The organism is Thermogemmatispora carboxidivorans, from assembly GCF_000702505.1.
Lineage (GTDB): Bacteria > Chloroflexota > Ktedonobacteria > Ktedonobacterales > Ktedonobacteraceae > Thermogemmatispora > Thermogemmatispora carboxidivorans.
On the sequence record NZ_JNIM01000001.1, the window covers coordinates 5186482 to 5244152 of the forward strand.

The 57671-nt window shown below is 61.1% G+C and carries 45 protein-coding genes and 1 pseudogene (2 of these 46 only partly in view); 23 read left to right on the forward strand and 23 right to left on the reverse strand.

Going from position 1 to position 57671, the window contains the following annotated elements:
* Positions 1 to 438: the end of an aldehyde dehydrogenase family protein gene (locus tag N688_RS20430; protein WP_052891006.1), read on the forward strand. Its footprint begins 1008 nt before the window's first position; 438 of the gene's 1446 nt are visible here — the last part of the coding sequence; its start codon lies off the left edge, out of view; the stop codon is at positions 436 to 438.
* Positions 439 to 508: 70 nt separating this feature from the next.
* Here N688_RS20430 and N688_RS20435 read toward each other — a convergent pair whose 3' ends face one another.
* The 4 genes from N688_RS20435 to N688_RS20450 all read right to left on the reverse strand — a co-directional run bounded on the left by N688_RS20435 (position 509) and on the right by N688_RS20450 (position 4653).
* The gene (locus N688_RS20435) at positions 509 to 1183 is read right to left on the reverse strand and encodes a response regulator (protein ID WP_052891007.1); all 675 of its coding nucleotides are present in this window, start codon (positions 1181 to 1183) and stop codon (positions 509 to 511) included.
* The gene (locus N688_RS20440; RefSeq protein ID WP_081839074.1) at positions 1180 to 2484 is read right to left on the reverse strand and encodes a GAF domain-containing sensor histidine kinase; all 1305 of its coding nucleotides are present in this window, start codon (positions 2482 to 2484) and stop codon (positions 1180 to 1182) included. The genes N688_RS20435 and N688_RS20440 overlap by 4 nt, the downstream gene beginning before the upstream one ends.
* A 402-nt stretch (positions 2485 to 2886) precedes the next feature.
* Positions 2887 to 3660 carry a gamma-glutamyl-gamma-aminobutyrate hydrolase family protein gene (locus tag N688_RS20445; protein WP_052891009.1) on the reverse strand — a complete coding sequence of 258 codons (774 nt, stop codon included), beginning with the start codon at positions 3658 to 3660 and terminating at the stop codon, positions 2887 to 2889.
* A 543-nt stretch (positions 3661 to 4203) separates the two neighbouring features.
* Positions 4204 to 4653, reverse strand: coding sequence for an FtsB family cell division protein (locus N688_RS20450; RefSeq protein WP_052891010.1), 450 nt, complete (start codon positions 4651 to 4653; stop codon positions 4204 to 4206).
* Positions 4654 to 4988: 335 nt separating this feature from the next.
* Between N688_RS20450 and N688_RS20455 the strand changes: the two genes are divergently transcribed.
* From N688_RS20455 to N688_RS20470, 3 genes are all read left to right on the forward strand, one after another.
* Positions 4989 to 5498, forward strand: a complete 510-nt coding sequence (locus N688_RS20455) for a hypothetical protein (RefSeq protein ID WP_052891011.1) — start codon at positions 4989 to 4991, stop codon at positions 5496 to 5498.
* Between the two features lie 645 nt (positions 5499 to 6143).
* Positions 6144 to 7403 carry a transcription termination factor Rho gene (gene rho, locus N688_RS20465; protein WP_052891013.1) on the forward strand — a complete coding sequence of 420 codons (1260 nt, stop codon included), beginning with the start codon at positions 6144 to 6146 and terminating at the stop codon, positions 7401 to 7403.
* Positions 7404 to 7844: 441 nt separating this feature from the next.
* Positions 7845 to 8048 carry a hypothetical protein gene (locus N688_RS20470; protein ID WP_052891014.1) on the forward strand — a complete coding sequence of 68 codons (204 nt, stop codon included), beginning with the start codon at positions 7845 to 7847 and terminating at the stop codon, positions 8046 to 8048.
* Between the two features lie 698 nt (positions 8049 to 8746).
* Here the strand turns inward: N688_RS20470 and N688_RS20475 are convergent.
* Together N688_RS20475 and N688_RS22525 are read right to left on the reverse strand one after the other, a co-directional pair.
* Positions 8747 to 9316, reverse strand: coding sequence for a hypothetical protein (locus N688_RS20475; RefSeq protein WP_156025564.1), 570 nt, complete (start codon positions 9314 to 9316; stop codon positions 8747 to 8749).
* Positions 9303 to 9539 (reverse strand): FmdB family zinc ribbon protein, encoded by a 237-nt coding sequence (locus N688_RS22525; RefSeq protein ID WP_081839076.1) that lies wholly within the window; start codon positions 9537 to 9539, stop codon positions 9303 to 9305. Before N688_RS22525 ends, N688_RS20475 begins: the two co-directional genes overlap by 14 nt.
* 117 nt (positions 9540 to 9656) lie before the next feature.
* Here N688_RS22525 and N688_RS20480 point away from each other — a divergent pair, with 117 nt between their 5' ends.
* Positions 9657 to 10829: a redox-regulated ATPase YchF gene (locus N688_RS20480; RefSeq protein ID WP_052891016.1), complete on the forward strand. Its 1173-nt coding sequence runs from the start codon at positions 9657 to 9659 to the stop codon at positions 10827 to 10829.
* A 74-nt stretch (positions 10830 to 10903) separates the two neighbouring features.
* A complete protein-coding gene (locus N688_RS20485) occupies positions 10904 to 12100 on the forward strand; it encodes a M20 metallopeptidase family protein (protein ID WP_202901982.1) in 1197 nt (398 codons plus the stop codon).
* Positions 12101 to 12174: 74 nt separating this feature from the next.
* On the opposite strand, the gene N688_RS20490 is transcribed toward N688_RS20485, so the two are convergent.
* The 4 genes from N688_RS20490 to N688_RS20505 form a co-directional block, all read right to left on the reverse strand.
* Positions 12175 to 13524 carry a metallophosphoesterase family protein gene (locus tag N688_RS20490; RefSeq protein WP_052891017.1) on the reverse strand — a complete coding sequence of 450 codons (1350 nt, stop codon included), beginning with the start codon at positions 13522 to 13524 and terminating at the stop codon, positions 12175 to 12177.
* 96 nt (positions 13525 to 13620) lie between these two features.
* Positions 13621 to 14019, reverse strand: coding sequence for a hypothetical protein (locus tag N688_RS20495; protein ID WP_052891018.1), 399 nt, complete (start codon positions 14017 to 14019; stop codon positions 13621 to 13623).
* A 484-nt stretch (positions 14020 to 14503) separates the two neighbouring features.
* Positions 14504 to 15058, reverse strand: coding sequence for an O-acetyl-ADP-ribose deacetylase (locus N688_RS20500; RefSeq protein WP_052891019.1), 555 nt, complete (start codon positions 15056 to 15058; stop codon positions 14504 to 14506).
* A 206-nt stretch (positions 15059 to 15264) separates the two neighbouring features.
* A complete protein-coding gene (locus tag N688_RS20505) occupies positions 15265 to 15969 on the reverse strand; it encodes a Crp/Fnr family transcriptional regulator (protein WP_052891020.1) in 705 nt (234 codons plus the stop codon).
* Between the two features lie 182 nt (positions 15970 to 16151).
* Between N688_RS20505 and N688_RS23295 the strand changes: the two genes are divergently transcribed.
* Both N688_RS23295 and N688_RS20515 read left to right on the forward strand, forming a co-directional pair.
* Positions 16152 to 16433, forward strand: a complete 282-nt coding sequence (locus N688_RS23295) for a DUF2249 domain-containing protein (protein ID WP_052891021.1) — start codon at positions 16152 to 16154, stop codon at positions 16431 to 16433.
* A 23-nt stretch (positions 16434 to 16456) separates the two neighbouring features.
* Complete coding sequence (locus N688_RS20515) at positions 16457 to 17824, forward strand: heme-copper oxidase family protein (RefSeq protein ID WP_052891022.1); 1368 nt, start codon at positions 16457 to 16459, stop codon at positions 17822 to 17824.
* 50 nt (positions 17825 to 17874) lie between these two features.
* Here N688_RS20515 and N688_RS20520 read toward each other — a convergent pair whose 3' ends face one another.
* On the reverse strand, positions 17875 to 18210 hold the full coding sequence (locus tag N688_RS20520) for a metal-sulfur cluster assembly factor (protein ID WP_202901983.1): 336 nt from the start codon (positions 18208 to 18210) through the stop codon (positions 17875 to 17877).
* Between the two features lie 335 nt (positions 18211 to 18545).
* Here N688_RS20520 and N688_RS20525 point away from each other — a divergent pair, with 335 nt between their 5' ends.
* The 3 genes from N688_RS20525 to N688_RS20535 all read left to right on the forward strand — a co-directional run bounded on the left by N688_RS20525 (position 18546) and on the right by N688_RS20535 (position 20809).
* A complete protein-coding gene (locus N688_RS20525) occupies positions 18546 to 18788 on the forward strand; it encodes a DUF2249 domain-containing protein (RefSeq protein ID WP_052891024.1) in 243 nt (80 codons plus the stop codon).
* A gap of 81 nt (positions 18789 to 18869) precedes the next feature.
* A complete protein-coding gene (locus N688_RS20530) occupies positions 18870 to 19325 on the forward strand; it encodes a cupin domain-containing protein (RefSeq protein WP_052891025.1) in 456 nt (151 codons plus the stop codon).
* On the forward strand, positions 19325 to 20809 hold the full coding sequence (locus N688_RS20535; protein ID WP_052891026.1) for a hypothetical protein: 1485 nt from the start codon (positions 19325 to 19327) through the stop codon (positions 20807 to 20809). Before N688_RS20530 ends, N688_RS20535 begins: the two co-directional genes overlap by 1 nt.
* A 292-nt stretch (positions 20810 to 21101) precedes the next feature.
* Here the strand turns inward: N688_RS20535 and N688_RS20540 are convergent, their stop codons facing one another.
* From N688_RS20540 to N688_RS20555, 3 genes are all read right to left on the reverse strand, one after another.
* Complete coding sequence (locus N688_RS20540) at positions 21102 to 21416, reverse strand: HU family DNA-binding protein (RefSeq protein ID WP_112430834.1); 315 nt, start codon at positions 21414 to 21416, stop codon at positions 21102 to 21104.
* A gap of 258 nt (positions 21417 to 21674) precedes the next feature.
* The gene (locus N688_RS20550) at positions 21675 to 22751 is read right to left on the reverse strand and encodes an MBL fold metallo-hydrolase (protein WP_162179600.1); all 1077 of its coding nucleotides are present in this window, start codon (positions 22749 to 22751) and stop codon (positions 21675 to 21677) included.
* 322 nt (positions 22752 to 23073) lie between these two features.
* Positions 23074 to 25200, reverse strand: a complete 2127-nt coding sequence (locus N688_RS20555; RefSeq protein WP_052891029.1) for an MFS transporter — start codon at positions 25198 to 25200, stop codon at positions 23074 to 23076.
* 245 nt (positions 25201 to 25445) lie between these two features.
* Between N688_RS20555 and N688_RS20560 the strand changes: the two genes are divergently transcribed.
* Positions 25446 to 26570: a hypothetical protein gene (locus tag N688_RS20560; RefSeq protein ID WP_156025568.1), complete on the forward strand. Its 1125-nt coding sequence runs from the start codon at positions 25446 to 25448 to the stop codon at positions 26568 to 26570.
* A 134-nt stretch (positions 26571 to 26704) separates the two neighbouring features.
* Here N688_RS20560 and N688_RS20565 read toward each other — a convergent pair whose 3' ends face one another.
* A complete protein-coding gene (locus N688_RS20565; protein WP_052891031.1) occupies positions 26705 to 27226 on the reverse strand; it encodes a hypothetical protein in 522 nt (173 codons plus the stop codon).
* Positions 27227 to 27799: 573 nt separating this feature from the next.
* Between N688_RS20565 and N688_RS20570 the strand changes: the two genes are divergently transcribed.
* Together N688_RS20570 and N688_RS20575 are read left to right on the forward strand one after the other, a co-directional pair.
* Positions 27800 to 28828, forward strand: a complete 1029-nt coding sequence (locus N688_RS20570; RefSeq protein ID WP_052891032.1) for an ROK family protein — start codon at positions 27800 to 27802, stop codon at positions 28826 to 28828.
* 5 nt (positions 28829 to 28833) lie between these two features.
* The gene (locus N688_RS20575) at positions 28834 to 30093 is read left to right on the forward strand and encodes a protein kinase domain-containing protein (protein WP_052891033.1); all 1260 of its coding nucleotides are present in this window, start codon (positions 28834 to 28836) and stop codon (positions 30091 to 30093) included.
* Between the two features lie 200 nt (positions 30094 to 30293).
* On the opposite strand, the gene N688_RS20580 is transcribed toward N688_RS20575, so the two are convergent.
* Positions 30294 to 31301, reverse strand: coding sequence for an isoaspartyl peptidase/L-asparaginase family protein (locus tag N688_RS20580; protein WP_052891034.1), 1008 nt, complete (start codon positions 31299 to 31301; stop codon positions 30294 to 30296).
* 315 nt (positions 31302 to 31616) lie between these two features.
* On the opposite strand from N688_RS20580, the gene N688_RS20585 reads away from it, so the two are divergent.
* Together N688_RS20585 and N688_RS20590 are read left to right on the forward strand one after the other, a co-directional pair.
* On the forward strand, positions 31617 to 32798 hold the full coding sequence (locus N688_RS20585; RefSeq protein WP_052891035.1) for a CaiB/BaiF CoA transferase family protein: 1182 nt from the start codon (positions 31617 to 31619) through the stop codon (positions 32796 to 32798).
* Positions 32799 to 32978: 180 nt separating this feature from the next.
* Positions 32979 to 34265 carry a pyridoxal phosphate-dependent aminotransferase gene (locus N688_RS20590; protein WP_052891036.1) on the forward strand — a complete coding sequence of 429 codons (1287 nt, stop codon included), beginning with the start codon at positions 32979 to 32981 and terminating at the stop codon, positions 34263 to 34265.
* A 72-nt stretch (positions 34266 to 34337) separates the two neighbouring features.
* Here the strand turns inward: N688_RS20590 and N688_RS20595 are convergent, their stop codons facing one another.
* On the reverse strand, positions 34338 to 35192 hold the full coding sequence (locus tag N688_RS20595) for a methyltransferase domain-containing protein (RefSeq protein ID WP_052891037.1): 855 nt from the start codon (positions 35190 to 35192) through the stop codon (positions 34338 to 34340).
* 276 nt (positions 35193 to 35468) lie between these two features.
* Between N688_RS20595 and N688_RS20600 the strand changes: the two genes are divergently transcribed.
* From N688_RS20600 to gyrB, 3 genes are all read left to right on the forward strand, one after another.
* Positions 35469 to 38504, forward strand: coding sequence for an alpha-mannosidase (locus N688_RS20600; protein WP_052891038.1), 3036 nt, complete (start codon positions 35469 to 35471; stop codon positions 38502 to 38504).
* Positions 38505 to 38828: 324 nt separating this feature from the next.
* Positions 38829 to 39452: a zinc ribbon domain-containing protein gene (locus tag N688_RS20605; RefSeq protein ID WP_156025572.1), complete on the forward strand. Its 624-nt coding sequence runs from the start codon at positions 38829 to 38831 to the stop codon at positions 39450 to 39452.
* A gap of 1381 nt (positions 39453 to 40833) precedes the next feature.
* Complete coding sequence (gyrB, locus tag N688_RS20615; protein ID WP_081839081.1) at positions 40834 to 42855, forward strand: DNA topoisomerase (ATP-hydrolyzing) subunit B; 2022 nt, start codon at positions 40834 to 40836, stop codon at positions 42853 to 42855.
* A gap of 382 nt (positions 42856 to 43237) precedes the next feature.
* Here gyrB and N688_RS20620 read toward each other — a convergent pair whose 3' ends face one another.
* The gene (locus tag N688_RS20620) at positions 43238 to 46462 is read right to left on the reverse strand and encodes an efflux RND transporter permease subunit (protein WP_081839082.1); all 3225 of its coding nucleotides are present in this window, start codon (positions 46460 to 46462) and stop codon (positions 43238 to 43240) included.
* A 340-nt stretch (positions 46463 to 46802) separates the two neighbouring features.
* On the opposite strand from N688_RS20620, the pseudogene N688_RS24110 reads away from it, so the two are divergent.
* From N688_RS24110 to N688_RS20630, 3 genes and pseudogenes are all read left to right on the forward strand, one after another.
* Positions 46803 to 46868 (forward strand): annotated as a pseudogene (locus tag N688_RS24110) (zinc-ribbon domain-containing protein); the annotation flags it as partial.
* A 366-nt stretch (positions 46869 to 47234) separates the two neighbouring features.
* Positions 47235 to 48122 (forward strand): WD40 repeat domain-containing protein, encoded by an 888-nt coding sequence (locus N688_RS20625; RefSeq protein WP_238321099.1) that lies wholly within the window; start codon positions 47235 to 47237, stop codon positions 48120 to 48122.
* Between the two features lie 401 nt (positions 48123 to 48523).
* Positions 48524 to 49930, forward strand: coding sequence for a WD40 domain-containing protein (locus N688_RS20630; protein WP_052891043.1), 1407 nt, complete (start codon positions 48524 to 48526; stop codon positions 49928 to 49930).
* Between the two features lie 120 nt (positions 49931 to 50050).
* Here N688_RS20630 and N688_RS20635 read toward each other — a convergent pair whose 3' ends face one another.
* From N688_RS20635 to dnaB, 5 genes are all read right to left on the reverse strand, one after another.
* Positions 50051 to 51238 carry an FIST signal transduction protein gene (locus N688_RS20635; protein WP_052891044.1) on the reverse strand — a complete coding sequence of 396 codons (1188 nt, stop codon included), beginning with the start codon at positions 51236 to 51238 and terminating at the stop codon, positions 50051 to 50053.
* Between the two features lie 60 nt (positions 51239 to 51298).
* Complete coding sequence (locus N688_RS20640; RefSeq protein WP_156025573.1) at positions 51299 to 51697, reverse strand: VOC family protein; 399 nt, start codon at positions 51695 to 51697, stop codon at positions 51299 to 51301.
* A 428-nt stretch (positions 51698 to 52125) separates the two neighbouring features.
* On the reverse strand, positions 52126 to 53673 hold the full coding sequence (locus tag N688_RS23070; protein WP_156025575.1) for an ATP-binding protein: 1548 nt from the start codon (positions 53671 to 53673) through the stop codon (positions 52126 to 52128).
* Positions 53674 to 53676: 3 nt separating this feature from the next.
* The gene (locus tag N688_RS20650) at positions 53677 to 54444 is read right to left on the reverse strand and encodes a DnaD domain-containing protein (protein WP_052891046.1); all 768 of its coding nucleotides are present in this window, start codon (positions 54442 to 54444) and stop codon (positions 53677 to 53679) included.
* A 17-nt stretch (positions 54445 to 54461) separates the two neighbouring features.
* Positions 54462 to 56294 (reverse strand): replicative DNA helicase, encoded by a 1833-nt coding sequence (gene dnaB / locus N688_RS22530; RefSeq protein WP_202901984.1) that lies wholly within the window; start codon positions 56292 to 56294, stop codon positions 54462 to 54464.
* 796 nt (positions 56295 to 57090) lie between these two features.
* Here dnaB and N688_RS20660 point away from each other — a divergent pair.
* A protein-coding gene (locus tag N688_RS20660; RefSeq protein WP_156025578.1) for a peptidylprolyl isomerase crosses the window boundary here: on the forward strand, positions 57091 to 57671 show its 5' portion. The gene runs 280 nt beyond the window's last position; the window shows 581 of its 861 coding nt (coding positions 1-581); its start codon is at positions 57091 to 57093; the stop codon falls past the right edge of the window.

The window sequence follows — 57671 nt, forward strand, 5'->3', positions numbered from 1 at the left end:
CTGCAGCTGGCACACCGCGAAGGGGGGCATTTTCTGGCAGGCGGCGAGCCGACAACGATCAATGGCGAGGGCTATTACATCCGGCCCAGCATCGTCACGGACCTCAACCAGGGCAGCCGTGTTGCTCAGGAGGAAATTTTTGGCCCTGTAGCGGCTCTCCTGCCCGCCGCCTCCTTCGAGGAGGCTGTGGCCCTGGCGAACGCCACTCCCTTCGGGCTATCGGCCAGCCTCTTTACTAATAACCTCTCGCTGGCGCTGCGCTTCGCCTCCGAGATTCAGGCTGGCGTCGTCAAGATCAACCAGGAGTCGGCAGGTCTGGAGTTCCAGGTACCCTTCGGAGGCATGAAAGAGAGCTCCTCCGGCTCCCGCGAGCAGGGGAAGGCAGCACGCGAGTTCTTTACCCAGTGGAAGACCGTCTATATCGACCAGTTGCCCTGAGCTTTCTCTCCTGAGCAGAGCGGGCCACAACCGCCATACGCAAGCCGCCGAAGTGGCTCGCTCGCTCAGGTCAGCGCCAGGATGAATGGCCCTGCAGACTGATCAAGCCGCGCTGAGCGGCCAGAGCCACGGCCTCGGTGCGATTAGTGGCCCCCAGTTTGTTCATGATCGAGCTGACATGAAACTTGGCGGTGCGCTCACTGATGACAAGGCGAGCGGCGATTTCCTTGTTAGGCAGGCCCTGAGCCAGTAGGTGCAGGACCTCCAGTTCACGCTCGGTCAGCGGCTCGTAGGGGTGGGAAGCAGCCTGTGGCCCGCTGCCCTGCTGACTCACCTGGCGCAGCAATTTTGAGGCGACGACTGGTTGCAGGAGTGAGCCACCGCCCATTGTCACCCGAATGGCCTGGAAGATCTCTTCGCGTGGCGCTCCCTTGAGCAGGTAGCCGCTGGCCCCGGCCCGCACCGCATGCAGAATTCGCTCATCGTTATCAAAGGCCGTAAAGACGATCACTCGCGGCTTCGGCTCCAACTCCAGCAAGTGGCGAATAGCCTCGACGCCATCCAAGACGGGCATCTCAAGATCAAGCAACACAATGTCGGGATGCATCTCACGGGCCTGGGCGATAGTTTCCGCCCCATTGGCGGCCTCGGCCACCACAGTCAGATCCGGCTGCGTCTCCAGCACCGCCCGTAAGCCCTCGCGTACGACGGGATGATCATCGGCGAGCAAGATACGAATCGTCATAGCCAGGGGGACCTTTCTTGCTCCTGCCCCTGGTAGGGCAGATAGACGCTAATGGAGGTACCGGAGCCTGGGAGGCTTTCAATGCTGATCTGGGCCCCAAGTAGGTGGGCCCGCTCACTCATGCCAGCCAGCCCGAAGTGACCCGCGCGTGTGTACTCCTGGGCGCGTTCGGGATCAAAGCCCCGCCCATTATCCTGAACCTGGAGCACAATCATCTTATCACGAACGGCCAGCGTGAGTGTGATCTGCTCGGCAGCGGCATGGCGCAGCGCATTGTTGAGGGCCTCCTGAGCGATACGATAGAGGCCGGCTTCGCAATGAGGCGAGAGAGCAGGGAAGCGGCCTGGCTCACCGCCCGGCCCCGGCCCCGGCGGCGGCTCATAGCGATACTCCAGCCGGCTCCTGTTCTCGACGCGCAAGCGCTTGATCAGCAGAGCGAGCGCCTCGGGCAGAGCATGGTTCTGCAGGGGAGCAGCGCGCAGGTCCATCACCGAGCGGCGCGCCTCCTCCAGATTGCTGCGCGCCAGCGCCAGTGCGCGGCGAACAGCGGCCTGGGCCCGCTCGGGCTGTGTAGGAAGCAAAGCATCAGCGGTCTCTAGCTGCAAAGCGATCGCCGCCAGACCTTGAGCCAGGGTATCGTGGATCTCGCGCGCCAGCCGGTTCCGCTCCTCAATGGCAGCCAGGCGAGCCGCGGCGCGCGTATGCTCAGCCGAGAGGCGCGCCCGCTGAATAGCCAGACCGATCTGATCGCCAATAATGTGCAACAGCTGCAGCTCTGCTGAGTGCAACTCACGCCAGTCCTCGCTGGCCACATTCAGCACGCCGAGCGGCGTCTCCCCAACATGGATCGGGACACTGGCATGGAAACGTAGACCCCATGAAGAAGGATCGCCCTCCCGTTCAGCGTTGTGCAAGCGACTGCAGCGCAGGACATTGATATTGGCCGCCCTGGCCAGACTGCCCCCCAGAAACGTATCGAGACAGAGACAACGCCCAGTCATCCGCTCGGGGTGATCAGCGAGATAGGGAGGTAAGGACTGCGAGGCGGCCAGAAACGGCTTCCCCTCCTCGTCAAGCAACCAGACCCAGCCCGTCTTGAGTCCTAGCAGGCGGGTCACCTGGCTTAAGACCTCCTGCAAAGCCTCGCGTACATTCACTTTGCGATTGAGCTGGCCAGCAATGGTATAGAGGATGGCCAGCTCGCGATTACTCCCAAGCAACGAGGAAGCTTCTTCCCCCCCCTCGCTGGCAGCGAGCAGCTCCCCGCTGGCCGGAGCGTGGTGCCGTTCAGAATCCATCATGCTTCCACTTGACTAACCGGCTGGCTGACTGACTGGCCAGCGCAGCATAGACCACCATCCTGCATCTTACCCTGTGGCGAGCAGCTTGAGCCTGCCGCTGTATGGGAGCAGCGGCGTGCCCTGGTCTATCCACCTACAACCAACCAACCAGGAAGGACCTGAGTTCTTCCCTAGTATATCACACCGCTCTGGTCAAAGCCGGCCCCCCCAGGCCCCTCCACAGAGCCAGAGCAGCGGAGCAGCACGCGCCGGGGCCTCAATCAGGCAGGAAGGAAGTGCCTATCAACGGCAGGCCGGCCCGTTATTGCGCGCTCCTCTGCCGGGGACAGGCCTAGGGAGGGCAACAGCGGGCCGGCGCCAGGGGTTGCCAGGGAAAGGTGTCTACCATCACGCAGCGCTGGCTCAGGCAGCCCCGACCGGCAACGACAGGGCATGCTGAGGCTGGGGCGCTGCTTCGCTAAGACCACAGGCCCGGACAAAGGCCGAGAAAACACGCGCACAGGCAGGAACCTGGCCATAGATCTCCTCGGGATGGCACTGAAGGGCCAGAACAAAGCGCCTGGTTGGTACCTCGATCGCCTCCACCACCCCATCCTCAGCACGGGCAGCGATGCGCACCCCTTTGCCCGGCTCCTTGACAGCCTGATGGTGAATACTATTCGCCCAAAACTCACGCTCACCGGCGATGGCCGCCAGGCAGGTCCCCGGCTCGATGAGCACCCGATGGACCACCTGGCTGCGGGGCAAATCCTGATTCATATGGCGCAGACTGCCAGCATATTGACTCCCTAAGTCTTGATAGAGCGTCCCCCCCAAAGCCACATTGAGCAGCTGCAGGCCCCGGCAAATGCCCAAAATCGGCTTCTCCTCCTGCAGAGCCCAATGGGCCAGCGTCAACTCAAACTCATCGAGGGCGGGATCCGTGTCGCCAAGGCATGGATGCGGATCTTCCCCGTAGCGACGCGGCTGAATATCTTGCCCACCAGGCAGGAGCAGCCCATCAAGATGAGCGAGCAGAGCCTCCAGCGAGGAGAGATCATGAACGAGAGGGATAAGCACAGGAACGCCCCCGGCATCCTCAATGGCATGGACATAGGCCCGATTGTTACCGTAGATCGGGCGTTGAGAGCCATGCCGATAAGCCGGATGGCACGGAATGCCGATCAAAGGACGCATGTTCTTGACAGCCTTTCATATAAGATTTCGGGTATGAATAATGAGCGCAATAAAAACAGAAGAAGCGGAACGCTTTTGATGCGTTCCGCTTCAGAGGAGATGCCAGATACTACACAACGAAACGCATCGCTGCGCAACCAATCTTACGAAGCTTCAGCGTTACAAGCCGAAGCTCGCGCATAAGGGTAAGCATAAGCATCTCCATAAGGCCCATAAATGCACAAAAAGTCCGCGAAGCAAGGGTCAGAGCACGCGGACACTGCGGGTAGGAGACGCTCACGTGGTCGCCAGCGATAGCACGTTTCACGTTGTCTACCTCAAAAGACTAACAATGTTGCAGGCTTGTTACTGATGATAGTCTAGTCTTATTATAGGCAAGGCGTCAAGCCTGTTGTGTCATGCTATTACTTCTATGCTACTGGGCTGTGACATCTGGCTGCCTGGGCCGCAGCGGCAGCCTGGGCAGCCAGATGCCCGCTAGCGTAAGCAGAGCCTTGCCTTTGCCGGATTCAGAGACAGGGGGAGCGAAGAGCGTCCCCATCGCTAACTGCCGAAGAGGATCGCCCACCACTGAGACCAGAAACCGCCGCTGGGAGTTGATGGCGCCGGGCGGGGCCTGGCCGTCGGCTGGCTGGATGGCGGACTGACAATCACCACCCGGTGCTCGCCGGGCCGCACATATCCCAGACTCTGGCGAGCTTCGCTTTCTATGACGAAGGGGTCCTTGTAGTAGTCGACCAGCTTCTGCAGCTGATCGTGACGCGCCAGCGTCTGCTCATACTGAGCGCGCGCGGCAGCCTCCTGCTCCAGCAAGCGGCTATTCGACCAGGCCTGGGCGATCGAGCCGAGCAGGAGCGAGAGGCTGATCAGGGCCGTGACCCAGATCAGACCACGTGTAAAGAGGGCGCTCCTCCGCGCCCGGCTGGCCCCTCCCCTTTCTCCAAAGCCCACCGCCGCGGTCACACTAGAGCCGCTGCTATCTTGTCGGGGCATGAGTCGTTTTCTTCTCCTTGGCGTGTACTGCATGGTTGCCTACCTTCTTTCCGGGCGAGTGCCTGGAAAGTTGCTGATGCCTCATAACGAGGCGCATCTACAGCGATGCTCTCTGTCAAAAAAACTGCTGGCGATGCTCGGGCCAGAAGGTATGCTATGTAGAAATAATACACGATCTTACGCTCACGCGCGCTGCAGTGGACAAGAATCATGTGGCAAACACAAGCAAAAATTGGGGTGAGGGGGGACGAGAGACCAGCAGGTCGCCTATTGGGACCACCCTGCTATACTGAACACACAAGCAGAATCAACTTCGTCGAGGAGGATCAGCGGCTATGCTGCCACCCGCGCTAGCACCTGGAGACCAGGCCCCCGCTCGCACTCGTTCGCTTGCCGAAGTCTCGCCGCAGCGCGCTCTGCCCCCCTGCCTAGACTACATCTGGCAGACCTACTTTGCCGACATTCCGCGCGTCAACGAGGTGCAAATCGCCTATTGCCAGCCCTGGAAGCGTCGCCTGGGATTGATCCGCCTCTCGGAAGAGAGCGGTTCCACCTTTATTGGCATCAATCTCCTCTTACAGCATGAACTGGTTCCAGAACAGGTCTTGCTCATCACCATTGCCCACGAGCTGGCTCACTACGCCCACGGCTTCGGTTCGCCCTTGCCACGCCGCTATCGCCATCCACATGCTCATAATGTGGTAAACGATGAACTGGATCGGCGCGGCCTGCACGAAGAGCGTCGCCTCTGCGATGATTGGATTGACAACCAGTGGTTTACGTTTTATGATATGGTCCAACAATCGGGTTGGATAGAGGCCCGGGTCCGGCCTCAGCCACGCTAAGCCTCTGCGGGCCTGGCCGATCCCGCCTCCGCCTCCAATGCCGATCGGATCGATCGATTAAGGGTATGGGAAGCGAGCCGGATCGCTTTGACCCGCGAGGCGCTCGCCTTCTGGGGAGGTTCACCGTCTCTAGCTGCTCGTTCACTCGCTTGTCCATTCGCTCGCTCGGGCGCGCCTCGTTCGCTCAAGCCGCAGCTCCCACTGACTCACTGGCAGGCCAGCCCGTCCTCTGGCTCCACCCTGCACCGCCCGCGCCCCAGCCTGCTCCGGGCCAGAAGAGTCAGGCGGGAAGACAGACAGATAGACAGGCATCAGGCCAGGCAAGCGGGCAGAGAGGGACAGAAGTGGACTGCAGTGGGCAAAAACCAGGGTTAGGGCAGTTGACATTGCTTTGCGCCTGTGGTATAGTGAAGCTGACTCCCCGGACCAGAACCTCCCGGGTTGTCGATCCGTTTCCGGGTCCTGCAACCAAACAAACATTACTTCAGCACAGCAAGCATACGGTCACCACCTGTTCACAGGTTTTCAGAGGCGGAAGCCTGCTATGTACCTGTTCCCACCAGCAGCCTTTATGAAATCTAGGTTCAACCAGAAAGGAGAGGGGGCGTGTTCTTTCCCAAAAGGACATAATTCGCCCAACGCAACGTGAACATCGCTGAGCTAGAGACCAAAACAATCGCAGAGTTGCGCGAGATCGCTCGCGACCTCGAACTTTCCGGCTACACAACCCTCAAAAAACAGGACCTCATTTTCCGGCTTCTTCAGCAGCATACCGAGCAGCAGGGTAACATCTTTAGCGCCGGCGTGCTCGAAATTGTGGAGGATGGCTTCGGCTTCCTGCGCCAGGAACGCTTCCTGCCGGGAAACATGGATGTCTATGTTTCTCAGTCGCAGATCCGCCGCTTCGGCCTGCGCACCGGCGATATGGTGACCGGTCAGGTGCGTCCGCCGAAGGATAACGAGAAGTACTACGGCCTGCTGCGCGTGGAGGCGATCAATGGCATGAACCCGGAAGAGGCGAAACGGCGTCCCCACTTCGATAACCTGACGCCCATCTTCCCCCGCGAGATGTTCGATCTGGAAACTGGTCCTACGAACATCGCCGGTCGCCTCATCAACCTGGTCGCCCCCATCGGTCGCGGTCAGCGTGGTCTGATCGTCTCTCCTCCCAAAGCCGGCAAAACGATGCTCCTGAAGGCCATCGCCAACTCGATCACCGAGAAGTACGATGATGTCCATCTGATGGTGGCCCTCATCGGTGAGCGCCCTGAAGAGGTCACGGATATGAAGCGCTCGGTGAAGGCCGAGGTGATCAGCTCGACCTTCGATGAGCCAACTGAGGCCCATACCCGCGTGGCCGAAATGGTTCTGGAGCGCGCCAAACGCCTGGTCGAGGGCGGGCGCGATGTGGTGGTCTTGCTCGATAGCATCACTCGTCTCAGCCGCGCCTATAACCTGGCTGTCCAGCCCAGTGGCCGTACCCTCACTGGCGGCCTCGATCCCAGTGCGCTCTTCCCGCCTAAGCGCTTCTTCGGCGCCGCTCGCAAGGTCGAGGAGGGTGGTAGCCTGACTATTATCGCTACGGCTCTCATCGATACCGGTAGCCGCATGGACGATGTGATCTACGAGGAGTTCAAGGGTACCGGTAATATGGAGCTGATCCTCAATCGTAAGCTGGCCGAGCGCCGTGTCTTCCCGGCCATCGACATCAGCCTCTCCGGTACGCGCCGCGAGGATCTCCTCCTCGATGAGAAGACGCTGCGCGCCGTGGTGCTGATGCGCAGAATGTTCTCTACCCTGGCGGAGCAGCGCGGCCTGGAGGCAATGGAGGCTCTGCTACAGCAGATGGCTAAGACGCAGAATAATATGGAGTTCCTGGCTACTCTGAATAAGAGTCTCTTGTAGAGAAGCTCAATCAGAGATTCGCTTTCGCGTTTCTGCTTCTCTCTGCCGGCTGGTCACTTCTGCTTCGTCGGCTTTCACCTGTCCGCTTCGTTCGCGTCGCTACGGCATTGCGCTCTGGCAGTGTGGGCACTGTGGGCTTTCTGGCACTGTCGCACCGTCGCAAGGCCTGACTCCTGGCCCCCTCAACAGTGTCCCCTCTGTTCCGACCGGGCCATCCGGTCTCTCTTTCCCACTCTCTTTCTTTCGCCCGCGACGAGGCGAGGTCGGTCGACAGGTCAGACCCCCGGCAGGCTCTGGCTGGCAGGTCAGGTCACTGCTCCCCGCCGCCGCTCACAGCACGGGGTGGAGTCCTCTGCCCGCTCACAATCCAGGTCCTCGCCAGGACCTCCTCCTGCTCGCTCATCGCCTCTCGCTCTCCTCTCGCCTGCACGAGGGCGGCTGATGAGCAACCTGCGTGATGTGAGCGCCAGCGCTGATGGGCACTGCTTCCAGTGGGAGCAGCAGATGCTCTCCGTTCATTTGATGACCGGTGACCCGGCTTCGAGGTCAGGGGGCACTGGTCGGCAGTCGAACCAACAGGGCTGCCCTCTGATCACCCTCGGCCTGTGCTGCCAGGATGAGTGCACTCTGTTGGCTGTCGCTTGAACCGTTGAGGATAATGCTCGTTGGGTAACGTCAGAGAGGAGGCTGGCCTCGCTGACTCAGGTGAGTTCGCCATTGCGCCGGCTGTTCGCGGCTGCTACGCGCCAGTCCGGCCCGCCTGGATCAATCAGGGACCAATAGGAGGAGTTCAGCCTGGCTCGCTCTCCGCAGCGAGCGGCTCCACTTACCAGAAGCCTTCCTCTTCGGACGATAGCCACTCTGTTCGAGGTCGCTTTTGTTGCTTGCTTTCCTCGCCGAGGCTTGTTGATAGCTGATGGTGGCAAGGGGCCTTTGGCTCCCGCTCTCGCAGGCGTTCCGCTTTTTGGAGGTGGCTTTGAGCGCTGAGCGCGGGACGGCGCTGCCAGCAGGCTGGGTCATCCTGCAGCCTGCGGCTGCCGACCACGACCAGCCAGCAAGGGCCTGGCTCCAATCAGGTGCGGCCTTATCCTGCCTATGAACAGGCAGCTGACCGTAGCAGTAAAAAAAGCGCGGCGGGCTGCTTTTCCCGCACAGCGCTCTTTTTATCGTCGCGTTGGGCCGCTGGGAGCGAGAGTCTGATCTGACTCCAACCTGGCTGGAGTTGCCAGGGCAAATTTCCCTACGGCTTGCTTGTGGCTGCTCTCCCGGCGCCCGGCTGCTTCGCTTGCAATCCTCTTCTTTGATTTGAGACCTGGAGGCGGGCGACAGAGAGGCCACTAGAGCTAGAGGGTCACCCGTCGACCACCCGCCGGCATGGTGAAGCGCAGAAAGCCGCCTTGAGCCAGGCGCGTGCAGACGACGGCTACGGTGTAGAGCGCCAGCAGAACGACGGCGGTGCGTAGCTCATCGAGGGCGAACTGGCTCAGGCTGAGATGCGCCTCTCCGCTGGCAAAGAAGCGCCAGAGGGCTGGACCTTGCTGCACTCCTCCAAGAGCGTTGACGGCCAGTCCAAGCGTGAGCGAGACCACCAGGTCGATCAGGAAACAGAGGCCAGCCAGGAGCGGACCGAGCAGCCAGAAGCGCCGGCTCATGCGTTCACGCCTGGTCGACTGGATACGATAGGTTGCCCAGATAGGACCACCCAGGTACTGCAAGAAGAGGAAGAGAAGAGGCAGCAGCACAAACAGCCAGTCGGGGAAGACCTGTGGACTGATCAAGGCCCCCAGGCGCCCAAGCGTGTAGATCACGAGCGCCTCGATTACACCGCGCCGATAGCTGGTCTTGAAGAAGAGGCGTGGCTCCTTCTTCTGCGGCCTCTTTTGAGTTGGAGCAGAGGTTTCAGTGGCAGCCACAGCTCCCACCACCACAGCTGCAGCTCCCGCCGGCGCTGGCGGAGAACTCTCCCGAACCTACGGCTGTTGCCGTTCCAACGCGCTGCGTTGCGAAGACCGAGAGCAGGCGCCTGACGTTCTCGCTCCCGCACTGGGCACAGGCCACGTCGTCAGCCTGCTGGTGGCTGACCAGGAGTTCGAAGTGGGATTTGCAATCACCACAGCGATATTCGTACAATGGCATGAGAAGCGACCTCCGCGTTGTTCCACAAAGAGAGGAGCAATCAATAATGCCACTCCTAATTGTAAGAGAGGCTTGAATAAGCGTCAAGAATAGCTGGTCAGGAGGGGTTTGTTTGTTATGGCTCTGAGAATAGGCATCGTCGGTCTGCCGCAGAGCGGCAAGACGTCGCTTTTTAACGCCCTGACGGGCGCTCAGGCGCCTATTAGCGGCTATGCGACCAGGACGGTGCAGGCCAATACGGCTGTGGTTCAGGTGCCCGATCCGCGTTTGAAGCCGCTGGCGGAGATTTTTAAGCCCAAGAAGGTGACCTATGCGACGGTGGAATTCGTCGATGTGGCCGGCATGGGTCAACAGGACGAAGAGGCCCGTAAAGGGGGCCTGAGCGCCGAGTTTCTGGGACATATCCGCAATGCCGACGCACTGGCTATTGTGCTGCGCACCTTTGCGAACGAAAATGTGCCTCACCCGCTCGGCGGCATCGATCCATTGCGCGATCTGGAGCAGCTCGATAGCGAGCTGGCGCTAACCGACCTGGCCACTGTCGAGCGTCGTAGCGAGCGCACTGCCAAGGCAGCCAAGTCGGGCGAGAAGAAATATCAGCAAGAGCTGGCGCTACTGACGCGCTTGCAGGAGGCGCTCAGCAATGGCATACCGGTGCGCCGTCTGGAGCTGAATGCCCAGGAGCAGGCTCTTGTCAAGGAGCTGTTCCTGTTGACGATGAAGCCACGTATGTATGTGCTGAACGTGAGCGAGGATCTGCTTGCTGAGGCCGCGACCTTGCTGGCGGAGATCCACCAGGGGGGGGAGCCAGCTCTGGCGAGCCTGACCGGCGAGCTGCACGGCGTGGCGGCGGTGGCGCTGCGGGCACGCTCTGAGGAGGCCGAGACGGTAGCGGTCTCCGCCCGCCTGGAGGCGGAGCTGAGCGAGCTGGCGCCCGAGGAGGCCGCCGAGTACCTGGCCTCGCTTGGCCTGCCAAGGCTGGGAGCGGAGCGCGTGATTCAGGTCGGCTATCGCTTGCTGAATTTGATTACGTTCCTGACGGTCGGCGAGGATGAGGTGCGCGCCTGGACGGTGACGAAAGGGGCGAAGGCCCCCGAGGCCGCCGGCAAGATCCATTCGGATATCGAGCGCGGTTTTATTCGCGCCGAGATTACCCATTTCGACGATTTTATGGCCTGCGGTGGCTCTTTCGCTGCAGCGGCTCGCAAGGGCTTGCAGCGGCTTGAAGGGAAGGATTATGTGATCCAGGACGGCGATATCGCTCACTTCCGCTTCAATGTGGGGCGCTGAGGTGAGAGCTGGCCTGGCTCTGGCTCCGCCCACCGCTCGCCGGCTCAATCAGTTCTTCTGCCAGGAGGAAGGGTATGACTTCTACTGAGCAAGATGTTTTGAAGTTGGAAATCGATGAGTTGGTACCGGATATGGTGGCCCTGCGACGCGATCTGCACCAGCATCCCGAACTAGCCTTTGAGGAGGTTCGCACCTCCGGGATCGTGGCAGGCCGTCTGCGTGCACTCGGGTTGGAGGTGCAGACCGGCATCGCTCAGACCGGCGTGGTCGGTCTGCTGCGCGGGACCGCCGGTGAGGGCGGGCGCACGCTGGCGATCCGCGCCGATATGGATGCGCTGCCCATCCATGAATTGAATGAGGTCGACTATCGCTCAACGGTCGAGGGTAAGATGCACGCTTGCGGCCACGACGGGCATGTCTCGATTGCTCTGGCGGTGGCAGCCCTCTTGAGTCGTCACCGCGATCGCTTGAAAGGCACGGTTAAGTTTGTCTTTCAGCCAGCCGAGGAGGTGATCGGGGGGGCCGCGCCGATGGTGCAGGCTGGAGTGATGGAGGGCGTGGATGGGGTGATTGGTTTGCACCTCTTCAGCGGCCACCCGGTCGGGCGCGTGGGAGTGCGCAGCGGCCCAATCTTTGCCGCCGCTGATCGCCTGGAGCTGCGCGTCAAGGGCAAGGGCGGCCATGCCGCGATGCCCGAGGGAACAATCGATCCGGTAGTGATCGCTTCGCAGATTATTCTCGCTCTCCAGACCCTGATCAGTCGCGAGACCTCGCCTTTCGAGCGGGCCGTGTTGACCATCGCCAGCGTTCACGCCGGCTCGGCTTTCAATATTATTCCCGAGGAGGCGGTCCTACAGGGAACGCTACGTACCTTTGATGAGGGATATCGTCAGCGGCTGCTCGAGCGCTTGCGTGAGATGGCGCAGGGCATTGCCGCCGCCCATCGGGGAAGCTGCGAGGTCGAGGTGGCCGACGGCTGTCTGGCCTGCATCAATGATCCGGCAATGACCGAGGTGGTGCACCGGGCAGCGGAGGCCGCGGTCGGTTCCGAGCGGGTCGACAGCGACGAGCGTGTGATGACGACCGGCAGCGATGATATGGCCTATTTTCTGCATGCGGTGCCTGGCTGCTACTTTATCGTCGGGGCCCGCAATGAGGCCAAGGGCGCCGTCTACCCTCACCATCACCCACACTTCAACATCGATGAGGAGGCCCTGCCAGTGGCCGTGGAGGTGCTGACGCGCACGGCGCTTGATTATCTCCATCCCTGACGCCTCGCGTTGCGGTGAGTCGCACCCACCCGGCAATGGCCAGCGTGCAGGCGGCTGGGCGTCGGCTGAGCGGCCTAGTGAGCTGGCTCGCCTCCGCTCAGCAGCTCTGCACGCTTCTCGCGTAAATAGTGCGCCAGGAGAGCGGGGTCCTCTTTCTGCAGAGCACGCTCCTTCAGCTCGGCCAGGACCTGCCCCCAGGCTTCTTTCGCTGGCAGATAGCGGCTGTCCTGCCCAAGTAGCTCGGCAAAGATGCGTCGCTCCAGTTCGTGCCAGGTGGAGCGATCGCGCCCGTCCAAACCTTCGCCGTCCAGCAGATAATCACGGTCGCTGGTATTGTTTTCGACGCGGGCGTGCAGCGGCTGAAAAGAGGAGCGCAGCAGTTCCTCCATGCGCTGCAGGTCAAGGGCGTCGGTGTCAAAGGCGAGCGTTCCTAGCAGCTGGACCTGCACGACGGGGCGCCGCCGTTCTTCGGCTCCCGTATAGCGAGGTCCTTCGCGCTGGCAAAACTCGCTGAGCCGGGCATAGATGGCTTCAGGGGTTGTCAGGCCATCGACGCGCAGATCATGGCGGACGAAGGGGCGGCGGCTGTTGACCAGGTGAGTGGCCCGATGATAGCAAGGGCGCTCTGGCCTCCCCGCAGGCTGGGCGTCGCCAGTGTCGATTTCCACAAAGTAGTAGCCTCGTTCCTGCCACTGAGCCTCTTCGGCGCTCCAGGTCTCGGGCGAGCCTGGGTTGTAGATCCAATCCTCAAATTCGTAGGGCTTGTGGATGTGTCCCAGGGCCACGTAATCGATATAGGGACGCAGACGCTGAAAGTGGCTCAGCGAGGGTAGCCCCTGCAATCGTGGCACTACCCCTTCGATGCCAGTGTGCATGACAAGCAAGCGATATTCGAGGCCGGCAGCCTCTGCGCGGCTATGCTCGTCAGCCAGGGCTTCGGCCAGCCCTTCCAGGCAGCGCAGGGTCGCTGATCCTTGCCAGGGCAGGCCATAGACGCGCAGTCGCCCTTCTAGCAGGTCGACATGCGAGCCAAGCATGGTCTGCCTGCTCCAGGGAGCGATGACCGGCGCGCCTCCTCTCATCTGCGGAGCCAGCAGAGTCAAATAGCCCTGATGGCAGAGAAATTGCAGCCAGGAGACGCCATCGCGGTAATAGCTGCGGTCGTGGTTGCCTTCGACGGCAATCACTGGGATGTTGTGCTCTCGCAAACGCCGCAGTCCCTCGATGGCCTGGAGCAGGGTGCGGGCATCGATGGAGCGTTTATTGAAGAGATCGCCCGCAATGACGACAAAGTCAACCTGACGCCGCACCGCCTCGTCCATGATCTCCCAGAAGGCGCGGGCAAAGTCGTTGAAGCGCTCGCTGACGCCGTATTGCTCATACCCCAGGTGAATATCGGCGACGTGAATGAAGGATGCTCGCACGCTGATGAGTCCTCCCTAGGCTGCTTGCTTTCTGGGCAGCCGCCCCTTGAGCTGGTTATGTTTGAAGAAGTTCAGGCTTAGGCCAGCAGACGCAGATCAGGCGGGCCCGGTCATCATAGCTCGAATGGCCGCCGCGACGAGAATCAGGGTCGCAATGCTGAAGATGAGCACATCGCGCCGGACATTTTTCCCGCTGGAGCTGTAGGTGAGGGCGACGGGCAGGATGAAGACAACAATGGCTCCATAGACATAATGGAGCCAGTAGAGGCCCGTGCCGGTTCCAGGACGCAGCCCCATGATGACCATGATGATTCCGAGCAGGCCCTGCAGAGCCCCGACGCAGCCTGTGACAATCAGGGCAATGCGCCAGGCCGGATTGAGGGTCTCGGTCCGCTTGGTGAAGAAGAGGACAAAGCCCCAGATGGTTGTGATCGCGCCTGTCGCCACGACCAGAAACTGATTCCAATAGTGGAGTGTGATGAAAACCTGTGCCATTGTATGCCTAGCGCAACCGTTGGATCACCAGAGCAGACCGGTGGTTGGACCTGGGGATCGGATCAGCCCGGTGAGGCCATCGGCGGTTGCGTCCTTTCATAAGCTTCTTGTTGTGATGGTGCAAAGTGGACGGGGAGACTCGACTTGCCCTAACTATAGCGCGCCTGGCCTGCGAAAAACAAGAGTGGAGCTGAGGCTGGAACGCTGCCGGGAACTTTCGAGCGGCTCCCACGTCCCTTCGAGAGCAGGGATCGCGCTCTTCTCGACCCAAGAGCGAGTAGGAAAAGATGGGGAGATCATTCTCAGCGACGCCACGGCCCTTTTGATCGTGCCCTCGGCACCGCGTCCGGCAGCCAGCTAGAGCTGTCGCATCGTGACGATGGAGCGATCGCTATCGCGTTGCCGGCTGCCGTGCCGAGGGTGAGACTCTCTTCTTGCCCAGGCGTTTAAACTCGCCGGCGGGCCCCAGGTCTCTGACGCCGCTTCACTGCTGAGCTGGCAGGAGCGAGGCGAGCGTCCGGGCATAGACTCGATAAGTCTCTTCGCCGTAGAGCACCAGCATGACCCGCTTGAGCGAGGTCGGCTTCTGCAGATGAGTAATGATGGTGCGCAGGGCAATGGGGGCGGCCTCGTCTAGCGGATAGCCGTAGGCGCCAGTGCTGAGCGAGGGAAAGGCGATACTCTGCAGGCCATACTGTTCGGCCAGGTCGAGGCAGCGCTGATAAGCGCCGGCTAGCAGGCGAGGGGCCTCACGCTCGACCCCATAGATAGGGCCAACGGCGTGAAAGACGTATTTCGCCCGCAGTCGCCCTGCCGTGGTCACCACGGCGCTCCCGGTGGGGCAGCCGCCAATCTTGCGGCACTCTTCCATGATCTGTGGACCACCAGCGCGATGAATGGCTCCGTCGACTCCGCCGCCTCCGGCCAGGGCCGAGTTGGCCGCGTTCACAATGGCATCCGCTTCTACTTCGACGATGTTGCCCTGCATCAGGGCGAGGGTCACACCGTTGATGATCCGCGTTTCACGTTGCTCTAGCATGTGATCACCCCTTCTCTCGTCGTGCCAGCAGGCAAGATTGCCCGCTCCGCTCATGTCTTGTAACAGGCCGGCCTTGTCAGGAGAGGGGCCTCCCTTATCCATCGTGGCTGATGCCGCTCGGTCCCGGCAAGCACTGGCCCAGCGGATCGATGAGATGAGCCGTCCTGGCAGGGTCGCCGTCCGGCGGTTCGCCCTTCTCCAGAGAATCAAGGAGCATCGAAGTCAGGCAGCAGCCTCGGGCCGCTGCCGGCCAGGAAGCGCAGGCGCTCCTGGTTAAGGATGTGAACTCTCCCTTGCCGCACGGAGATCGTGCCAGCGGCCTCCAGCTCTTTGAGGGCGCGCCCTACGACCTCGCGCGCGGTGCCCGCAATGGCAGCCATCTCCTGCTGGGTCAGGCGGCGTGCCTGACGGCCCTCAGCTAGGGCCTGCTCTTGCTCCAAGAGGATGCGCGCCACCCGCGCGGTCACGTGGCGGAACGAGAGGTCCTCGACCAGGCCCACCAGGTGACGCAGAGCTAGCGCCAGGGCGGCGATCACTCCTTCCGCCACCGCAGGCCGCTCTCTGATCAGTCGACGCAGCTCCTGACGGCCAATGCTGTAGACCGTGCTTGGTTCCAGCGCAGCTACGCTCGCGGGATTGGGGCCACCGTCCAGCGCTGGCACGTCGTTGAAGGTATAGCCAGCGCTGATCAGACGCAAGACCTGCTCCTTGCCCTCGGGTGAGAGCTTGAAGACCTTGACCAGCCCGCTCTGCACATAATACAGTGCCCCTCCACGATCTCCTTCCATGATAATCAACTCACCACGCTCGTAGCGCCGCTCTCTGGTGACCGCGGCCACGCGTGCCAGCTCCTCGGTCCCTAATGCGGCAAACATCGGTATGCGGCGTACCGCCTCAATGTCGATCGCCATCGTCTTCTCGTCTATACTGCCCGCTTCTACGAAGCAGTCAAACTCAGCGCTGTGTCTACCAGATGCGACAAAAGTCACGGTGCCAGCTTATCCCGAGCTGTACACTCAGAATTGTAACGCCGATTGACGAGACAAGTAAATGTGAGCTGCTCGGTACTCTTGCCGAGCCGGAAAGGAGGCTTATGGACGCTGCCCAAGAAGCGGCCCAGACCTGGCGCAAGCAGGCGACAGCTCTGCTGGACGTGCGCCCTGATCTGGAGCGCGGCGATGAACCTTTTGTACGCATCATGGAGGCCGCTACGCCGCTGAAGATAGGTGAAACCCTGGTGATTGTGGCCCCCTTTGAGCCGGTCCCCCTCTACGAAGTGCTTGGCGGGCGTGGCTTCAGCCACGAGACGCTCTGTCTGGCTCCCGATGAATGGGTGGTCCGCTTTACGCGCCAGCAGATCCCAGCAAGACCATAAGCACGCAGCAAGGCAGGTGCATAATGATGATGCCAATGGCCAGCGGACCCTCTGGGGCAGGTGCTCGTGCTCGCCCCGGAGCTTTCCGGGTGACGGATCAGCAGGCTGGGGGATTGCCCGGGATGATGGGACGGCGCGGCGTGCCGCTCGGGGTGCCCCTGCCTTTCCTGGTCACGGGCATCTGCTTGGCGGCCCTGGCCGGCCTCCTGTTGCCGTTCGTGCTGCCCGAGGCCCTCACCAACCCCGGTCAGCCCCACGTCCTGGCCCTCGTCCACACGGTGACGCTCGGCTGGCTGACGATGACCATTCTGGGAGCCTCGCAGCAGCTTACCCCGGTGATCGCGGTTACCCCCTTGCGCTGCAAAGCGCTGGCCCCAGTAGTTTACCCGCTCTATCTCGCTGGGGTGCTGGTACTGCTGAGTGGCTTCTGGTTCTTTCTGCCGGAGCTGCTCGCACTCGGCGGCTCACTGGTCATCGCGGCTGTGCTCGGCTACGTGACCATTCTGACTACTACCTTGTTGCAGGCCAGCAAGCGCCCTCTGACAGTCTTTTACCTCTTTGTCGCCTTGCTCTACCTGTGTCTGGTCGTTGCTCTCGGCCTGACGGCAGCTCTCAACTTCATGTACGGCTTTTTGGGTCTGGGGGTGCTGCTGATCCTGCCGCTTCACGTGACCCTAGGCATAGCTGGCTGGTTGACGAATACGCTGATCGGGGTCTCCTATACGTTGGTGCGTCTCTTTGCTTTGGTGCACGATCACGACGATCGTCAGGGTTGGGCGGTGCTGGGTCTGTTGAATGCGGGGATCGTCGGCCTGGCTCTTGGCCTGCTGAGGGGTACGACCTGGCTGATGTTAGCTGGAGCGATCGTGCTCACTCTCAGCGTCTGGCTCTTTGGCTGGGACTACTGGCGCATGCTGCGCCATCGGCGCAGGCGACCACTGGACGTAACCCAGTATCATGGCCTTGCGGCTTTGCTCTGCTTTATCAGTGGGGCCACAGCCCTGCCCATCTTGATCACCGTTGGCTCCGCCTTGACCACCTGGCCGGTTGCTCTTCTGCTCTGTCTGCTCATTGGCTGGACCGGGCAGAGCATCGTTGGCTACCTCTACAAGATCGTGCCATTCCTCGTCTGGCACAGCCGCTACGGACCACTGGTCGGCCATCAGAAGGTGCCGCTGATGCGCGAGTTGGTTCACGAGCGCCTGGCCTGGGTCTGTTTCTGGCTGCTCAACGGCGGGTTGGTACTGCTACTGCCCTCCGTGCTCCTCGGCTGGGAGGGATTGATGGGCCTGGGGACGGTCCTGGTTGGGATCAGCCTGGTGGGGGTGGCCATCAACGTACTGGGTGTGGTGCGCCACCTGGAGTGGAAGCTAAGCACCTTGCGCAGCTAGGCTAGCCTTCGACAGACCCACCTGTTGGGACCGGCCTGCAGCCTCAACGCTCAGGCCAGTCCCAGCAGGCGCCTTCCTTCGGGGGTCAGGCGCTCAGGTGTCCAACGCGGTTCCCAGACCAGTTCGATCTCGCCCCCCGTCAGCTCGGGAATATGGGCCAGCGCCGCCCCAACGCCGTCCGCAAGAGACTCATGCATGGGACAGCCGGGCGTGGTGAGAGTCATACGAATCGTCACAAAGCCCTCGGGCGTCAACTGGATACCATAGATCAGGCCGAGATCAACCAGATTGACCCCGAGCTCGGGATCATCCACACCGCGCAGCGCTTCATAAATCTCGCGCTTGACCCGTTCGATGGTCTCCTCATCAAGCATTGTAGCCGTCAATCCCTTTCTTTCTCCACTCTTCCAGCAGAGCAAGCGTCTACAGAGGGCGCTGCCCCGCATCTCCCTCGCGGGACGAGGCCAGCCCAGGAGCAGAGAGCGGAGCAGCAACAGCTCACCGTCACCTCACAGGCAAGTATAGGGGGCAGAAGGGCAGTGAAGCTGCGACAAAAGTCACGGTATTTTCGCCGTCAGACGACCATACTTGGGAGCAGAGAGGGTAGCCTGCCCGGCTGGGGAGTATGCCCCCCGGATGCCCCCGGCAGGGCAGCTACCTGGCTCGCGCTAGAGATGACTACTACCTTGTCCCAGATAAACCAGGAGGAAGAGCTTACAATATGAGCGACCAGGTTGCCGAAACACTCGATGTACGCACGATCGTGCCCCGTGAGCGCCATCCGCTCATCTTCAGTCGCCTGGAGGCGCTGCAGCCGGGCAGTGCGCTGCGCCTCATCAACGACCATGATCCCGCCCCGTTGCGCTATCAATTGCTGGCCGAATATCCAGAGACTTTCGACTGGATACCGGAGCAACAGGGGCCGGAGGAGTGGATCATTCGTATTGTCAGGCGCGCTGGCTGACCTCCCTCCGATTACCGATTGACAGGCAAGGATGATCCCCGGGAGGATAGCCTAAGCAAATAAAGGAGGCATCCAGACAAGATGGAGCAGCAGGAGCAGGCCAACAGCAGCCAGGAAAGCCACGCCGCAGAGAAACCAGAGACTGTGAGCCGTTTCAGGGTCTTTGATCTGGCAGCCTCAGCGACCTTTCGCAGTGAGGGGCCGACGGTGCGCGTGCTCTGGGAAAGCGCCACAGGGCGCCTGCTGCTGCTCGCCTTGCAAGAAGGGCAGCAGCTAGACGAGCATCGCACAAGCTCTCAGGCTTTTATCCAGGTCATCAGTGGACACCTCATCTTCACGCTGGAGCACGAGCGTATCAGCATGCGCGCAGGAACACTGCTGCATTTAGAGCCGCGCGTGGCCCATAGCGTTGAAGCGCTGCAGGATAGCGTCTTTCTGATCACCCTGATAGGAGCAGGGCTTTCTACAGCAGCAGCAAGCGAGGCAGCAGAGCCTGCCAGCGAGCCACAGCGAGCACCCAAAGGAGGTGAGGACTGATGTCAGCGGCAGACACCACCTCCTTGAGGAGTGCGGCCAGCGCTGGCAGCGAGCGCGAGCGACCGCAAGAGCCGTTCAAGCTTGTCTCTCCTCTGTTGCGTGCCGCTCTTCTCATAGGGAGCGGCGGCGGGTTCCTCCTGGCTGCCGTACTCACCGTGACCCAGGCCCTGCGTCTCCCAGTAGGAAGCTGGTGGAGTGCCCTGGTCCAGGCCCACGGCCATCTCCAGCTCTATGGTTGGGCGGCCCTCTTCGTCATTGGCGTCTCCTTCCACTTTCTGCCACGCCTGCGTGGCACGGCCCTCCCACTCCCGCGGCTGGTGCCCTGGATTCTTGGCCTCCAGGCTGGCGGCCTGCTCCTGCGCGCCTGCGCCCAGCCGCTGCTCGCTCTGACCGGCACGAGTTTCCTCCTCGGGAGGCTAGCGCTCGTCGTGAGCGGCGGCAGCGAGGGGCTGGCGCTCGTGCTGGCCGCAGCAGAATATCTCCTGCTCCTGCTCCGTGGCCCCGCTTTGAGCACGCGCAAAGCCTATTTAGGCATTGCCCCCTTCATTAGCCTGGCCGCACTGGCCCTGGGGGCGGCAGCCATCCTGAACCTGGTCAACATGGTCTGGGCGGCCAGCCAGGGTGGTCTTGTCCCCCAACCTGGCGACGACCTCACCATCAGCCTTGGCCTCTTCGGCTTCCTCATCCCCTTCGCCCTGGCGGTCTCCGCCCAATCGCTGCCCATGTATGCTGGATTAGAAGCCTTCCCGCGGGCAGTTCTCTGGCCATTGGCCGGCGGCTACGAGCTTGGCCTGCTCCTCCTCTGCCTGGGTCTGAGCCTTGGCGAGGGAGCCGCCACGGCCTCAGCTTTCGTCGCCTGGCCACTTCGCATCCTCGAAGGACCAGGTTTGCTGCTCATGGGAGGCGTCATAGCCAGCTTTGTCGCGATCTTCATCAGCATGATGCGCCGGCGCGGACGGCTGCCGGCTCATGTAGCAGCTCTCTCCCCGGCGCCGGAAGCCCTGGCCCGCTCCTATCGCCGCCACACAGCCCGGCAACACCAGGCTTACGGCCCCTTCGTCGCCCTGATCGCCAGCGCCTATCTATGGGCCTTCTTCTCGGCCTTCCTACTGATCAGCGCGGGCCTCATCCTGCTCTGGGGCAGTCCCCTTCCCTTCAGCCTCGACGGAGCACGCCACGGCCTGGCAATGGGCTTCATCACCCTGCTCATCTGCGGAATCGCCCCGCGGATGATCCCCGGCTTCTCCGGCAGTAGGATCGCCACGCCCCAACTTGTGGCGGCCACCCTCTGGCTCGGTAACCTGGCCACCGTTCTGCGTGTCTTTCCCCTGCTCCTGGCCGCGCCGCTCGGCAGCCTCTGGTCCGGCAGCTCTCTGCTTCTGAGCCTGCTCTTTGGCCTGTCCGGCCCAACGGGACTGGCCACCGTCGTCTGTCTGGCCTCTAACCTCTGGCCAGCCCTGCGCAACAGGGGCGGGAACGCTTAAACACTACTTGTCTGCTAGCTTGTTTGTTTGTCAGGCAAACAAGACAGGAAGTGAGCCGGGGCTGCGGCTGGGCCATGCAAAGAGGCAAGAAGGGAAGGGACAGCGGATAGTGGGCGAGGGCTTAAGCGGTCAAACGAGTAAACAGCAGCCCCGTGGCCTGCACGAGGAGGAGCAAGGTCGATCAGGGCGACAGACGTTCTCGCTCACCCCTCTCCCTGCTCCAGCGAGGGCGTGCCAGGGGCTAGGGGACCCAGTGGCAGTGAGGAGAGAGACGCACTACGAGCGACTACAGCTATTTCTTGCTCTGTACAGCTTCGTTCAGTTCCTTGCCGGCGGAGAAGCGCACGCGGTTCTTTGCGGGCACCTGAATGGTCTTGCCATCGCGCGGGTTGACGCCCTTGCGCGGCGCGCTCTTGCGTACCTTAAAGGAGCCGAAGCCAACCAGGCGGACCTCATCGCCGGACTTGAGGGCATCGCGAATCACGTCCAGCGTCGTTTCCAGAATGATACCCGCCTGCTTCTGAGAGATATCGGCCTTCTGAGCGATGCGCTTGGCCAACTCCTGACGGCCAATCGTCGCAACTTCCTTCTTCTTCGCTGTTGCCATGGAGACCTCCTTACAACACAACTGTCGATGCAAGGCCGCTCACGACCGCGACCTCGAAGACGCCGGGCCAGTCAAGCGGCATGACAACCTCACTGCCAAATAGAATATAGCACGCACTTTTCCGAAATACAAGCGGCTCGTCAAGCTTCAGAGCTAGATTCTGAGGCGGAATCCGCCTGGGAAGCCAGTTCATAGCGAGCGAACAAGTAAAAAATTGGCTTCCCAGGCGGGCTGACAGCTCTGCCATAACCAAAATTCCTAGACGGCGGCGTAGAGAATCAGGCCATCATCTGTACGCTCTTGCCTGACGTAGCCGCCCAGACGCAGGTGCTCCAAATGAGAGAGGATCTCAGCCACTGCCATACGACGCGCCTCATCGCTCTTCAAGCGGGAGCCAAAAACCTGCTCGGCGAGCTGATACGCATGCTGGGGGCGCCGACCGAGCAGAGACAAAATCTCCAGCTCGCGCTGAGCATGATGCCTGATCAGCTCGCGCACGCGACGCGCCAGATGGCGGAACGGCTCGCCATGACCCGGAAGTACCAGGCTCGCCGGGAGATGGCGTACTTTTTCCAGCGACTGAATGTAGTCCCCCAACGGATTAGCCCGATTGTACTCCGAATAGAGGCCGATATTTGGGGTGATGCGCGGCAGCACATGGTCGGCGGCCAGCAAGAGGCCATCGCGCTCGCGGAAGAGCACAATATGGCCGTCTGAATGACCGGGCGTCCAGATGACGCGGTAGCGCTCCCCAACCAGGATAATTTCGGCGCCATCTTCGACGTGGGTAATGGCCTCGGCAGGGGGGACGCGAATGACAAAGTTCACCACCTCTGGCGGCAGCTGCGAACTGACCGTCGGCTCCAACGGCGGCATTCCATGCGGCCTGAAAAACTGATTCGCCTGAGCGAACGAGCGCTGCTGGCTGCTCCGGTCGCCGCGGCCATCGCGCCACATCGCCTGCATAATGGCGGCATCGATGGGGTGCATATAGACCGCGGCGCCGCTCTGCTCCTGCAATTCTGCCGACAGGCCAATGTGGTCGGGGTGATGATGTGAGAGCACCAAGGCTCGCAGATCCCGCAGCTGCAAGCCGGCCTGCTCCAGCCCATCAGTCAGGACGGCCCGGGCCTCGGGTGTGCCCATCGCCGCATCCACCAAAGCCCAGCCATCAGAGCCTACCAGGGCATAGACATTGACCGTGCGCAGGGGAAAAGGAATGGGCAGCGTGATCTTCCAGACGCCACGAACGACCTCTTCGGCCCCTGGCGCCAGCTCGGCGGGATGCTTGGGGCGCTCACCAGCCGTTGCCCGGTTCTTCTTATCGTCACTCAAGAGAGTCACCTTCACTCGCTGCTCTCTCCAGCCGGGCAGATTGCCAGCAGCTCGTCCCCGCCCCTGGCCGCCATGACCCTTCCTCGCTGCCTCCTCGGCTCCTCTGCCTCACGACTGGAGCCTCGACTAGAGGGACAAACAGACACCGAAACGCTCAATCTCCGCAAGAAAGCAACCACCGGCTGCCAGTGCCAGTGGCTCATCGGAGCGCCTGCCTGGCAGGCGAGTGCTCACGCCGGTAGCTTTATTTGTGATTGTAGGCGCCGCCTTATGGTTGTGTCAACCGAAAGCCAGGGAAGCCTGGCCAGGAGGAGCACAGGGATCAATTCGTCGGCGCGCGTGGGCCTTGCACGATCGCCGCCGCGCCATCAGGACCACCGTAGCGGCGCAGCAGCTCGACACGCGACATCCAAACCTCCTTGGGATAGCGACCATAGGTGGTGCCGCGCGCGAGACGAGCCCGCCCCTGCGGATGATAGAGGAGCAGCAGGCCAGTCATAAAAATGCGATCGGCCCGGCCCCACAGGTTACGCGGTCTCTCTCGCAGGCTAAAGCCCAGGCGAGGCGCCGCCTGGCCTAAGAGCGTCACCCCATAGACAGCGCGCACCTCTACGCAGGCCGGCGTCTGCAGCCAGGCCGCCAGGGCGCGCAGATCGGCCCGCATCAGACGCAGCAGCTCCCAGGGAGAACTCTGCAGGGCGGCATCGCGCAGGCGCCGATTGGCAAAGTGCAGCTCCACCAGCCGATCACCACGATCGATGCGCGTTCCATCGGGCAGAACCAACGGAGACCGGCCACGATAGCGCGTGAGGCGAGCCTGAAAGAGGCCATAGGGGGCAGCAGGCACCGGCTCAATCCCAAGCAGAGCAAGCGTCAACTTCTCCCAGAAGGTCCAGAAGCGCATGATCCCCCGCGCCTCGCCAGCATGCGTCTCACGCGCCAGCAACCAGAGAGGATTGACACGACCCCGTCGCCCTTGTCTCTCCTGGCTCCCTCCTCCCGAATGGGCCCCCGAAGGGGTGCGAGCAGCGGCAGGAGCGGGCATTGACATCCTTTGTAGCCTTCCCCCTCCATCAGCTGCTTGCTCCTCAGCTTCGCTTGTCGGCGGCTCCACCAGGGCAGGCTGCTGGCGCTGCTCGCGCACCCGTAGCACCAGAACGGCCCCGAGCAGCAGGAAGAAAGCAGCCAGGGCGAAGACCAGGCGATAGCCCAGGGCCGTCTGATCATGACTAGCAGCCATACTGATGACCAGGCTACCAATCAAGGGAGCAAGCGTCAAAGGCAGGTTCGACGAGGCGCCCCACAGGCCCAGATCCTTGGCGGCCACCTCCAGCGAAGGCAGCGCATCAATCGCCAGGGCCCAGTCAACGCTGGTATAGGCCCCGTAACCGAGGCCGAAGAGCAGGCCCAACGGCCAGAGTGGCAGTGCAGCCGGAGCCACCACAAAAGCCAGAGCTGGCAGCCCCATGACCAGCGTAGCCAGGCAGACGAGCGGCGCCCGGTGGAAGCGGTCTGAGAGCATTCCCAGGCCCAGAGTACTCAGCAAGGCCCCCACCAGCGCCAGCGTGGCCACGGCGGCTGTCTGCTGCACAAAATTGGAGACACGCACCACATTCGCAAAGTAGTACTCGATGAACGTCATGAACAAGTACAGCCCCATCATGACGCAGAAGCGCGTCAAGAAGACAATTGTAAAATTGGAGCTGCGCCAGGGTGCAAGCCAGTTGCTGCTCAGCCAGCGACGCAGCCCCTCCCAGGAGCGGAGCCGGCTTTCGGCCTGGGCCGCCGGATGATAGGGCAGCTCGTGCACGCCAAAGGCTGTCACTACAATACCGAGCAGCATAACCAGATCAGTGGCCACATAGTAAATCAGCGCTCCTCTCATAATCAGAGAAGCGCCAAGCGATCCCAGGCTCACCTCTCCGAGTAGCCAGGCGGCCAGGCCCAGGCTGCCGACGTTGCCCAGGATAGTCATCAAGCCCATGTAGCCGGAAGCCTCGCCGCGCTGGTCCTCCGGCACCAGGTCGGGCAGCAAGCCCTGATAGGCCGCCCAGACAACGTTGCTGGCGAACTGGAAGAGTGCCAATCCAACCACCAACAGGGCAGCGTTCACAGCGCCCGCCAATAGGAGGGCACTCACCAGCGTCAGCCCCCCACCGACCACAATATAGGGTCGTCGTCGTCCAAAGGGGCCACTGGTGTGATCAGAAAGCAGGCCGACGATGGGAGGCACCACGAGCGAAAAAAAAGCGCCCATCGCTGATAACCAACCCAGAAAGGTCGCCTGCTCGGCGTTGCCAACCTGGCCCGGAGCCACAAACAAGAGAATCTGCGTCGGGATCACAATCGGCAAGAGTGCGGCTGATTGGATGTTCAGTCCGAGCCAGAGGAAACTGAGGACGAGCTGCTCACGAACTGTCAGGTGATGCTGAGAGATACGTGCATCCATACAGAAGACCGCCTTTATGTCCTGCTGCAGGGCCGCGAGGAGAGCGGCTTGTGCTTTTATTATACTACCTGGCCGCCTGCCTGAGTCAGATCACCAGAGGTCGCAGAGGGACATCATCAGTGCTAGAATAGGGGAGATGAGAAGAACAGGAGGAAGGATCACAAGGGCATATATCGTTGAAAGAGTAGATACATCTACCCATCTATCTGACTCTATCCTATATCGACCATACCGGAGGGTTCTTCATGAGACAGAGCAGCCCTGATTTGCCTCTGTTCTGTGGCCAATGTGGTCATCGCCTCCACAGCAGTGGAGTCTGCATCAATCCTAACTGCCCCCTTTACAACCAGCGGATCGTCGACCAACTAGACCAGCTCGTTCCCAGTGACATGTCGACAGTCATCCAGAGCAATCAGACCCCCACCCCACTCTCTGCCCAGAGCGAAAGGGAGCAGACGGCCATACCACCACCACCGCCTGCTATGGGCTGGCAAGGAGCGATGGCCCCTACTACGCCTGTCGTCCCGCGCGGAGACCAGCATACGCCATCCTCGACCCTTCCTCCGCCATCTGCTGCAGCATCGCCAGCGCCAGCGCGCCAGCGCCCATCATGCGGCCTCTCTATCGGTCTCATTGTACTGCTGAGTCTACTGTTAGCGATTTCGCTGATCTTCAATTTCATCAAGGTGGGCGGCGGTACTCAACCGAATACATCCACATCTTCCAATGTACAGGCTGGAACCACCCAGGGCAGCCAGGGTCAGGGGTCGACCGCCTCGTCAACCACACAGCCAGCGCCTGGGACCATGCTCTGCCAGGCCGATGCGGCTCACGGTTGGAAGGGCTGGTCCGGCTCTTCCGACTGGAAAGTTCTCAACGGTCAGTTACTGAACGATGGGACAAATGACGATGATTCCCTGCAGCCGACGATTGGGGCGCCCTGCTCGCTCGACGGCATCACCAACTACGCAGTAGAAGTCGCCATTCAAATCATCTCCTTGAATGACGCCTACAACGATGGCTTTGGTATTACCGTGCGCGGCGACCCCACACAGAACCCCTGGCGCGGCTATATCGCGGGTATCACCTATAGAGAGTTCAACAACACCCCCTACCAGGCACTCATCGCCGCTAACAGCCGCTCCTCCTTCAGCACCAACGGTCAAATCCTGGCAACAGTCCCGTTCAACCCTGGGAATCACAGCCACCTCTACCGTGTCGAAGTCAAAGCCAACAGCCTGAAGCTCCTGATCGACGGCGGCCAGGAACTGGCAGTCACAGATAATCGCTATCTCACAACCACCCAGGTGGGTCTCTCCTGCTTCGGCTTTCAGCTCATCATCACCAGCTTTAAGGTGACCAGCCTATAAAAAGACGCCACTACCGAACGACGCGCTCGAGCGGCACAGCGACAGAGCGAGCTGAGCGAGAGCAGCGGCCCCTAACCTACCCAGCGCGGGGAGCAGCCGCCAGAGTCATGAGTGATGCCTGTGATAGTCAGGCATCACTCATGGACCGTCGCGCGCTCCCAGCGGCAGTCAGCGGGCTTCAGCTGCTGCACGAGGGCCGTCAGCCCATCCAGATCATCGACATCGTCGCGATAGACTACCCAGACGCGGATTGGCTGGCGGGCATTCTCTCCCTGACCCTGGCCTTCAGCGCTCGGACGGCGATAGAGCGCCAGGCTAATGCGCGTCCCATTCGGGAAGAACTCCTCCTTGACGCGCGCCAGCTCCTCCCAGCGCAGGGCTACCGTCTCGCTGCGCTGGCCGCGCTTCACAATCTCCTCGGTGCTCACAGTAATTGTAAAGGGCTGTGGGGCAATAATCCAGAGATAATAGATGAAGCCAGCAATAAAGAGCAAAGCCGCAATAGTACTACCGACCGCCGACAGGCCCTCATGCAAAGCAATCAGCAGCACCGCCAGTGTAATCGCCAGCAAAGCCACGATTGTGACAGCCCGCTTCATAGGGCTGAGGCCCCGTCCAACAAAGGTACGCGGTTCAGCCAGCGAAGATGAGACCATCGTCCTCCCTCGCAGATTGCCGAAATGGTGAGGCAGGCATCGCCCGCCAGCTTTAGGGCTGGCAGTCGATCTGCATCCAGATTCTGCACCAATTGTAGCGGTCAGCTCTCTCCTGATGCAAGCCAGAGATCAGCCAGTCAGCCGGCGGTCAGAGCAAGCAAGAGCCAGAGAGAGCCGAGAAGTGCTGGCCAGCAGAGGTGAGACAGCCATCCTAACGTACTTTGCGCGAGACATTTCTTATGATATACTGAAGCCGCTGTCTCGTTCATCTAGAGAGCACTGCCTGTAACAAGGGAGTAATCAGAACTCACAGAATTCCTGGAATGGCCCACCCCACTGGCGGGCAGGGCGAGGCAGCGCCAGGGCGTGAGTAGGCAAGCAACGGAAGCAGGACAGCGAACGTAGGGGCGAGCTACCCAGTCCAGTCCAGTCCAGTCCAGTCCAGTCCAGGCAAGGCGAGAGCCGAATGAAGCATAGATTGATCCTCTCTGCCTTGCTCTGCGCTGTTCTGTTTTGTGTTATGCTCTGCCCACATCGGCAGCACCAGGCAAGCCCGCAAGAGGAGACAGAAGCGTGTCTACAGAACGCAGCAGCCAGGCCCCACGGTCGACCGGTAAGCTGTTGGCCACCCAGGGCTATGTCGTAGGGATCGAGATCAGCGGCAGTGGCACGCGGCAATCGGTGGCCCTGGCCGATCTGGACGGCAACATTCTCTATCAGCTGCGCCGCCCTCTGGAGTATATTCCCGATACGACCACGCTGCTCCAGCTCCTGGAGGCCATGCTTGGGGAGGTGTTGGACCCCGAACGCCTGCGCGATGGGCGCGTGTTGCGCGTGGGCGTCGCCGTTGGCGGGCCAGTCGATGCCTCACAGGGGATCGTGCGGACGCTCTACCATGCGCGTGGCTGGGATAACTTTCCGCTACAGGACTACCTGGCCGAGCGCCTGAACGTTCCTTGCATCATCGACAATAATGCCAATGCTGCCGCTCTGGCTGAGGTGCTCTACGGGGCTGGCGTCGGGGAGCGAGTGGCCCTCTACGTGGGACTGGGGCGCGGAATCGGCGGCGGCCTGATCGTCAATGGCCGGATCTACCACGGCGTGACCTCGACAGCGGGCGAGATCGGCCATCTGCTAGTGATGCAGAATGGGCCGAAATGCTCGTGTGGCGGCTACGGCCATCTTGAAGCCATCGCCTCCGCTCAGGCCATCGTGCGCGCCATGATCGGTCGTGCCGTCGAGCACCCTTCGACGTTGGCGGCCCTCCACCGCCTGACCGACGGGCGGGCCGAGCGTATCACCGTAGGACAGATCTTTCAGCTGGCCATAGAGGGCGATGAGGTGGCCCGCAGCCTGATCGATGAGGTGCTGACCTACCTGGCCTTCGCTCTGGCCAATATCGTTCATCTTGTCAATCCCGGTATGATCATCTTAGGCGGGTCGGTCGCGCTCGTGGGGGAACCTCTGATCGCCCCCCTGCGCGAGCGCCTGCGCGCTCTCTGTCTGCCCGCAGCCAGCCAGCATCTGCGCATCGTTCAGGGCAAGCTAGGCCCCCAGGCGAGCCTTGTCGGAGCGGTGACGCTGGCTCTCCAGGATCTGTAATCGCTTTGATTGATAAAGAGGCATCGATTGTGGAAACAGGCCGGGTCATTTGCAGGCGTTACCTGCTGCGACGCTTGATTAAGCAGGGACCTTTTTGCACCGTCTATCAGGGCCTGGACCAGGTCCTGCAGCGCCCTGTCGCTGTCAAGGCGGTGCCCCCGTCGCAGGTGTCTGTCTACCGCACCGCCCTGCGCATGACAGCTCAGTTTTCCCACCCGCATATTGTGGGCCTCTACGACATTGTTGGCGAGGGCGATCAGGTCTATGTGGTCCAGGAGTACGTCGAGGGCGAGGATTTCGCCGCCCTCCTGCAACGCCAGCTCTCCCCTCTTGAGGTGATCGAGCTTGGCTGTCAGCTCTGCCAGGCCCTGGTCTATGCTACCAGCGGTACACGCCGCGTCTGCCACGGCGATCTCACCCCCTCCGCGATCTTGCGCGATCGGCAGGGCTTTCTGCGTGTCAATAATTTCGCTCTCCCCAGCGATCTCGCCTATTTCAACGCCTGGAGCGTGGTCGGCGCCGCCGGCATCGTGCTCTCCGACCAGGAATTGCCCTGGGGCCAGGCCAGCGAGGGCCGCCTCGACGATGATACCCGCGCTGCCGGCCTCTTGCTCTACCAGTTGCTGGCAGGACGCCCCGCCGGCGCAACAAGCGTCGAGCCACCGCCCGATGGCCGCCTGCGCTTCCTGCGCACTATCCCCCCAGAGCTATGCGATCTCATCGCACGTGCGGTCATGCGCGACCACCCCCAGCATATCAATAGACCCGAAGCTCTCTATATGGAGCTGAAAGCATTGGAGGAGGCTCTGGAAACCGCCGTCCCTGCCTCGGTCGCAGTGGCCGCGCCGGCAGTGGAAGAGGGCGTGATCGCCCGCCCCTTCGCAACCACCCCTTTGCTGCCGGAAACCGATGGCCAGTCCCTTCCGTCGCTGCCCGGCGGTGAAGGTGGGCGCCGCCTCTCTTCTTTCGCTCCGCCCACGCCTTCCGCTGGCCTCCAGCCAGGTTCTGCACTGGAGCTATCGCCGGCTTCGCCAACGGTCGCCGACAGCTCACTGAAGGTGACTCCCGCTCAGCCCCATGCCCCTCTCTACCCCTACACTGGCACACCACCCTCAGCTCGCTTGAGGCCAGAGGGAGGGCCAGGACAGGAACAACAACAACAACAACAACACATCCCTTTCCTGCTGCTGCTGGTCTGTGGCCTGGTGATCTTCGCCTGCTTCTTTATCCTGGGCTTCTTCTTGAGCACGCTTCTGCTGCATTAGAGCAGAAAAGGACAACGATAGGAGCAGCAGGTTACAGCTCCAGGGAGAGGGGAAGAAGGCGAGGTAGATCTCAAAGCTGCCGCGCGATGCTCTTGGTCTCGCCCGGCTGGTCAGCCAGCCGAGGCCGGCCAGCCGGCTCTGGAGATGGCGAGACACTTCGGTCTTTTGTCTGCACTACCTACACTGACTTGCTGATTGGCTTAGACCCCACAGACTGGCTGGTCCATCCCAGAAGAGCGGTAGGCATAGGCCATCTGTGGGCTGTTGTGGGCCAGTCCAACCTGTCCCGCAGCATCGACAATGATCAAGCCCCCTTTCCCACTGGCTTTGGCGCTCAGGACGGAGATGGCCGCCTGAGCCGCGACCCCGGCACTGGCCCCCAGGGCCACAAAATCGGCAGCGCGCCGCGCCAACAGCAGACGAACAAAGTCTTCTCCCTGACCAGTGCAGGAGACAGCCGCATGCTCGTCGGCATAAAAGCCGCAGCCGACGAGCGGGGTATCACCGACACGCCCGGGATACTTTTGAAAGATGCCTCCCGTAGAGGTGGCTGCCGCTAACAGCCCCGACTCATCGAGGGCCACCGCTCCTACCGTTCCATGGCGCTCCTCCTCCAGATGGATGCTAGTCGCGCCGACCTGGAGGCGATAATAAGGAGGCTCTTCCTCGTCTGAGGCGAACATCGTTGTGGCCACCTCTAGACGGTAGAAAGGCGGCTCCTCCTCGTCATCTTCGTCCGCCTGGCTCACAGCCTTCCGTCGCTCCTCGCGCCAGCGGCGATACTGATAGTCAGTCAACAGATCTTCGGTACGACAGAGTGGCATCCCCTGCTCCAGAGCAAACTGCTGGGCTCCATGTCCCACCAGTAGAACATGTGGACTCTCCAGCACACGTCGCGCCAGAGTGATCGGATTCTTGACGCCCTCAACAGCGGCCACCGCCCCCACCTGCAAGGTGCGCCCTTCCATGATGCCCGCATCTAGCTCGATCCGGCCATCTTGCGTCAGGGTGGCTCCCGTGCCAGCGTTATAGACCGGATTATCTTCCAGGGCCCGCACTGCCGCCTCGACCGCATCGAGAGCCGAGCCTCCTTGCTCCAGAATGCGCCATCCCAGCTCAGCTGCCTCGCGGCAGCCGGCTTGCGCAACCGCTGCCCGCTCGTCGGGGATCGAGCCGGCTCCTCCATGAACAACAATGGCGATCGGCATCTACTCCTGTGCTCCTCATTTCCAACAGATTCATAGTTCTGAGTGCATTGTATCACGCAGTCCCCTTCAGCTTCGCCCCCCAGACCGCAGAGGCTATCTCTTGGCCGATCAGAGTCCCCGCTGCGGCCAGACTGCCAGCGCGCCGCCGACCTCGCCTCGATAGAAGAAGGAAGAGGATTGACAGCACTCACTAATCCTGCTATAACAGAGCGAACATCACCGCACCCAAATCGTTTTAAGCTGACAGGACAGACAACGTTCGTCAAGCAACCTGGACGGACCAGGAGTTCCCACATTGCAGTAAGGAGAGCAGGCATGACCCAGCCTCTGAGCGGCATTCGTGTACTCGACCTCTCCCGCCTCTTGCCTGGAGGCTACGCCTCACAATTGCTGGCCGACTTTGGAGCCGACGTCATCAAGGTCGAAGAGCCTGGCAGCGGCGACTACGGACGGTATATGCCCCCCCACGGTCCCGGCGGTATGGGCCTGGCCTTTCTGGCAGTCAACCGTAATAAGCGTAGCCTGACGCTGAACCTTAAGTCTGAGGAGGGCCGGGCTATTTTCCTGCGCCTGGTACGCAGCGCCGATGTCCTGCTGGAGAGCTTCCGCCCCGGGGTCATGGCGCGCCTGGGCCTGGGCTATGAGCAGCTACGCGAGGTTCGCCCCGAGCTGATCTACTGCGCCATTAGCGGCTACGGCCAGGATGGACCCTACAGTCAGCGCGCTGGCCACGACCTGAATTATCTCGGTTATGCTGGCCTGCTACACTACAACCGCGATCCAGAGGGGAGGCCGGTTATGCCTCCGACTCAGCTAGCCGATCTGGCCGGCGGCGGCCTGATGGCTGTGATCGGCATCCTCACAGCCCTCGTCGGGCGCAGCCAGACCGGTCAGGGACGCCTGGTCGATGTCTCCATGACAGAGGGAGCGATGGCCCTCCTGCCCCTGGCCATCAGCGGCTACCTGACAACAGGCCAGGCCCCCCAACCAGGGCACTCTCCCCTCGATGGCGGCCTGCCCTGCTACAATATTTATGAGACAAGAGATGGGGGCTATATTACTCTGGCCGCCCTCGAACCGAAATTCTGGCACGCCTTCTGCACGCGCATCGGCCATCTGGAGCTGCTGCCCTTCCATACACCCGTTGGCCCCGAGGAGCGCCAACAGGCGATCACCATTCTACAAAGTATCTTCAAAACCAGAACACGCGATGAGTGGCTGGCCGAGCTGGCCGATCTCGACGCCTGCGTCGGGCCGGTCTATGCTCTCGAAGAGGCGCTCAATGACCCCCACGCACAGGCCCGCGGGGTCGCCCAGATGAGCGAAATCGCCGGCGCAACGCTCGGTACCTTGCGCCCCTTCCCACGTCTCTCCGAGACGCCCCCAGAAGCGCGCTACCAGCCGCCACAGCTGGGTGAGCATAGCACCGCGCTCCTGAGCGAACTTGGCTACAGCCAGGAAGAAATCGCCTCCTTCCGCGCCCGGGGCATCATTTGAGGAGAAACTAGCCAGTCAGCCCTCGCTGACCCTGACCTGGCTTCCCTGGAGAGAGGGGCAGGGACAGCAACCAGGAAGAAGAGAGAACGACGCAGCCCACAGCGAACAAACAAGCAGACAGGCAAGCCATAAGCAGAAACCTGGTCGATGTGATACACTAAGGGAGAGAGAGCAGCGGATATGCAACAAGGGACCCCAGAGGGAAGAGAGGAACCGGGCCAGCGTCTCTGGCAGCGCCTGCCACCTAATCCTCTCGCAGAGCTACGCCAGGTCGCTGAGGAACGAGAGCGAGCAGGTCAGGCGCTGCTCCGTCTAGAGATTGGCGAGCCGAGCTTTCGCACTCCGCCGCACATCACCGCAGCCGCCCTTGCCTCCTTGCAGGAAGAACCCCAAACCTACGGCCCATCCTGCGGCTGGCCCTGGCTGCGCGAGCTCCTGACGGAGAAGATCAGGCGCATCAATGGCTATGAGGTCTCGCCGGCCAATATTGGGGTGACCGTCGGCGGAACGGGGGCAGTCCAGCTAGCCTTATTGGCGACCGTTGGCGAGGGTGACGAGGTGCTGCTGCCCAATCCCGGCTGGCCCCACTACTATCGCCAGCTCGCCATTGCTGGCGCCAGGCCCGTGCCCTACCCGCTCGATCCGGCCAGCGGCTGGCTCCCAGACTTGCGTGAGCTGGAGCGCCGGGTCAGCACGCGCACACGCCTGCTGATCGTCAACAGCCCAGGCAATCCAACCGGAGCCGTCTTTCCCCGGGAGATGGTCACGGCTCTCCTGGACTTTGCCCGCCGCCATCGACTGCTCTTGCTCTCAGATGAATGTTACGATGAGCTTGTCTTTGAAGGTGAGCATATCAGCCCCGCGACGCTGCTGACACCAGCGGAGCGCGAGCGGGAAGGCTTCATCGCGATCTATAGCTTTTCAAAAACATATGCCATGACCGGCTGGCGCATCGGCTACCTGGTCGCGAGCCAGACTCTTATGCGCAGCCTCAGCCAGGTGCTCGATGCCAGCTATACCAGCCTGCCGCTGGCGACTCAGCGCGCCGCAGCAGCAGCCCTGCGCGGACCACAGGACTGCGTCGCTCAGATGCGCGCCGCCTACCGCCAGCGCCGCGATCGCGCGGTGGCCTTGCTGAAGCGCTACGGACGCTACGAGTACACCCCGCACGGCGCCTTTTACATCCTGGTCAAAACCAGCAGCCAGCCAGACGGTGGACGCCACAGCAACAAGAGCGGCAGCACACTGTCCAACGCTTTCGCCCTGGAACTGCTCCGCCGCCGGAACGTGCTGGTCGTACCAGGAAGCCTCTTCGGCCCCCAGACCGTTGACTACGTGCGCGTCTCCCTGGGAGCGGAGGAGGAGACCATCGAGCAGGGCCTCAGCGCCATCTGTGAGCTGTGCGAGGAAGAGGAACACGTGCCAGGAGTCGGAGAGACACGTGAGCACAGCAAGGAGTTGGAATAGCACCAAGCAAGAAAACAAGAAAATAAGCACAAGAGCGCAACGGGGCCCGGCGGGTCGCCTGTCTCCTCAGCGTTACTTATAGGCTACCACGCCAAACGCCTCCTGACGCGGCACCACTCGCGCAAAGCCGGCTTCCTGCAAGCGGCGGGTCACGCCCCGCAGGGTAATGCTAGCCGCACGGCTCTGCAGGTCGCCCACATAGTGGAAGAGGCGCCCCCCTCCGCGGAGTACCCGATACAGCTCGCGATAGAAGGCACCCGAGTAGAGTTCGCCAGCCAACTCGAAGGCTGGCGGATCATGGATAATGCGCGAAAAATACTGATCGGGAAAGGTCGGCACCAGCTCACCGGCGTCGCCAAGCATGCGGCGGATCTTCGGGTGATGGAAGAGATCCTGTGACCAGGGATTAAAACGGGCCACCTCCTGGACCGCAGGATCAAGCTCGATAGTAATCACCTCGTCGGCAAAACGAGCTGCTTCGACGGCGGTATACCCCAGGCCAGTAGCAGTGTCCAGCACGCGCCCGGCGATGGGCGCCAGCGTGCGCATCTTGAGGCGCGTGTCCTCCAGCGGATCAACCTCCTTCACACGGTGCATGACGAAGCCAGCGATCAGCAGGCTGGGCGCTCCCCGCGTCGGATACAGGCTACAGGGGCGATTGGTCACGGCTGAGAAGGTCTGAATGGCCCGCACGGAACCATGTTCCAGCAGGAAACAACTATTGAGCGCAGAAGCGACGCGCTCAACATCATCCCAGCGCAACAACTCGCCCGAAGGGAAAAGCACCCCCTCTTCGGTAAGGGCAACCGTCACTTGGGAGAGGCCCAGGTCCGGCGAGAGTTCCCACTGCCGCCTTCCCTCCCGACGAGCCTGCAAAAGAGGGGCAACCTGGACGTGTGATAAGACAACGTGTAGGCTGGTGACCACAGGTCGCAGTTCCTCAATAGTGAATGGTAGGTGTTGGCGCGAAGATTATATATGGGAGCAAGCTTCAATGCAAGGGGGCCATTTTGACTAACTAAGAGTCTTACTCTCAGGGGCATTTATTGCCATCGGGGTAGACAGCGAGTATAATGTCTTTCAACATTTATTGTACCTGCATCGGTAATCGCCGTCTGCTAGCAGGTTCCCCGCCAGGCCGTGCAGGTGGTAAATGCACAGCAATAAATCGATAAAAGATGGAAACATAACAAGGGAAAACATATGAGTGGGCAACTCAGCATCATTCTGGTGCCACATACCCATTGGGACCGCGAGTGGTATCTGACCTTTCAGCAGTTCCGTATCCGACTGGTGCAAACCATAGACAAACTGCTGAATATCATGGAACAAGACCCTGCATTCAAGCACTTCATGCTCGATGGGCAAACGATCGTCCTTGAAGACTACCTGGAGGTGCGACCGGAGCAAGAGGAGCGTCTCAAGCAATACATTGCCGAGGGGCGCATTCTCATCGGCCCCTGGTATCTCCAGCCCGATGAGTTTCTGGTGAGTGGCGAGTCGCTGATTCGCAATCTGCAGACGGGTCTCAAGCAAGCTGCGCGATTTGGGGAGCCTATGCGTGTTGGCTACTTGCCAGACTGCTTCGGTCATATTGCCCAGATGCCGCAGATTCTGCAGGGGTTTGGCATTGACAGCGCGGTTCTCTGGCGAGGTGTGGGCGAGGAGGTCAGAGAAAGTGAATTCTATTGGGAGGCGCCAGATGGCACCAGGGTTCTGGTGATCTACCTGCCCGAAGGCTATGGCAACGCTCGCCTGATGCCCCTGACTCCCGATGCCTTTATCACCCGGTTGGAGATGGTGGTCTCGCAGCTGCTCGATCGTACTCCAACCATGACGGACACGCTGCTCCTGATGAACGGCTCCGACCATCTGGAGCCACAGCAGGGCCTGCCAGCAACCATTGAGGCTGCGAACAAACTCCTGGGGAACGCCTCGCGCTCTGGTCACAGCAATCATCATCAGTATGAAGGTATCCATATTCAGATCGGCACCATTCCCCAGTACATCGAGCAGGTGCGCCAGCGCATCGAGCAGCAGCAGCGTCAACTTCGCCATCTCACAGGCGAGTTGCGCAGCAGCAGATATGCTCATCTACTGCCGGCTGTCCTTTCGACGCGCATGTGGATCAAGCAGCAGAATACCGCCCAGGAGCATCTGCTGCAGCACTGGGTTGAGCCTTTGACGCTCTGGGCCTGGAAACTCGGCGATGACTATCCGCGCGGCCTGATCAACCTGGCCTGGAAGTACTTGCTGCAGAACCAGCCGCACGACAGCATCTGTGGCTGCAGCATCGACCAGGTCCATCGTGAGAATAGCGTCCGCTTTGCGCAGTGTCAGCAGATTGGCGAGGCTCTGATCACTCGAGCCCTGCAGCGGGTCACTGATAGTATGCGGACGCTGCCGCCGCCGTCGTTGGCGGATCACGGGCAGAGACCTTTCCCGATCGTGGTCTTTAATATGGGAGCGGGACCACGTAATGCAGCGGTCCCTGTCGAGGTCCATATCGCTGAGTCACTGCAGCGCGCGATCCTCGTCGATGAGAACGGTCGCGCTTTGCCCTTCCGGGTGTTGGGCGAGCATCGGCGGCGTATCGGCAGCCAGACGATCCAACGTCTGGCCCTGGCTCGCATGCAAGCCGTGGGCACCTTTGACCGCCCCGGCCAGTTCCTGGCGTTGACTCACGATACCATCAGGATCGCGATGGGCATCCCCGATGATCCCGATGAGATCGTTGATCTGCGCGTGCTGCCCGCCGCTACTCCCGACCTGCGCCGTATCGAGATCGCCCTTGCGCCCTCTACTTTGCTCAAAGGCGATCGCGAGCGCCTGCTCGCCAGCGAGCAGGAGGTGCTGCAGCTGCTCCAGCGCGAGGAGATCAAGGCGTTGGAGTTCGAGGTCTTCGAATTGGCTCAGCAGAAGGTCGAGTTCCTGGCCAGCGCGCTGCCACCCTACGGGGCTAAAACTTACTGGCTCTATCCAGCGGTTCAGCCCGACCAGGTTCCGCCGCTGGAGCATGCCACCCTGGGCAGCGGCCCGCAGTCGATTGAGAATGAGTTTTACCGCGTCGAGGTGGATGGCGAACTCGGCACGCTGACCGTAACCGACAAAGAAACGGGCGCGGTTTTCCGCGGCTTGCATCGTTTTGTTGATGGCGGCGATGTTGGTGACCTGTATACCTACTGTCCGCCCACGCACGATACGCTGATCAGCAGGCCGGCTCAGCCACCACGCATTGAGCTGTTGAGCGCCGGTCCGGTGCGCGCTGCTCTGCGCATTAGCTCGCTCTGGCGTCTGCCGGCGAGCTGTAGCGAGAGCCGCGATCGCCGCAGCGAGCGCTTCGTCGACTGCCCGATCATCAGCGAGATCTCGCTCTACCCTGGGGTGCGCCGCATCGATATCCATACGACGGTGGAGAATAATGCGCGCGACCACCGTCTGCGGGCCCTGTTCCCGATCCCTTATACAATAGAAAGGGTGGCCGCCGAGGGAACGTTTGAGGTGCGTCTGCGTCCGGTGACAGCTCCTCGCCCGGCGAATGTCAGCGAGTGGGCCGAGGCGCCCGTCAATACCTTCCCGCAGAAGCGCTTTGTTGATCTCAGCGATGGTCAGATCGGCCTGGCGGTGCTCAACCGCGGCCTGCCGGAATACGAGGTTGTGCAGAGCGGGCCGGGCCTGGCTCCGGGACAGATGGCGCTGGCTTTGACCCTGCTGCGCTGCGTCGAGTGGCTCTCGCGCGACGATCTTTCAACGCGCCAGGGTCCTGCTGGCCCGATGTACTATACACCAGAGGCTCAGTGTCCTGGGCGTCACGAATTTGACTATGCGCTGGTGCCACATCGCGGTACGTGGGAGGCCGAGGCTGGCCTGGTGCTGCGCGAGGCGCAGGCCCTCAATCTGCCAGCCCGTGCCACGGTGACCAGCCAGCACGATGGCCAGCTCCCAGCTTGCGCCTCGCTGATCGAGGTCTCGCCCCCTGAGCTGGTGGTCAGTGCCATTAAGCGCTCGCTCGATGACCAGGGCTGGGTAGTGCGCGTCTATAATCCGCTCGACCACGAGGTCGAGGCCACTTTCCGCCCCGGTCTTGCCGCCAGCCAGGCCTTTGTGGCAAACTTACTGGAGGAGCCGCGTGAGCAGCTTGGATGGCAGGGAGGTCAGGATAGCTCATCGCTGCAGAATACACCTCCCATCCGGCGGCAGCTGCGCGCCGGGGAGATCGTGACGCTGCTGTTCCGTTAGGCCAGGCTTCTGTGAGTCCTTAACTCAGCCTCGACAGGATAGCGCGCTTGCGCTCACTCTCCCTGAAACACGATGGTCGAGAGCTGAGCGAGGGATGACCAGCCTTAAGGTGAGGTACAACGGGAAGAATGATAGCGGGGCGGCCCTGGCGATAGCGCCCCCCAGATGGGCGCCCGCTCGACCGCCCCGCCATAGGATCTTTCTCCTCGGCAGACAAGCCCTGGGGGAGTACTGGAAGTCCTGGAAGGAGCAACATTCAACCGGGGATGTCCGTTGTAATTGTGTGTACTGAGCTATGTCTATTCTGAAAGGGGCCTTCATCCTGTGAACGCGCAATCGCTTAGCCTTATTCTTGGAGCTACCCCCAGTGGGGGCGGTCTGCTCACAACCCTGCAGAACGCACTGGGGTTCATTATCAGTTTTTTTCTGGCTTTCTTCTTCGTTTTCTGGATAAGCTTAATCATCTGGACATTCCGCGATATCCGTTCCCGCTCTCAGGATCTGGCCACCCAGGTCATTGCAACCTTGCTGGTGGCTGTCTTTAATGTGGGCGGACTGCTGATCTACCTGATCTTGCGCCCTCGCCAGACTCTGGCAGAGATCTATGAGCGCCAGCTGGAAGAAGAGTCGCTGCTGGCCGAGATGACCGAGCGCCAGACGTGCACCAATTGCCATGCCCGCGTCGAGTCGGATTTCCAGATCTGCCCCTCCTGCGGGCAGAAGCTCAAGCGGCCTTGCCCGAAGTGCGAGCGCCTTCTTGAGTTGCGCTGGTCGTTCTGCCCTTACTGCGCCACAAATCTGATGGCGATGCCTATGCAGGGCATGCCCAGCGTCCCCGGCGTCTCCGCTGTGCCCGGCGTTCCGTCAATGCCAGGCGTAGCCGGCATGCCCGCCAACCAGCCGCCAGGCGTTCCAATGAGCGGGCCGCTCGGCGGTAACCGCTTTTAGCCCTGGCCCTTAACTTCTGATGCTCGCTTGCTCTTTCCAGACTCTGTTTTGGCTGGCTGAGGGGCTGAGTAAGTGAGTACAGGCATAATCGAGCGCTTGCTTGAGTAAACAACTGGCCAACAGCGATCGCTGAGGAGACGATGGATTGGCACCGGCTCTGGCTGCCCGGCCCGTCTTGCTCTGTTGCTCGTTTGCCTGTCTATCTGGCACCTTTTCCCTCACACGGTGAGTGTTGTGCTGGCTCCCAGGCACTAGCTCGGTATTCCCTGCTCTGTTGCAGGCCACGGTGACCGGCGAAGAGCCGCCTGCCCAGTTCGTTGACCTGGCCAGACGGCTCTTGTCTCATCTCAGTCAGCCCTCTCGCTCTCGTCCCGACCACCCACTGGCCCGCCGTCTGGCTTGCTCAGACCGCTCGCAGGGAGAATGAGATGGATGGAGCTGGCCACTCGCTGTGGGCTTTGCTTCCGTGGTGGGCGGCTCGCTTCGCCCAAACCCTGCCTGGGAAGAGGTGGGCGCTCCTGCCATGAGCACCAGCCCGGAAGAGGAGGAGGAAGGAGATGGGGCGAGAAAGAGATAGGGGACGAGGCAGAGGAGCGCCTGAGCCAGCCGGCAGGAATGAGGACCTGATAGCCTGACAGCGAGGCCAGATCAGTAGACTACATCCGCCCACCTGCCAGCCCGCCTTAGCTCTAGCAGTGGTCAATCTGTCCATCTTTGATTGGCCCAACGCTCTGCATGTGATATAATAAGAGAGACACCAAAGGGTAACTTCGTTACCACATTGGCTTCTCTCTTTCAGAAAGAACAGATAAGCAGCATAGCAGCTAGATCTTTTCCTCACAGATCCTGTCTTCTCGCCCTGGTCAGCACGAAGGTGCTTGAGACCGCCAGGCGCACGCTTCCAGACGATGCGCAACCGAGGGATGGATGGCGCTGGCTGCGCCTTGGCTCAGCAGACCAGAGAGGAGCGGGAGTAAGGCAGCAAACCAAGCAAACAGTAAGGTTCTTGACGAGTGTCGCCTGTCCGTCTCGCTGTCCAGCCTGGGTGGAGAACACCAGTGAGCCTGATTGCTGCTTTGGCCAGTGAGCAAGCGAGCAAGCAGACGGAATGGAGAAGAGAGGCCCGCGCCTTCGTTCCTGAGACTGCAGCCGGCTCACTCCAGCAGGAAAGCAGGCAGGCGGTGAGAACAGACCGACCCGCCCCTCCATCCGTGACCCGGGCAGAGGCGGCCAGATCTCTCACAGCAGAACTCGTCGCCAGCCAGATAGGCGCTGGCCCACGCGAGTCTACAGGCTGCGATAGCTACGAGGGCGAGAGCGGCCTCTTCGCTCTTTTCCTATAAATAGAAGGCTGTTAGCGCTAAAGGAACGTGCAGACCCTATGGCAAAAGCAAGAGAATCTCTGGCAGCAACGGCTGAGCAGGTAGCTGGTGACGGCGCCCTCCCGAAGGAGAAGCTTAATGGCTCCCAGGCGGCGCCGCGTGGCAGTGTCAGTAACGGAGAGTACAGCGAGCAACATATCCAGATTCTGGAGGGGCTGGAGGCCGTGCGCGTCCGACCTGGCATGTATATTGGGTCGACAGATCAGCGCGGCCTTCACCACCTGATCTACGAGGTGGTCGACAACAGCGTCGATGAGGCAATGGCTGGCTTCGCTGATACGGTGACGGTCACGATCCACCCCAACGAGTCGGTGACGATCGAAGACAACGGGCGCGGTATCCCTGTGGAAAAACATCATCAGCGCCCGGATATGTCGACGCTGGAGGTGGTGATGACGATCCTCCACGCTGGGGGCAAGTTCGGCAGCGGGGTCTATCAGTTCAGCAGCGGCCTGCACGGCGTGGGTGTCTCGGTGGTCAATGCCCTCTCGGAATGGTGCGAGGTGGAGGTGAAGCGCGACGGACGCCGCTACCGCCAGCGCTACGAGCGCGGCGTGGCCGTCACTCCCGTTGAGGATTTGGGACCGGCTGAGGGCCACGGTACAAAAACCACTTTCCTCCCCGACCTCCAGGTGATGGAGACCCGCGACTATAACTTTGATATCCTGGCTCAGCGATTCCGCGAGATCGCTTATCTCAACCGCGGCTTAACGATCTCCCTCCGCGATGAGCGCACCGATCGCGAGGTCACTTTCTACTTTGAAGGCGGCCTTGTCTCGTTTGTTCGCTACCTCAATAAGAATCGCAACTGCCTGCAAAGCCGCCCCGTCAGTACCGTGCGCGAGGTCGACCAGGTGAAGGTCGAGATCGCTCTCCAGTATAACGATAGCTGGAATACCACGGAGTTCTCTTTCGCTAACGGCATCAACACCGTGGACGGGGGCATGCACATCACTGGCTTCCGCAGTGCCTTGACGCGCACGCTCAACGACTACGCGCGTAAGATGGGCTTCCTGAAGGAGAAGGAGAACAACTTGACTGGCGAGGATGTGCGCCAGGGCCTGACAGCTGTGGTCAGTGTGAAGCTGCCGAACCCGCAATTCGAGGCCCAGACAAAGGCCAAGCTGAATAATGCCGAGGTGCGTCCGATCGTCGAGGCGGTGACGGCGGAAATGCTCTCGGTCTACCTGGAGGAGACGCCTTCGGAGGCCCGCGCCATTATCGAAAAGTGTCTGACGTCGGCCCGCGCCCGCGAGGCGGCTCGCGCAGCTCGCGAGCTGGTTCAGCGGAAGAATGCTCTCGATACGACCCTCCCCGGCAAGCTGGCCGATTGTACTGAGCGCCGCCCCGATCGCTGCGAGCTGTATCTCGTTGAGGGCGATTCCGCTGGCGGCTCCGCCAAGCAGGGCCGCGACCGCCACTTCCAGGCGATCCTCCCTCTGCGCGGCAAAATCCTCAATGTCGAGCGCGCCCGCCTGCAGAAGATGCTCGAAAACGAGGAAGTGAAGAATATCATTACGGCCATCGGCGTGGGCATCGGTGAATCGTTCGATAAGTCAAAGCTGCGCTATGGCCGCATTGTGATTATGTGCGATGCCGATGTCGATGGGGCCCATATCCGCACGCTGCTCCTGACCTTCTTCTTCCGCTATATGGAGCCGTTGATTACGGACGGCCACCTCTATATCGCTCAGCCCCCTCTCTACCATGTGAAGATGGGCAAGGGCAAGGAGGTCCGCTTCGCCTACTCGGATGAGGAGCGCGACGCCCTGATCGCTGAATACAAGGCCAACCATCATGGGAAGGAGCCAGAGGTGGGACGCTACAAAGGCTTGGGCGAGATGAATCCCGAAACGCTCTGGGAGACGACGATGGACCCGGCTCGCCGCACGATTCTGAAGGTGACGATCGAGGAGGCGGTGGAGGCCGATCGCGTCTTCAATATGCTGATGGGCGATGAGGTGGCTCCCCGTAAGCGTTTTATCGAAAGTCATGCCAAGAATGCTGAGCTTGATATCTAGCTAGCAGCTCTTGGCTGCCTGCCTGGCGAACAGCTTCGGCTCGCCCGTTCCGTTTGTCGGGCAGCTCTCTCCCTCGCTGACCAGCCTCTCCAGGTTGGCGAGGGAGGGAGAGATGATGTCGGTCGTTTCTCCGCTCGCACCAGCATTTCCCCTTTGATCTGCCCAGCGAGCAAACGCTTCCCCAACAGGCCATTTGCTGACCCACCCCGAGCCTGAGTGGCTTCCTTTTCCCCCGCAGGAGGGCAGCCAGCGCCAAAAGCAAGAGGAGACCAGTCTTCTTCTTTGTTTCCCTGGCCTCCTCGCTTTGATTTCTCTCTCCCCCAGGCAGCAGGAGAAGAAACCGGACAGGGCTGTCTGCTTTGTTGCAGACAGCCCGTAGCAACTAGTGGGCCGCTACGGCCTCGGTCCGCTCGCCTCCAGTGGTGGGCGGCGTTGGTCGGCTGGTGAAGCGCTCCTTGATATCCTCAACCAGCACGTAGAGAGTGGGCACCAGGAGCAGCGTGAGCATCGTTGAGGAGGTCAGACCTCCAATGACAACGATGGCCAGGTCGCCCGAGATCAGCAGGCTGTCGCCACCTCCAATGCCCAGGGCCATCGGGATCAAGGCCATGATGGTGGCAAGGGCTGTCATCAAGATGGGCCGCAGGCGGCGCCGTCCGCCCTCGACGACTGCCGCGCGCGCATCCAGACCCCGTGCTCGATATTGGTTCACCAGGTCGATGAGCACGATGGCATTGGTGACGACGATGCCGATCAACATCAGGAAGCCGAAGAGGGAGGAGACGCCAATCGGCGTGCGGGTAATGGCCGCCAGGATGAGCGAGCCAACGCCGGCAAAGGGAATAGAGATGAGCAAGATCAGCGGCTGCACCAGGCTGCGGAAGGTGGCCACCATGACAATGTAGACCAGGGGAATGGCTACCAGCAGGACAAAGTAGAACTGCTGCAGGGCCTGGTTCTGTAGCGAGGTGTTGGTGCCCAGACTGGCACTGGCACCATCCGGCAGGTGCAGGCTGTTGATGCGTTTCTCGACATCGTGAGTCACCGCCCCCACGTTATCGATGGTGGCGGTCAGGGTGATGGTAGCGGTGCGCGTGCCGTTGAGGTGCGAGATCTGGGTTGGCCCATTGACCTGGCTGACCGTGGCAATGTCGCCGAGACGAACGCTGCCTGAGCCGGTCGGCAGCCGGAGATCGCGAAGCTGCTGCAGGTTGGCCGGTGCCGTTCCTAGCTTGAGGTCGACATCCTGTTGCTCCCCGTTGAGCGTTACGTGCGTCACGGTGGTGCCATTGTAAACGGTCTGCAGCAGCTGCCCTACCTGGACCGCCGTCAGACCGTGGGCCAGGGCCTTCGTGGGATCGACATGAACGTCAATCAGAGGGACCGCCGAGGAGAGGTCACTGCTGACGTCGGTGGTGTTGGGCGTGTCGGCGACCGCATCGTAGACCTGCTGAGCCGCCTGACGCAGCGTGGTCTCGTCAGGCGCTTGCACGGTGATATCGACGATGTTGCTGTTGCTGTTCTGCAGGAAGGTAAAGGTGCCAACTCCCTGCAGTCCCTTGAGACGGTCGCGAACAGTCTGCTGTACCTGATTGAGATCAGCGCTCGATTTGACGGTGACGATATAGGTGGCGCCACTGCCATTGGAGGCTCCAGGACCAAGGTTGAGCAGGGAGTTGCCACCCCCACCGATGGTCACCTGATAGGCCTGGATATCGGGGATGGTGCTGAGCATGTTTTCAACAGGCCGCGCCGCCGCATCGAGACGGGCCAGACTGGCCGTCGGCTCCAGCTTCTGGCTAAAGCGGAAGGAGGTCGCTCCCTGGTTACCGAAGACGTTGACCGGTAGGAGCGGGAAGAGGGCACAGCTGCCAAGGAAGAGCAGCAGGGCCACTACCAGGGTAATGGCTCGGTGGTGCGTGACCCAACGCACCAGTGGTACATAGCCCCGCTCCAGGAAGCTGGGCTTTTCTTGGGGGAGAGCACGCTCACTCTTGGCTTTCTCCGCCGGCCTCTTGAGGAACCAGTAGGCCAAGACAGGGATAATGGTCAGGGCCACCAGGAGCGAGGCCAGCAGGGCCACTGTGACCGAGAAGGCTAGCGGGTGGGCATACTCGCCAACAATGTCACCGATAAAGGCTAGCGGTAGAAAGACACAAACGGTGGTCAGGGTCGAGGCCGTGACGGCAGTCGCTACCTCTTTGACCCCTGCGAGGACCGCTGTGCGCTTGTCTTCTCCTCCTCGCAGATGGCGATAGATATTTTCAAGAACAACGATGGAGTCGTCAACGACACGCCCGACAGCAATGGTCAGGCCCGAGAGGGTCAGAAGGTTGAGCGAGTAGTTCCCCACCCAGAGACAGATCAGAGCGATCACGATCGAGAGCGGAATAGAGATCGCTGTGACCAGGGTGGAGCGCACAGAGAGGAGGAAGATGAGAATGACGACGACGGCAAAGAGGGCGCCGAGCAGCCCTTCACGAGCCAGGTCACGGACCGATTCCTGAATGTAGGGGGCCTGGTCGCTCACGACGGTGATGTTGGCATGATAGCCTAGCTTGCGCTCCAGGTCGGGAATCTGGCTGTTGACGTCCTGTGAGATCGAGACGGCATTGCCGTCGTTGGTCTTGGTGATCGAGATGCCCAGGCTAGGCTTGCCATTGGTACGTGTGAGGGTCGTGGAGGGCGCGAGATCTTCTTTGACAGTGGCAACATCGCCAAGCTTGATCGGCTTGAGGGTGACGCCCGCCGCGGCGGCAGCGCTGGCGCTGGTGCTAGCGTTGCTCTGTTGTTGCTGCAGCGCGGCGGCAGCGCTGGCGCTAGCCGCCGTGGAGCTGCTCGGCAACTGGCCCTGTGGTAGGACAGCCTGCTCTCCAACGACCAGGTTCTTGAGGTCGTCTAGCGAGCCCAGGGTGTTCCCCACGCGCACTGCAAGCGTCTGATCGTTGGTGGTTTGCTGGCCCGCCGGCAGCGTGATGTTGTTGGCCTCCAGTACTTGCTCAACCTGGTTGACGGTCAGATTGTACTGCTGCAGCTTCTTGGGGTCGAGCGTGATGCTGACAATCTGCTGCCGCACGCCGGTGACGCTGACAGTCGCAACTCCATTGATCCCTTGAAGAGCTGGCACCGCAATCTGCTTGAGGCGCACAGCAAGGTCTTGCTGGTTCTGGTCAGAACTGACGGCCAGGGTGATGATGGGTACATCAGCAAAGTCATATTGCTGAACCTGCGGGGTGACGTTGGACGGTAGACTGGACTGGGCCTTGTTGATCTCTTCGCTGATGGTTTGCTGGGCCCGGTCCAGGTCGGTTCCAAAATTATAGTAGATCGTGATGACCGATAGCCCCTGGCTGGATTGCGAGGTGATCCGCTGCACCCCAGAGTTGCCCTGGAAGTCGCTTTCTAACGGATCGGTAATATCTTGCTCTACCTGTGCTGGAGCCGCCCCCGGATAGGCTGTAATGACCGAAATAGCTGGATAGACGAGCGGTGGAAGCAGCTCTTGCTTTAACAACGGGATGATATATCCTCCTAACAGGAGCACAGCAATGGTGGCTAAGGCCACGATGCTCCTGTTAGCCATGCTTAGCTTCGCTAGGCGATGCATACTGTTCTCTCGTACCCCTTCTAATCTGGTTCTAGAAAGATCTAGAACGGTGCAGTTTCGAAATGTTTTTACGAATGGCCCTGGCTATTGGTTACAGCCAGGGGCGAAAAACCGTCCGCGATCGGCGCCAGAAAAGGTCTGCCCAGGACTTTCTTCTTTCCTTTTTCTCTCCTACAATGAAGGAGGGAAACGGCGTTTAGGAGGAGATGCACAGGCTATGATGGCCGGCAGGAAAGTGAGGATAGGTAACTGGATGCGGGAGAGAGCTGGAGACTGCCGCCAGCGATGATGGCTAAGTTGCAACGAAATGCTATACGCTAAAGAGACAGGAGTCAGCTTTATGCTCTGCACTTTCTGTGGTGCAACCTTGTCACCGAAGGCGCATTTCTGTCCTCGCTGTGGCCAGAAGGTAGTCATTGGGCCAGAGGACGAGGGGCTCTGTGGGCAGCATGTTGCAATAGCCTCCAGCAGGCAGCCCAGTGCGTCCCTTTCTCCTTCTTCTCTTTCGATCCTGCCTCCCTCGGGCTTTATTACTCCGCTGCGCTCTGCAGCAAAGGCCAGGAACGGAGGAGGGGAGCGGTTACTGGCGCGGCGCCGCCTTCTTGCCGGTCTGGGGACAACAGGTCTTGCCCTGCTGGGGGGTAGTCTGGCCTGGGCTATACTGGACCTCTCTGGCGAAGAGGGCAGGCGATCTGTATCTTCGCCGGCAGCCAGAAGTTTAGCGACTGCCACTAGCGAGTCGCCTTCTCAACTGTCAACGGCGGGCAGTCTGTTGACCTGCTACTATACAGGGCACCGTGGCTATGTCTACTGCTCTGCCTGGTCGCCCGATAGCCGGCTGGCAGCCACGGGAGGGCAAGATGGCACCGTTCAATTGTGGGAGGCGATGACGGGCCTTCCTGTCGAAAGCTGGGGCGGTGTCTGGTCTGCGCAAGAGATCTACGCCCTGGCCTGGTCCCCCAATGGGAACTACCTGGCCTTCGGCGGCCAGGACCACCGCGTTTACGTTGCCGATGTGCGCAGCGGCTCCATTCTCCTCAGCTACAGCGGTCACAGTCAGCCGATCTACGCCCTGGCCTGGTCTCCCGATAGCCAGCTCCTGGCCTCGGGCAGCGGCGACGCCAGTGTCCAGATCTGGCGCGCGCTCGACGGCAACCTTTTGCTCACCTACACCGCGCATCAGCAGGTGATCCGCGGTCTCTCCTGGTCTCCCGTGACCCACCTGCTGGCCTCCTGTGGTGAGGATGGCACTGTGCAGATCTGGCGACCCACCGACGGGACCACACTGATCAGTTGCCACGGCCATCAAGGGGGAGTCTTAAACGTGGATTGGTCCCCGGATGGTCAGCAACTGGCCTCGGGCGGTCGCGATGCTACGGTGCGGATCTGGCACGCTTCCACTGGCACTCAGGAGCTGATCTATCGCGGTCATCAGAGTCGTGTGTGGAGCGTGGCCTGGTCTCCCGATGGCCGCCGCCTGGCCTCGGCTGGCAAGGATGGCACGGTCCAGATCTGGGAGGCCGTCAGCGGACAGCTACGCTTCACTTATCGGGGGCATAGCGACACCGTCTGGTCGGCATGCTGGTCAGGTGACGGTCAGCAGCTCCTCCTGTGCGGCAACGACGGCACGGCCCAGGTCTGGACAGCCCCTTCTGTTTAAACAATTCTTCACCCTGAAGATACTCATGAGAGCGTGCTCTTGCCCTGCTCGCCAGGCTAACGTCTCATCTGATGAGAAATGCACCTGGACGGATGCACCCCCCTGCTCCGATAGGCACCTGGCAAGCAAGAGCTTGAACAAACAAGCAGCATTCTTAGTCCTTGCTGTTGACAATGGCCCCAGCACCCAGCTGGCTGGTCACCGGTCAGAGCGAATAATCGCTTCGTCGCGCGATCAGGAAGGCAGACATAGGACTCCTGCTTCTTCTCTCCCTCAAACATAGCAGACAAAGGGCGTTTACCTGGATGGAGGCATTGATTACAGTAGAAGAGCGCTATCATCTGATCTCTTGAATCTTTCAGTGGGTCTAGCCTCTATATAAGACAAAGGAGACAGAAGCGATGTTCTGCCCTTTCTGTGGGACCCCTCTGCCATCAGAGGCCCGTTTCTGCCCTCTTTGTGGTCACCTGGTCACCTTGCCAGAGAACGAGTGGACTCAAGGGCAGAGAGACAGCACTGAGATAGCAGCTCCAGCGACGCCTACTGAGCGCGCTGGTTCCGCCACAACAGGGGCCGAGCTGATCACTCCGCCACATCCCAGCTTTAGTGCTCTGGCCCAGGCCCAACCAGCCCCCGAGACGAGAAGCGAGCAGGCTCTATCGCGGCGCGCACTCCTTATGGGAGCAGGCGGGCTGGTCTTGCTCGGTGGAGGTTTGACGTTGGCTCTACTGCGCACCTTCTCAAGGGTTGCTCCTTCTCAAGGAGCTTTTCCCGGAAGCACCGTCGGGGCGCGCATGGCTGGCAATCCGACCGCTGCCCCTTCCTCCATATCCTCAGCTCACCCCTCACCAACACCAACCCCAACGTCTGCCAGCCCCACCCCCACAAGCCCTACAGATCAGGCCAACTCGGCAGGGAGCCTTGTGACGCGCTATACGGGGCATCACGGCTATGTCTACTGCGCTGCCTGGTCGCCCGACAACCAGCTTGCCGCTACCGGCGGGCAGGATGGGACGGTCCAGATTTGGGAGCCGCTCACGGGGCGACCTGTGCTGATCTGGAATAGTGGGAATCCCCAGCAGGAGATCTATGCCCTGGCCTGGTCTCCCGATGGGAACTATCTGGCCTTCGGCGGCCAGGATCATCAGGTCTATATCGGCGAGGTCAGAAGCGGTAGCATTCTCCTCAGCTACAGTGGTCACAACCAGCCGATCTACGCCCTGGCCTGGTCTCCCGACAGCCAACAAGTGGCATCTGGGAGCGGCGACAGTACCGTACAGGTCTGGAACGCTCGTGATGGTAGTACCGTCTTCACTTATACTGCTCATCAAGATACAATCCGTGGCCTTTCCTGGTCCCGTGCAGTTCAGCTGCTCGCCTCCTGCTCGGAGGATAGCACCGTGCGCATCTGGCAACCTTCCGATGGAACGACGCGAGCCATCTGCCTTGGTCACCAGGGGGGAGTCTTAAATCTGGATTGGGCCCCCAATGGCCAGCATCTCGCTTCCGGAGGGCGCGACGCCACCGTCCGCATTTGGCAGGCCGCCACAGGCACTCAGGAGCTGATCTATCGTGGACATCAGAATCGTGTGTGGAGCGTGGCCTGGTCTCCCGATGGCCGCCGTTTGGCCTCGGCTGGCAAAGATGGCACGGCCCAGATCTGGGAGGCAAGCAGTGGGAGACCATTGTTGATTTATCACGGGCACAGCGACACCGTCTGGTCAGCCTGGTGGTCACGCGATGGCCGGTTGATACTCTCCTGCAGCAACGACGGCACGGCCCAGGTCTGGATTGCGCCGTCCACGTGAGGTGAGAGCACAGCAGAGCGGGAGAAAGGAGCCTCTGCGTACGTTTCGATCAACAGATAGTGACCCTCCTGGAGAGCGAGCAGCATATTCCCGCGCTGGACCAACCTGGCCGCGGCGGCTTTATTCTCCGCGCACGAGCAAGGCCATGCAGGCAGTAAAGCCATGAAGGAAGGGACGGCCATCCACCGGCCCAATTTCGCCGCTGCAGAAGAGGCCGATGAGCGGGAGAGGACCAAGATAGTGCTCGACCGCCTCGACATCATGATTGGGAGCATCGAAGAGATTCATGCCACGCCCGTTACAGGTGCAGAGGATTGCCGCCACCGGCTCGCGGTCACCCAGCTCCTCGCGGGCCCGCTCCAGCGCATCGCGCAGATCCATATCGGCGGTGCTGGCATCGCGCATCTGGAATTGAATCGTCTGGCCCACGCGCGGCATCGCCCCAATGGCCAGCCCTCCGCTGAGCCGGTCAACGCCTATCAGGGGCCGCACCAGAAAGCTGCCGCGCCCGAAGCTCTCGCGATATTCGTTGGCCGCCAGGCCCACCAGCAGATTATGGCGAGCGCGACGTTGCAGAAAAGGTGGTAGTTCCTGTAAGGTTTCTAAAAGAAGCTCATAGGCAGGACGATTAGAAATTGTCTCGACGAGATTGCCACGAACGCTAGTGATGGTCCAGGGTTCGCCGATTGGCTCACACCCCTGGGAGACGAGCGGCAGAATCGTGTAGGGGCCGCCGAGGGCCAGGCCAACGCCCCCCTCACCAAAGACCTCACCGTTGCGAAAGACAAAGGTCCGCTGCAGCAACGGGTGAGCCGAGGCCAGGCCGCCCACCATCGGGCAATGGGGATAGGCCCGCGTCAACCCTTCCAGGAGGGCCTCGCTATCCAGACGAAAAGGATCAGCCAGGATCAGCCAGGCATTGACCTCTTCAGGCGGCAGCCCCAGGCGCGTATGCCACTCCTCGGCGCGCTCGCATTCCTCGACCAGGGCCTGGGTAAAGCGCACCACACGCAGCCGTGCGCCCGGCAGCTGTAGCGTCATCAGAGCCAGAGCCGCCGTCTCCTCCAGCTCCTCGCCCTGGCCGATGACTCCCTGGCCAGAGCAACCAATCAGTAGCCGCACCCCGCTCTCCTCGTAAGCACGACGCACGAGTTCAGGCAGCGATTCCGCATAGAGGCCACTGGCGAAGAGAATGGCCAGATCGGTGGGGCCTTTGACGCGCGCCAGGGCCCGGGTCAAAGCCCGCTCCCAGCGTGCATCTTCGACCAGCGCCTCCCGTATCAGGGACTTCTCCTCAGCCGCATTCATACTGATTTCCCCACACTCCGTCTCGTCTGTGCTTGCGCGCTCGTTCTCCATAACAGGCCCTCAACCGGCACTGGCCCGGCAGATAAATTCCACTTCATTGCCATCAGGATCATCCACATACATGGTACGACTGGCCAGCACGGGGTGCCTGCCACCGCGCGGCTGGTAGCCGGCCTGCACCAGAGCAGCGTACTGCGCGTCAAAAGCCTCTTCGGGCAGCTCCAGCGCCAGATGGTGAAGCTGGTAACCCGCGGACCTGGCTTTGATTTCTTCGGTCTTGGGCACCAGGACAATCATCTGGGGAATACCAGCTTTTCCCTCACCAACTTTTAAAAAGACATTCGGCAGGTCTGGTGGAGAAATTACCTCTAAGCCCAAGAGATCGCGATAGAAGTGGAGAGCCTGCTCTTTATCCGCCGTCCAGAGCACAATCTCCGAAATCCCGACGATATGTTTCATCTGGCCCACCTGTGTAGGGACTGCGCCCCTCCCCCCTGGCTCCTCTCCACAGCGCGTGGAGCACGGCAGAGCTATCGCCACGGCGTAGAGGGCTAGAGAAGGGACAGCCTTCTGCTTTCTGCTCCTAATTATGATAGTATCGCACACGCAAGAAGGCTCCGGCAACAGCAAGAGAGGCACAGAAGAGCTGAAAGGCCAGCCCTCAAGGGTAAAATTGGCCCCACGAGCACAGCCTGCCTGTCTGTCTGCCTGCCAGCCTGATGCACTGCTTACGACGGGGAGAGCCAGACGCAGAGAAGAGGGGAACAATCGGGCAGGCGTTGCGAGAGGCTGGGAGCGCACTACAGCCGTGACCCTGCCTGTCTGCTGGTCAGGAATGGAGGGAGGGATCGGCTGCAGCGCGCTCGGGCGATCAGGTCAGCATCGGCTCAATTCCGACGAGGATTGCGCGGACGATAATCCAGCGCCCCCTCGAAGGTCACCATTGTCACGAGAGAGGCATCGGAGAGGCGCGAGCGAATGCGCTCATCGATGGCCTGTAAGCCGCGCGGATTAGCCGTGATCACCGTTGGATAGCGCAAATTATAACGATAGTTCAGCAACTGGAAGAGCTTCTCATTGGCCCAGGGCGAGCTTTGCTGCGCACCCAGATCGTCGAGCACGAGCAGCTCGGCCTCGCGCATGCGTGCAAAGAGCTGATCGTAGACCTCGGGTGCCTCGGGAGCGAAGGCGGCACGCAGATGGTCGAGCAGATCGGGCACAGTCGCGAAGAGCACCAGCGAGCCATTTTCCAGGCAGAGGTTGGCAATAGCCGCCGCCAGATGGGTCTTGCCGCAGCCGTTAGGTCCCACCAGCAGCAACCAGCCATCAGGCTCGCGCGTGTACTCCAGGGCTGTCTGATAGGCCTGCCGCACCCCAGGCACTGTATAGTTAAAGCTCTTAAAGCTTTTATCGCGGAAGGCGTCGAGATTAGACATGCTGCGGAGCTGTTGGCGCCGGCGTTCTTTGAGATCGGCCTCCTTGCACTCGCAGGGGATCGGCTTACCGAAATGCGGATGGCCAAAAGGGACATCGAGGCGCAGGTAGCCCGCTCCTTTGCATTTTGGGCAAACAGGGCGCTGGGAGCCAAAGGGAGCCGGCAACGCTGAGGCGCTAGCGTTGGAGCCGAGCGCCCCTAGCGGTCCCCCTGCTGGCCGCTCGCGTCCGGGCGCCTGGCGAGCCGGGCGCTGCCGCAGCATCTCCTGCAGCTGTGCAAAGGCAGGATTGGCCAGAGCATTGGGGCGCAGGGGCTGAGTTACCCGTTGCTGACGAGCTGGGGAAGGCGCACCAGAGGAAGAGAGGGCCAGCCGACCACGTGGCAGACCCGGGGCCGAGACCGGCCCCTCGGTCCGACGCTGCAGCGCAGCATCCTCGCCGGGCGCGAAGGCCCGCTTTGGCGAGGGTAGCCTGCTGGCCACAGCCGAGCGAGACAGAGCCGGGCGGGAAGAGGCTTCCAGCAACTCCTCTTCGTCCTCCCAATCGCCGTAGCGCATCCCGCCCTCATCGTCGTCGTCGTCCTCCTCCTCCCATACCTCTTCGGAGAGGGCATCCCCACGCAAGGACGGGAGGTAATCGTCGGCCCGATAATAGTAGTCGCGTGTGCGCCGTGGAAGCGATGGCGCCGGAACCTCGCGACGCGAGCCATAAAGGCGATCGGTCTGGCGACCAGGCTGCCGGCTCGGACGCGAGAGCGGCTCACCGTTTCCCAGCGTCAGAGTATCGCTCAGGACATCAGCCCCAGGCACTTCCGTCACCTCAACCCGTCCGCGAGATGAGCGCCCAGGGTGGGAGAGGGCCTGATTCAGACGCGCCGTCTGCTCGGGCAGGCGCGTCGGCTGCTCCCCGCGCTCGCGCGGCAGCGTTCCAGCCTGGCGAGCGCGCTGCTGAAGCAGTTGCTGCCTTCGTTGTTTGAGCATAATATCATTCAAGCGTTCCATAGGTTATCTGCCTTCCGTTTCCCAGCGCCTCAAGATCGCGCGAATATAACGCCAGTTACGCTTATTATGTTCTACTGCCTCGCGAAAAGCTGCCTCGACCCATTCTGGGGGATAGCGTTCAGCGGCATCGCGCAGCTCATCAGCGATCAGCGGAGAAAGAAGCCCTATATTCTGTTCGTACAAGACAAATATATTCGGACGCTCAATCTCAATGTGTAAATGCTGAGTCTGGCTGTGGCCGACGCGGGCCAGGGCTGTGGTAGCCGGGGAGGGAGAAGCGACGCCTCCCTGGCTCTGGCTCTGGCTCCGTCCATGCTCCGGCGCCAAGCGATGCTGGCCGACGTCGAGCAGGCGGACCGGGATCAACTCGCTGCCCTGCAGCTCAGCCACGACGCGCCGGCTGCGGGCGGTATTAAAGAAATACCAGCCAACGACCTCACCCTCAGAGCCATCATCACCGAGCACTTTGAGGTAGACGCGGAGAACCGTGCCGCGCGCTAGCGCTTTTTCCAGGCCCTGGCGTACTCGTTCTTCAGGAGGACGTGGATCGCCGCGCCGCTTCAGGCTTTTCAGCAGCACGCGATCGCTCAACAGCTCCGGCTCGCTCACACAGCGCGGCTCACCGCGCTTCTGGGCCAGCAGCCAGAAGAGATGCAGCGTTACTTTCAATTCCGCCACATCCTCGATCTCTGGCAGGAGCGACTTGAAGAAGACCTCCGGCACAGGGACATAGGGATTCTTGCCCGAAGGGAAGCCAGCAAAGGACGTCATAGCCATCCATCCAGAGATTACTCAGGAGGCGGAGAAAGCTCTAGATCACAGAAGCGGGTATGACTCGCCTGGAAGTAGAGACTTACCTCGCCGACAGGGCCATTGCGATGCTTGGCGACGATAATATCCGCAATATTTTTGCGCTCCGAGTCCGCGTTATAGACATCATCCCGATAAATAAACATCACCACATCGGCATCTTGCTCAATGCTATTGTGGACGACGAGGTCAGCGGCCACGAAATTATGCAGGCCGGCCACCGTTAGATCATAGACCTCAGCCTCACCGGCGGGGGCAATGGCCTCCACACGGTCCCAGATGATATCACCCTCAGCCGCCTCCGCCGTCTGCAGAGCGAGACCAGGGCCGGACCAGGCCGCCGATGGCAGGGCTCGCGGGAGAGCTACCGCCCGCCCTACGCTCAGCTCATCCAGGCGCTGCCACCCTGCACGAGTCAGAAAGCGATGATTGGCCGTGGCCCGCACCTGCTGGCCCCCCGCGGTCACCAGGCGAAAGACAGGCCGGCGCCCCGTCGCAAAAGCGCGCGTCACCGGCGCCACCTCCAGACGCTGCGTCAGCGGATTCAGCGCCAGGACGCGGAAGCCTTGCCGCCCCACCAGTCGCTCGATTGGACAGCAGACCCCTTCGTCGGCCAGATAGACCGAGGTCTCTCCCGCCAGACAGCCACTCTCACGCAGATCCGAGAGCTGAGGCACCTTCGACTGGCGCGTTTCCACGGCTCGCGAGAGCTGGGCAAGCGCCAGCACCGGCACATTCAGCTCGCGGGCCAGCGCTTTCAGCGTTCGGCTGATCTCCGAAATCTCCTGGACGCGGTTCTCGTTGCGCCGGGCACTGCCACTGGTCGTCTGCATCAACTGCAGATAGTCGACAATAATCAGATCGACCCCTTGCTCCGCCTGGAGACGCCGCGCCTTACTGCGCATCTCCGCCGTGGAGATGCTGGCCGTATCGTCGATCCAGATGGGCGCCTCAGCCAGACGCTGCGTTGCCAACATAATGCGCTCCCACTCCTCATCGTCGATCCAACCGGTGCGCAGACGCTGCTGATCAACCCCGGCCTCCATTGAGAGCAGACGCTGTACGAGCTGCTCTTTACTCATCTCCAGGCTAAAGATAGCGACCGTCTGCTTGAAGCGGACAGCGGCGTTATGGGCCATGCTCAGGGCCAGCGAGGTCTTACCCAGCGAAGGACGCGCCGCCAGAATGATCAGGTCCGAGCGCTGTAGGCCACCGGTGAGACGGTCGAGGTCGGAGAAGCCAGTGGGGACGCCAACGATAGCCCCGCGCCGCTCATGGAGCTGATCCAGCTTGTTCAAATACTCGGAAAGGATCTCGCTCAGGAGCGAGAAGTCCGAACGCAGGCGCCGTCGCCCGATCTCAAAGATCAGACGTTCGGCCTTATCGAGCGCCACATCGGCATCGCCCTCCTCGTAGGCAATGGCCGCAATCTGCCCGGCAGCATGGATCAGACGACGCAGAACCGCCGTGCGCTCGACAATGCGCCCATAGTATTCGATATTGCCACTGGTAGGCACCTGGTTGACCAGAGACGTGATATAACTGGCGCCGCCAACCTCCTCCAGCTTCCCCTGACGCTCCAGCTCATCGCAGAGCGTAATAAAGTCCGCCGGCTCATGCCGCTCATAGAGCTGGAGGATCACCTCAAAAATGGCTCGATGGGCGTCTCGATAAAAGTCCTCCGGGCGCAAAAAGTCAGCGACCTGAATGATCGCCTCTGGATCAATCAGAATGCTGCCCAGGACGCCACACTCGGCCTCGATGTTCTGCGGTAACAGCTTCTCCACGTCCGTCTCCAGCGTTCTCGCCAATCTCAGTAGCTTCTCGCTATGCGCTAATCACTAATAATAAGACCAAAACGGACCTAAAGCATTATACCATATACTTCTAACTTATTGAGCAAGAGATTAATTACACGCACGGGCAGCAAGCCCGCTCACCGGGGCCCAGCCTACCCTGACCAGGGGTCAGGGATGAGCGGGAAGGGAATCCCGTGTGTCTAAACAGTGTAGCGAATCTTGTGCCCGAAAGCAAACAGCAGGCTGGCAGTAGCCCTGTGGATATGTGGATATCTTCAGGGATAGCTCACGCTTGCAACCCCCAAATATAGCTGAGTTAATAAGCAGTTATCCCCCAGTTATCCACCGTCCACGGGGAGTTATCCACAGTTATCCACTGCTATCCACAAAGTTATCCACAAAGTTATCCACAGGGCCAGGTGGGCGAATCTTCCTATTCCCTGGAAGAAAGCCCACCCCGCGAGGCTGCCCGTAGGGGGGACGGGAAAGGGCTTGACCCGCACGGGCCTGGAGGGTATCATAGCACCCAGAAATCAGCGCTCTTTATCCCGGCTGGCTGCCTGGCCGTCAGACAGCCTTCCCTGCCCCAGGCCAGTAGAGGGCAGGCGGAGAGCCTACCAAGCCAGCCAGCTAGTTAGTTAGTTAGTCAGTCAGTCAGTCAGCCAGCCAGCCACGTTCAGCGCTGCCGCCGTCAACAGAACAGCCCCAGAGCAAGGAAGCAGCTGCGCTGTTGACCTGGGCCTCAGCCATTCTCTGCAAGCAATCAAGCAAGCAGCAAGATCTGAAAAAGGAGCGGTATTCAGACCCCATGCCAAAGACGAGCAAGCGCGCAGCCACGAGAAGAGCGGAAAAGATCGCCCGCGCGCACGCGACCAAGCTGCCAGAAGCGCCTGCCCCCAAGAAGAAGGAGAAGCGCGGCCCTGGCTACACGCCTCCCAAACGGGGCCTGGCTCGCTACCCCTGGGCTATCAGCCTGACAATCCTGGTTATCGCTGCCGTGATCGGCGCCATGTACTACTACAAGATCGGCCCCTTCGCTCCACCCAAGCCCCAGCCGAAGAGCGCCGCCGTCTCGCCCTGCCTGAAGGTGGTCAAGCAACTGACCGATAGCTCGCCGGCTCCTACCGGGGCGGCCTTCAACAAGATCCAGCATACCTATAAAGCTCCGCCCGCGATGTCGATCAATACCAACAAGATTTATTGCGCCGGTATCAATACCAATCGCGGTCTGATTGTGGTGGAGCTTGACCCGAAGCTGGCTCCCAAGACGGTCAATAACTTCGTCTTTTTGGCCCAGCACCATTTTTACGATGGGCTGAAGTTCCATCGCGTAGTGCCGAATTACATTATTCAGACTGGCGATCCGAAGGGCGATGGCAGCGGCGGACC

Coding starts and splice junctions, on each gene's coding strand:
- N688_RS20435 (WP_052891007.1), bottom strand. CDS start 1,183: ATGACGATTCGTATCTTGCTCGCCGATGATCATCCCGTCGTACGCGAG.
- N688_RS20440 (WP_081839074.1), bottom strand. CDS start 2,484: ATGATGGATTCTGAACGGCACCACGCTCCGGCCAGCGGGGAGCTGCTC.
- N688_RS20445 (WP_052891009.1), bottom strand. CDS start 3,660: ATGCGTCCTTTGATCGGCATTCCGTGCCATCCGGCTTATCGGCATGGC.
- N688_RS20450 (WP_052891010.1), bottom strand. CDS start 4,653: ATGCCCCGACAAGATAGCAGCGGCTCTAGTGTGACCGCGGCGGTGGGC.
- N688_RS20455 (WP_052891011.1), top strand. CDS start 4,989: ATGCTGCCACCCGCGCTAGCACCTGGAGACCAGGCCCCCGCTCGCACT.
- N688_RS20470 (WP_052891014.1), top strand. CDS start 7,845: ATGAGCAACCTGCGTGATGTGAGCGCCAGCGCTGATGGGCACTGCTTC.
- N688_RS22525 (WP_081839076.1), bottom strand. CDS start 9,539: ATGCCATTGTACGAATATCGCTGTGGTGATTGCAAATCCCACTTCGAA.
- N688_RS20480 (WP_052891016.1), top strand. CDS start 9,657: ATGGCTCTGAGAATAGGCATCGTCGGTCTGCCGCAGAGCGGCAAGACG.
- N688_RS20485 (WP_202901982.1), top strand. CDS start 10,904: ATGACTTCTACTGAGCAAGATGTTTTGAAGTTGGAAATCGATGAGTTG.
- N688_RS20495 (WP_052891018.1), bottom strand. CDS start 14,019: ATGGCACAGGTTTTCATCACACTCCACTATTGGAATCAGTTTCTGGTC.
- N688_RS20500 (WP_052891019.1), bottom strand. CDS start 15,058: ATGCTAGAGCAACGTGAAACGCGGATCATCAACGGTGTGACCCTCGCC.
- N688_RS20505 (WP_052891020.1), bottom strand. CDS start 15,969: ATGGCGATCGACATTGAGGCGGTACGCCGCATACCGATGTTTGCCGCA.
- N688_RS23295 (WP_052891021.1), top strand. CDS start 16,152: ATGGACGCTGCCCAAGAAGCGGCCCAGACCTGGCGCAAGCAGGCGACA.
- N688_RS20515 (WP_052891022.1), top strand. CDS start 16,457: ATGATGATGCCAATGGCCAGCGGACCCTCTGGGGCAGGTGCTCGTGCT.
- N688_RS20525 (WP_052891024.1), top strand. CDS start 18,546: ATGAGCGACCAGGTTGCCGAAACACTCGATGTACGCACGATCGTGCCC.
- N688_RS20530 (WP_052891025.1), top strand. CDS start 18,870: ATGGAGCAGCAGGAGCAGGCCAACAGCAGCCAGGAAAGCCACGCCGCA.
- N688_RS20535 (WP_052891026.1), top strand. CDS start 19,325: ATGTCAGCGGCAGACACCACCTCCTTGAGGAGTGCGGCCAGCGCTGGC.
- N688_RS20540 (WP_112430834.1), bottom strand. CDS start 21,416: ATGGCAACAGCGAAGAAGAAGGAAGTTGCGACGATTGGCCGTCAGGAG.
- N688_RS20555 (WP_052891029.1), bottom strand. CDS start 25,200: ATGGATGCACGTATCTCTCAGCATCACCTGACAGTTCGTGAGCAGCTC.
- N688_RS20560 (WP_156025568.1), top strand. CDS start 25,446: ATGAGACAGAGCAGCCCTGATTTGCCTCTGTTCTGTGGCCAATGTGGT.
- N688_RS20565 (WP_052891031.1), bottom strand. CDS start 27,226: ATGGTCTCATCTTCGCTGGCTGAACCGCGTACCTTTGTTGGACGGGGC.
- N688_RS20580 (WP_052891034.1), bottom strand. CDS start 31,301: ATGCCGATCGCCATTGTTGTTCATGGAGGAGCCGGCTCGATCCCCGAC.
- N688_RS20585 (WP_052891035.1), top strand. CDS start 31,617: ATGACCCAGCCTCTGAGCGGCATTCGTGTACTCGACCTCTCCCGCCTC.
- N688_RS20590 (WP_052891036.1), top strand. CDS start 32,979: ATGCAACAAGGGACCCCAGAGGGAAGAGAGGAACCGGGCCAGCGTCTC.
- N688_RS20600 (WP_052891038.1), top strand. CDS start 35,469: ATGAGTGGGCAACTCAGCATCATTCTGGTGCCACATACCCATTGGGAC.
- gyrB (WP_081839081.1), top strand. CDS start 40,834: ATGGCAAAAGCAAGAGAATCTCTGGCAGCAACGGCTGAGCAGGTAGCT.
- N688_RS20620 (WP_081839082.1), bottom strand. CDS start 46,462: ATGCATCGCCTAGCGAAGCTAAGCATGGCTAACAGGAGCATCGTGGCC.
- N688_RS20630 (WP_052891043.1), top strand. CDS start 48,524: ATGTTCTGCCCTTTCTGTGGGACCCCTCTGCCATCAGAGGCCCGTTTC.
- N688_RS20635 (WP_052891044.1), bottom strand. CDS start 51,238: ATGAATGCGGCTGAGGAGAAGTCCCTGATACGGGAGGCGCTGGTCGAA.
- N688_RS20640 (WP_156025573.1), bottom strand. CDS start 51,697: ATGAAACATATCGTCGGGATTTCGGAGATTGTGCTCTGGACGGCGGAT.
- N688_RS23070 (WP_156025575.1), bottom strand. CDS start 53,673: ATGGAACGCTTGAATGATATTATGCTCAAACAACGAAGGCAGCAACTG.
- N688_RS20650 (WP_052891046.1), bottom strand. CDS start 54,444: ATGACGTCCTTTGCTGGCTTCCCTTCGGGCAAGAATCCCTATGTCCCT.